General features: G+C 42.4%; 42 protein-coding genes and 7 pseudogenes. 20 read left to right on the top strand and 29 right to left on the bottom strand.

What is annotated here, in order from left to right:
• Window positions 1-108: 108 nt before the first annotated feature.
• Together CDG79_RS19015 and CDG79_RS19020 are read right to left on the bottom strand one after the other, a co-directional pair.
• On the bottom strand, window positions 109-1323 hold the full coding sequence (locus CDG79_RS19015; protein WP_317616593.1) for a YcaO-like family protein: 1215 nt from the start codon (window positions 1321-1323) through the stop codon (window positions 109-111).
• Window positions 1324-1654: 331 nt separating this feature from the next.
• Window positions 1655-3013, bottom strand: a complete 1359-nt coding sequence (locus CDG79_RS19020) for an AAA-like domain-containing protein (protein ID WP_094343521.1) — start codon at window positions 3011-3013, stop codon at window positions 1655-1657.
• A gap of 468 nt (window positions 3014-3481) precedes the next feature.
• Between CDG79_RS19020 and CDG79_RS19025 the strand changes: the two are divergent.
• Both CDG79_RS19025 and CDG79_RS19030 read left to right on the top strand, forming a co-directional pair.
• Window positions 3482-3940, top strand: a pseudogene (locus CDG79_RS19025) (transposase); the annotation flags it as partial.
• Window positions 3941-4052: 112 nt separating this feature from the next.
• Window positions 4053-4430 (top strand): hypothetical protein, encoded by a 378-nt coding sequence (locus CDG79_RS19030; RefSeq protein WP_223278210.1) that lies wholly within the window; start codon window positions 4053-4055, stop codon window positions 4428-4430.
• 101 nt (window positions 4431-4531) lie between these two features.
• Here CDG79_RS19030 and CDG79_RS19035 read toward each other — a convergent pair whose 3' ends face one another.
• The 3 genes and pseudogenes from CDG79_RS19035 to CDG79_RS43830 form a co-directional block, all read right to left on the bottom strand.
• Window positions 4532-5215, bottom strand: coding sequence for a hypothetical protein (locus tag CDG79_RS19035; RefSeq protein ID WP_094343522.1), 684 nt, complete (start codon window positions 5213-5215; stop codon window positions 4532-4534).
• Between the two features lie 2 nt (window positions 5216-5217).
• Window positions 5218-5686: pseudogene (locus CDG79_RS19040) on the bottom strand (hypothetical protein).
• Window positions 5687-5689: 3 nt separating this feature from the next.
• Window positions 5690-5896 (bottom strand): annotated as a pseudogene (locus CDG79_RS43830) (tyrosine-type recombinase/integrase); the annotation flags it as partial.
• 165 nt (window positions 5897-6061) lie between these two features.
• On the opposite strand from CDG79_RS43830, the gene CDG79_RS19050 reads away from it, so the two are divergent.
• The 5 genes and pseudogenes from CDG79_RS19050 to CDG79_RS45525 all read left to right on the top strand — a co-directional run.
• Window positions 6062-7996, top strand: a complete 1935-nt coding sequence (locus CDG79_RS19050; protein WP_094343523.1) for an ISL3 family transposase — start codon at window positions 6062-6064, stop codon at window positions 7994-7996.
• A 56-nt stretch (window positions 7997-8052) separates the two neighbouring features.
• Window positions 8053-8403 carry a four helix bundle protein gene (locus CDG79_RS19055; protein ID WP_094343524.1) on the top strand — a complete coding sequence of 117 codons (351 nt, stop codon included), beginning with the start codon at window positions 8053-8055 and terminating at the stop codon, window positions 8401-8403.
• Between the two features lie 330 nt (window positions 8404-8733).
• Window positions 8734-9156: a hypothetical protein gene (locus tag CDG79_RS19060; RefSeq protein WP_094343525.1), complete on the top strand. Its 423-nt coding sequence runs from the start codon at window positions 8734-8736 to the stop codon at window positions 9154-9156.
• 53 nt (window positions 9157-9209) lie between these two features.
• The gene (locus CDG79_RS19065) at window positions 9210-9617 is read left to right on the top strand and encodes an ATP-binding protein (protein ID WP_223278211.1); all 408 of its coding nucleotides are present in this window, start codon (window positions 9210-9212) and stop codon (window positions 9615-9617) included.
• A gap of 142 nt (window positions 9618-9759) precedes the next feature.
• A pseudogene (locus CDG79_RS45525) lies at window positions 9760-10421 on the top strand (ISH3 family transposase); the annotation flags it as partial.
• A gap of 13 nt (window positions 10422-10434) precedes the next feature.
• Here the strand turns inward: CDG79_RS45525 and tnpC are convergent.
• Window positions 10435-11908 (bottom strand): annotated as a pseudogene (tnpC, locus tag CDG79_RS19075) (IS66 family transposase).
• A gap of 493 nt (window positions 11909-12401) precedes the next feature.
• Between tnpC and CDG79_RS19080 the strand changes: the two are divergent.
• From CDG79_RS19080 to CDG79_RS19115, 9 genes are all read left to right on the top strand, one after another.
• Window positions 12402-12770, top strand: coding sequence for a Crp/Fnr family transcriptional regulator (locus CDG79_RS19080; protein ID WP_094343556.1), 369 nt, complete (start codon window positions 12402-12404; stop codon window positions 12768-12770).
• Window positions 12771-12945: 175 nt separating this feature from the next.
• On the top strand, window positions 12946-13374 hold the full coding sequence (locus tag CDG79_RS19085) for a pyridoxamine 5'-phosphate oxidase family protein (protein WP_223278205.1): 429 nt from the start codon (window positions 12946-12948) through the stop codon (window positions 13372-13374).
• A gap of 72 nt (window positions 13375-13446) precedes the next feature.
• Entirely contained in the window at window positions 13447-13875 is a 429-nt protein-coding gene (locus CDG79_RS19090) for a cation-transporting P-type ATPase (RefSeq protein ID WP_094343528.1), read from the top strand.
• Between the two features lie 238 nt (window positions 13876-14113).
• Complete coding sequence (locus CDG79_RS44880; protein ID WP_262985812.1) at window positions 14114-14245, top strand: hypothetical protein; 132 nt, start codon at window positions 14114-14116, stop codon at window positions 14243-14245.
• Window positions 14246-14302: 57 nt separating this feature from the next.
• Window positions 14303-15652 carry an HlyD family secretion protein gene (locus tag CDG79_RS19095; protein WP_223278206.1) on the top strand — a complete coding sequence of 450 codons (1350 nt, stop codon included), beginning with the start codon at window positions 14303-14305 and terminating at the stop codon, window positions 15650-15652.
• A 162-nt stretch (window positions 15653-15814) separates the two neighbouring features.
• Window positions 15815-17794 (top strand): ATP-binding cassette domain-containing protein, encoded by a 1980-nt coding sequence (locus CDG79_RS19100; RefSeq protein ID WP_094343530.1) that lies wholly within the window; start codon window positions 15815-15817, stop codon window positions 17792-17794.
• A 110-nt stretch (window positions 17795-17904) separates the two neighbouring features.
• Window positions 17905-19071 carry an ABC transporter permease gene (locus CDG79_RS19105; RefSeq protein ID WP_094343531.1) on the top strand — a complete coding sequence of 389 codons (1167 nt, stop codon included), beginning with the start codon at window positions 17905-17907 and terminating at the stop codon, window positions 19069-19071.
• Between the two features lie 11 nt (window positions 19072-19082).
• Complete coding sequence (locus tag CDG79_RS19110; protein ID WP_094343532.1) at window positions 19083-20369, top strand: ABC transporter permease; 1287 nt, start codon at window positions 19083-19085, stop codon at window positions 20367-20369.
• Between the two features lie 138 nt (window positions 20370-20507).
• Window positions 20508-21503, top strand: a complete 996-nt coding sequence (locus CDG79_RS19115) for an amidohydrolase family protein (RefSeq protein WP_094343533.1) — start codon at window positions 20508-20510, stop codon at window positions 21501-21503.
• 234 nt (window positions 21504-21737) lie between these two features.
• On the opposite strand, the pseudogene CDG79_RS19120 reads toward CDG79_RS19115, so the two are convergent.
• Window positions 21738-21941: pseudogene (locus CDG79_RS19120) on the bottom strand (macrolide ABC transporter ATP-binding protein); the annotation flags it as partial.
• Window positions 21942-21989: 48 nt separating this feature from the next.
• Here CDG79_RS19120 and CDG79_RS19125 point away from each other — a divergent pair.
• Window positions 21990-23684 carry an alpha/beta hydrolase gene (locus tag CDG79_RS19125; RefSeq protein WP_094343534.1) on the top strand — a complete coding sequence of 565 codons (1695 nt, stop codon included), beginning with the start codon at window positions 21990-21992 and terminating at the stop codon, window positions 23682-23684.
• A 191-nt stretch (window positions 23685-23875) separates the two neighbouring features.
• On the opposite strand, the gene CDG79_RS19130 is transcribed toward CDG79_RS19125, so the two are convergent.
• Entirely contained in the window at window positions 23876-24766 is an 891-nt protein-coding gene (locus CDG79_RS19130) for an alpha/beta fold hydrolase (RefSeq protein WP_094343535.1), read from the bottom strand.
• On the opposite strand from CDG79_RS19130, the gene CDG79_RS42485 reads away from it, so the two are divergent.
• Window positions 24765-24926 (top strand): hypothetical protein, encoded by a 162-nt coding sequence (locus CDG79_RS42485; protein WP_189525050.1) that lies wholly within the window; start codon window positions 24765-24767, stop codon window positions 24924-24926. The genes CDG79_RS19130 and CDG79_RS42485 overlap by 2 nt on opposite strands.
• 704 nt (window positions 24927-25630) lie before the next feature.
• Here the strand turns inward: CDG79_RS42485 and mgtA are convergent.
• From mgtA to CDG79_RS19185, 9 genes and pseudogenes are all read right to left on the bottom strand, one after another.
• Window positions 25631-28225 carry a magnesium-translocating P-type ATPase gene (gene mgtA / locus CDG79_RS19135; protein WP_223278207.1) on the bottom strand — a complete coding sequence of 865 codons (2595 nt, stop codon included), beginning with the start codon at window positions 28223-28225 and terminating at the stop codon, window positions 25631-25633.
• Between the two features lie 82 nt (window positions 28226-28307).
• Window positions 28308-28670: a hypothetical protein gene (locus CDG79_RS19140; RefSeq protein WP_223278208.1), complete on the bottom strand. Its 363-nt coding sequence runs from the start codon at window positions 28668-28670 to the stop codon at window positions 28308-28310.
• 248 nt (window positions 28671-28918) lie between these two features.
• Window positions 28919-29086: pseudogene (locus tag CDG79_RS19145) on the bottom strand (potassium channel protein); the annotation flags it as partial.
• On the bottom strand, window positions 29083-29394 hold the full coding sequence (locus CDG79_RS19150) for a chaperone modulator CbpM (RefSeq protein ID WP_094343537.1): 312 nt from the start codon (window positions 29392-29394) through the stop codon (window positions 29083-29085). The gene CDG79_RS19150 and the pseudogene CDG79_RS19145, both read right to left, overlap by 4 nt.
• A complete protein-coding gene (locus CDG79_RS19155) occupies window positions 29391-30335 on the bottom strand; it encodes a DnaJ C-terminal domain-containing protein (protein ID WP_094343538.1) in 945 nt (314 codons plus the stop codon). Before CDG79_RS19155 ends, CDG79_RS19150 begins: the two co-directional genes overlap by 4 nt.
• Window positions 30336-30787: 452 nt before the next feature.
• Window positions 30788-31111 carry a hypothetical protein gene (locus tag CDG79_RS19165; protein WP_223278209.1) on the bottom strand — a complete coding sequence of 108 codons (324 nt, stop codon included), beginning with the start codon at window positions 31109-31111 and terminating at the stop codon, window positions 30788-30790.
• A gap of 28 nt (window positions 31112-31139) precedes the next feature.
• A complete protein-coding gene (locus CDG79_RS19170) occupies window positions 31140-31871 on the bottom strand; it encodes a ZIP family metal transporter (RefSeq protein ID WP_094343539.1) in 732 nt (243 codons plus the stop codon).
• A gap of 47 nt (window positions 31872-31918) precedes the next feature.
• Window positions 31919-32665 (bottom strand): DUF6920 family protein, encoded by a 747-nt coding sequence (locus tag CDG79_RS19175; protein ID WP_094343540.1) that lies wholly within the window; start codon window positions 32663-32665, stop codon window positions 31919-31921.
• A 579-nt stretch (window positions 32666-33244) separates the two neighbouring features.
• Entirely contained in the window at window positions 33245-33532 is a 288-nt protein-coding gene (locus CDG79_RS19185; RefSeq protein WP_094343542.1) for a hypothetical protein, read from the bottom strand.
• A 277-nt stretch (window positions 33533-33809) separates the two neighbouring features.
• Here CDG79_RS19185 and CDG79_RS19190 point away from each other — a divergent pair, with 277 nt between their 5' ends.
• Window positions 33810-34241, top strand: a complete 432-nt coding sequence (locus CDG79_RS19190; RefSeq protein WP_189525051.1) for a hypothetical protein — start codon at window positions 33810-33812, stop codon at window positions 34239-34241.
• A gap of 190 nt (window positions 34242-34431) precedes the next feature.
• On the opposite strand, the gene CDG79_RS19195 is transcribed toward CDG79_RS19190, so the two are convergent.
• From CDG79_RS19195 to CDG79_RS19250, 12 genes are all read right to left on the bottom strand, one after another.
• Window positions 34432-37899, bottom strand: a complete 3468-nt coding sequence (locus CDG79_RS19195; protein ID WP_094343543.1) for a GAF domain-containing protein — start codon at window positions 37897-37899, stop codon at window positions 34432-34434.
• A 71-nt stretch (window positions 37900-37970) separates the two neighbouring features.
• The gene (locus CDG79_RS19200; protein WP_094343544.1) at window positions 37971-39083 is read right to left on the bottom strand and encodes a ferrochelatase; all 1113 of its coding nucleotides are present in this window, start codon (window positions 39081-39083) and stop codon (window positions 37971-37973) included.
• Between the two features lie 479 nt (window positions 39084-39562).
• A complete protein-coding gene (locus CDG79_RS19205) occupies window positions 39563-40117 on the bottom strand; it encodes an HdeD family acid-resistance protein (protein WP_094343545.1) in 555 nt (184 codons plus the stop codon).
• A 39-nt stretch (window positions 40118-40156) separates the two neighbouring features.
• Complete coding sequence (locus tag CDG79_RS19210) at window positions 40157-41431, bottom strand: FAD-dependent oxidoreductase (RefSeq protein ID WP_094343546.1); 1275 nt, start codon at window positions 41429-41431, stop codon at window positions 40157-40159.
• A 263-nt stretch (window positions 41432-41694) separates the two neighbouring features.
• On the bottom strand, window positions 41695-43233 hold the full coding sequence (locus CDG79_RS19215; RefSeq protein WP_094343547.1) for a phytoene desaturase family protein: 1539 nt from the start codon (window positions 43231-43233) through the stop codon (window positions 41695-41697).
• A gap of 111 nt (window positions 43234-43344) precedes the next feature.
• Window positions 43345-43509 carry a cation transporter gene (locus CDG79_RS19220; protein WP_094343548.1) on the bottom strand — a complete coding sequence of 55 codons (165 nt, stop codon included), beginning with the start codon at window positions 43507-43509 and terminating at the stop codon, window positions 43345-43347.
• Window positions 43510-43588: 79 nt separating this feature from the next.
• Entirely contained in the window at window positions 43589-44284 is a 696-nt protein-coding gene (locus tag CDG79_RS19225) for a DUF305 domain-containing protein (RefSeq protein WP_094343549.1), read from the bottom strand.
• A 148-nt stretch (window positions 44285-44432) separates the two neighbouring features.
• Window positions 44433-46004 (bottom strand): oleate hydratase, encoded by a 1572-nt coding sequence (locus tag CDG79_RS19230; RefSeq protein WP_094343550.1) that lies wholly within the window; start codon window positions 46002-46004, stop codon window positions 44433-44435.
• A gap of 61 nt (window positions 46005-46065) precedes the next feature.
• Window positions 46066-46803, bottom strand: coding sequence for an SDR family oxidoreductase (locus CDG79_RS19235; RefSeq protein WP_094343551.1), 738 nt, complete (start codon window positions 46801-46803; stop codon window positions 46066-46068).
• A gap of 66 nt (window positions 46804-46869) precedes the next feature.
• Window positions 46870-47223 (bottom strand): DUF5335 family protein, encoded by a 354-nt coding sequence (locus CDG79_RS19240; RefSeq protein WP_094343552.1) that lies wholly within the window; start codon window positions 47221-47223, stop codon window positions 46870-46872.
• A 144-nt stretch (window positions 47224-47367) separates the two neighbouring features.
• Window positions 47368-47907, bottom strand: a complete 540-nt coding sequence (locus CDG79_RS19245; protein WP_094343553.1) for a general stress protein — start codon at window positions 47905-47907, stop codon at window positions 47368-47370.
• 257 nt (window positions 47908-48164) lie between these two features.
• The gene (locus tag CDG79_RS19250) at window positions 48165-48590 is read right to left on the bottom strand and encodes a hypothetical protein (RefSeq protein WP_094343554.1); all 426 of its coding nucleotides are present in this window, start codon (window positions 48588-48590) and stop codon (window positions 48165-48167) included.
• 920 nt (window positions 48591-49510) lie between these two features.
• On the opposite strand from CDG79_RS19250, the gene CDG79_RS19255 reads away from it, so the two are divergent.
• On the top strand, window positions 49511-49621 hold a 111-nt coding region (locus CDG79_RS19255; RefSeq protein WP_143855521.1), incomplete at its 3' end, for a ParA family protein.

Here is a 49621-nt window from a genome sequence, read left to right on the forward strand (position 1 = left end):
CCCGTTCATAGGTTTCCGTAATTTTCCGCCGCAAATCTATAGAGTATGGTTTCATTGCTGACAATTTTGACTCATTTTCTCTTTATAGTACATTTGATTGTCTCTCACTCAACTGAAAACCGCTATAATAGCAAGGGTATCTGAAGAAGCAGGATATTTAGTGCTACCATCAGCATTGGCAGATAAAACATTAGGAAGAATTTGGTTGATCTCGCTTAAAGCTCTGCTAATAGCAATATGCGGATCAAAATGAGTCCCAAAACCAAGGATGATATCTTCTTCTGCTCTATCTGTTCTGCGGCTGATGGCAACGAAGGATGGGATGTTTAAATCGTTAGTGATATCTAAAATCCACAATTCCCGATGAATTGTTTGATAATATTTCCTCAGAGCTTGAAAATAAGGGTCATCAAAACTGTCTAAATCTACCTGTGGTTTTTTGAGGCGATTGTACCACCATAAGGCAACACAATCACGCTCCACTAATTCCATAAAACCTTGGAGGATTGCCTCTTCTATAGTATTACCAGCAGCACAGCCATTGGAGTCAGCCCAACAATCAGGTATGGGTAAGTTAGGATAGCCATAGTAGCAGTAAGCTGTTGGTAAATACTTAAATTCTTGATGAGTTAACGACCAAACTGGTGTCCACTCAATTTCTTTTTCTTCATCAAAAGGTTCGGGAATTTTTTGAAACCAGCCAGAACAATTTGCATTCCAATTGTGGCGATTGCTATATTGTGCTTGACTAAAAGTCATACAAGCATTAGGATGAATGGCTCGATTTATCAGTTGTTGGTAACGGTCATCTATAGCTTTTTCTTGATATGGTGCTACGCTGGCAATGGCACCCTGAAAAACTTTTACATTTGGCAGGAAAGGAACTTTTAAAGTTGTGATTTCGCTGGCATTTTCATTCAGCAGACTCTGCTCATTAGGTGAATCAAAAACTATTACTTTTCCTGGCTTTTCTATACTCACTTCTGACTTTGGAGGTGATGGTGCTATCCAAGGGGACTTTTTTGGGTTACTTGCAACCCAATGATGAAGCCACTCTCTTATATCTGTATCTTCTAACAGTTCTGGGTCTGGTTGATAAGATGGCATCTCAATTTTCTTATCTACCTCATCTATTTGAACTTGATTTATTTCTACTAATATTATACGAAAAACTTCAGCTTCCTCTTTAGACAAAATTTTTTGTTCAACAAGAAAATTTTTATCTTCTAAAGGAATTCTCTTACCATCTAACCATGACTGTGCAATTAGTTGGGAGAGCCTTTTTTGAGGAATGAGAATATTGTAGGCGTTCGGTAGATTCACAGTTTATAAACTCCTGAAAATTGAGGAATAGCAAACTTTCGCAAATGGAAAAATGAGCGCAATTTAGCGACATTTATAACAGTCTAAAAAGCGATTACTCATCAAACCTAAATTTAAATTGGCTTAACTACAATTAATAATATCGTTATTGATATTATATATGCGTAAAACATTAAAAAATACACATTTTTTAATAATTATAATTATTATGAGTTTTGCGAAATGTTTATATGAGAAATATGAGTTTTTCTATGATAAAAATAGGTTTCTATTTTAAGAATATTTGTTATGTAAACATCACTAAAACATCATACATAATATTTAATTCTATTTAATTAATGAGAAGCTTGGACTGAAAATACTGCCGATATAATCGACAACTAGGTGTAGCTTGGTTATTATCTAACTCGATCAGCCCCATACTGCTTAACTTGTAAGTAATGATGGGTTCTAATACTATTGGTTGAGTAGAATTTATGACAGTAGCAAGAGCGATCGCTAATTCAGGCTGCTCTTGTAAAGTTACCCAATGACGTTGTAAGTGGTGAACATAAACCCCAGTGGAACTATAAGCACTTTCTAGTAATTGTGGAAGAGCTACCTCCCCACGATTGAGATAGTAGAGTGCTATATTCACTAATGCAGGATGTCCCCCAACTATATCCATAAGTTGTCTAGCTTCATCCCCATCAGTCCAGTTAATTCCATATTGTTGGGCTAACTGTTGTACCTGTTCTAAACTAAAGCTGGTTAACTGAATTGGTAAGCCGACATTGAAAGGAGACTGCTGAAGTTGGAGAGGAACATAAATTTCAGTCGAGTGAACTATGATGAGGCGCAGCTTTTGCCAGATAGGTAATCTTTTAGCTTCTTCATACCAAGAACGCAGCAGGGGTAAAAAATCCTTAGCTACTTGGGGATACTCAAAAATCTGGTTTACCTCATCTAATGCCAAAACCAAAGGAGAATCAATCTGCTCTAATAAATAGTTTCTGATATACAAACTACAGCTCACTTTGCTGCCAATATCTTCATCCCAGTAATCATCTAGTTTCGGCTCTAACTGAAGCTGACTAGTCACGTTGGCACATAGCCAGCGCAAAAAACGATTCAAGTCGCTCAATATTGCTTGGTCGGTTTGTTCCAGATTTAAGCTAACAGTACGGTAGCCCTGACACTCCGCATAGTCTAGAGTCCTCAACAGTAGTGACGTTTTCCCCATTTCTCTAGGACCTTTAATCCGCACCAATGCTCCTGGCTTTCTAATTTCTGCATAAACCTGCTCTTCAATAAAATAGCGTTCCAGGTAGATGGGATAATCAGGCGGAACTGCACCACTGGGGTAGCGAGGTGAACACTCTTGACTAGAATCTGAGGATAGTCCTTTGAACTGCTGTCTTTGAGTTTTCATTAATGGCGCTGTTTGGGAAGCAGCGTAAGACTCCATCAGCATACGACAGTTTTTTTTAGTCACACGCTGGCCAATCAAATTAGAGAGCCGTTGACACAACTCTGGGGCTACCACATTTGTCAAGTATCCAGCACTATAGCCACCTTCTTCAGCAATTTTGTTATAGGTCTGATATTCCCAGATGCCGCGAAGAATGAGAACTTCTGTGGAATTGAGCGGACGATTTTGGCTCTCCACCAACTTGCGGTTAACTATCTCAATCAAAGAATCAAGGTTCATAGAGGCTCAAAGCTCATCTTGTGCCTATAAATTGACCTGTCCATAATCAAAATACCGTTTTTTGGCATAAAACGGAGTACAGATTTATAGACACAAACAATTTTTCTTAAAGATTGGTTTGAAAGTCTTATGTATTATTATATAATTATATAGGACTCATATCTGATTTTTGAACAAGATTTTAGATAAAACCCTGAGAAAACAGGCTTTTCAGTCTCAGTATGTTTTCAGAAATCAAATCGGAGTCCTATATGTATGTATACTGTTGTATACAAAATTTTCTATTAGCTTTATATGAGATTTCAAACTTATATTAATGAAATTTGCATGAGATTTATAGATTTTATTAAAAATAAAATCTATTTAATATTACAATACCTTCGCCAAAACAAGAGTGTGAAGAGAGAGGGCGCTCTGTAGTAGAGTTGTTGTCTTCCCAAACGACAACTCAAAAACTACAATTCGCCCATGTTCGACATCCTATCACTCCTACAATGCCTGCTACCGCAGATAAACGCTACAACAATGCGGCAGTTGAACCAAATAATCTTGGCTATGTTAGCAATGAACGGCCGAGTCACTATGTTAGGAATATCACGTTGGACAAGCACTGGTGGTAGTTATCGGACAATGTTAAGATTTTTCCATACAGTAATACCTTGGGCGACGTTATTTTGGCTATTTTTCCGCAAGCATTTGTTCCGTGCGAATGAAGTGTATTTGCTTGCAGGAGATGAAGTTGTAATAAGTAAATCAGGTAAAAAAACTTATGGACTGGATAGATTTTTTTCTAGCCTGGTTAGCAAACCTATATTAGGGCTATCTTTTTTTACATTATCATTAGTAAGTGTGGAGCAAAGGCACTCGTTTCCAATACAGATAGAACAGGTGATAAAGAGCGATATAGAAAAAAGTAGCCCGTCACCAACTAAAGATCGGAGACGCTGCCAAGCAGCCTGCTTTTACCCATGTTTCTTGGGAAGACTATCGTCGCTTGAAAGCTATTCTGTGTGGTGAACACCGGACACGCAACGATCGGGTGTTAGGCTATGCCGTCTACACTGAGCCACAAGTGGGTCGAGTGGGTATGACGTTAAAGCAGGCTCACAAACAGGGCATTACTGCCCGCGAAGTCACCTTGCCAATGGCTCACATTGCCCGTAGCATTGAGTGGGGGCACGATCTGGGTTTCTACCGCATGGTCATCGACACCCAAACGAATTTGATTTTAGGAGCAACGCTGCTTGGTTACGAAACGGCTGAACTGGTGCATGTCTTTTTGTCACTTATGGAAGCTAAAGCAACGTGGCAGGTACTTGAACAATCGGTTCACATTCACCCAACTTACGGTGAGGCATTGCCCAGTCTCGCAAGGCTACTCGTTGGAGATGATATGCCAACCTGTCCCAATATGTAACAAAGGAGCAACCAATAACTACTAACTTAAAGATGGGCGATCGCTTCAAGATATCTGCAAGAGGTTGCTTTAGTAAAAACCCTTCAAATTGTTTCCCTGATTTACTTATGGTAGTAAGAAGGAGAGCTTTTCACCCAGACATTATGGTTGTGATAAAAATCACCACGCTGTTCTAATGTAAACCCACCCAGCAATAATCCCAACCACACCTCTACCATCGGCATTTGCAACACACGTTGCAGTTTAACTAAAGAAATCTCATCTTTGACATTTATCAGATGGTTAGCGATCGCACTCTGCCATTTTTGGACATCCTCATCTGATGCCAAATTGCGGACATCTTCTAAAGTTGTCACCTCATTGAGCATTGCCAAAACATTCGCTTTTTCAACGGGTGCTACTACAGAATCACCCAACTCAGTAGGATATGAAAATTGGTGTGGGCCGTGTGGTTTAAAGGTTTGTGGTGTCTGCGGTTCAATCAAATCATCTAAATCTAGGTGCATTGTTGTCCGCACTAGACCAGCAAAGAGATCGGTGCTAACAATTGGCCCCAAAAGGCTATTGCGATCGCGGGTATCTTGCAACAGCACTTCGGCACGAGACTTAAGAATATCCGCAATTTGAGTGAAGGCAAGCGCTGCGGTTAATAACTGTGCCTCCAAGGGTAATTTTTCAAGCTCCGCATCTAAACATTCCCACATCGGTGCTAGTGTTGATGTCGCTGGAGATTCGGACAACTCATCTAATACATCCCAGATGGTTAATTGACGATATGTGGTCATCTCTAAGATTGTGGATGCAACGGGCAAGGCCGCACTGGGCAGTAGCTTGAGGTAATCTCAAACATATCCTTATATTGATAGAGTGAAACACTGTATTGTTTAGCAAATGCCTGCAACACCTGATCTGTATAGGCGCGTATTTTACCAGCCGTTAGCCCAAAGCAGTGAATTGGTTCCAGGCGACAAATAGGCTTTTGCCCCAGCCAGAGTTCTGCCGACATAGCGTGTAATGGTTTATCCCCCGGTTCTTTATATAAATACAGCACTGCAAAATATGTTGCTGGTTGGTTCGACTGTTACTGAATCAATTTCTGCTGAATGACTTTCACTCCGGCGACGGTAGAACGAACGGCGATTGTGACAGACTTTTGGATTCCAACATCCATCCCCTTGTGGTCCATGCAGTAGTTTAGCTTGAGTTGTTGGTAGTTTAGAACATAGCTGACACCGTTGATCCAATGGCTTTGGCATAGTCTACTCTGCTTCCTCTTCACCAATCGCACGATAGTAAGCAGCGATCGCAGCTTCTTGTTCGCTGCGAAGCGTATACCGCCGAAACGCTTTCTCGCTTTGATGCCCTGTTAGCTTACGGGCATGGCTGGGGTCAACTCCCAATAGCAATAAATCAGTAGCGTAGGTGTGACGAAAGGAGTGAGGATGCAAATCTTCAATTTGAGCAAGTGTCACTGTAACCATAAGTTGGTTCTTGGCAACTTTTGGTGATCTTGGTTGGGGAAGGCAGAAGGCAGAGGGCAGAAGGCAGAAGTCGGAAGTAAGAAAGATATAATTGAGATACTTCAAACTTCACTCCATCAAACATTTGAGGCATAAGCCTCAGCAAGGCCTATGTCGGTGCTAACTCACCTCTTACCAGATTCAAACAATCTGAAACTTGAGAATTGCCAACTTGACGAGATAAAAACTCAGATAAAGTTGATTGTTTCCGCCATCAATAGAGTAGTTAATTGTCCAGTTTGTAACCAACCAACTCATAAAATTCATAGTCGCTATGAACGCTTCTTAGCAGACTTACCCTGGGCTGATTACAGCATTACTTTACAATTAAGGGTGCGGAAGTTTTTTTGCATTAACACTTTATGTAAACGACGCATTTTTACAGAAAGGCTGACCAATGTAACCGCACCTTGGACTAGAAGAACTCTACGTTTAGCTCAACGACTAAGTGCGATTGCTTTAGCTAATGGTGGTGCAGCAGGAGTAAGACTCTCGGCGCAATTGGGGATAAAAGTTTCTCGCAACACACTATTAAATTTAGTCCGCTCCATCCCACTACCACCAATCGTAACGCCACATACTCTTGGGGTAGATGATTTCTGTTTTCGTAAATGTAAAACTTACGGCACAGCACTAATTGACCTGGAGCGCAGACGACCAATTGCGCTACTAAAAGATGCTAAGGCTGAAACCTTGGCAGAATGGTTAAAAGCTCACCCTGGTGTCAAAGTCGTTTCACGAGATCGCTCAAAAACTTATGAAAGTGGTATTCGTCAAGGCGCACCAGAAGCCATTCAAGTTGCAGACCGTTTTCATTTATTGCAAAACTTATTTCAAACGCTTGAGCAAGTCTTTGGTATTCATGCCAAAGTACTTAAAGAAGTGGAAAAACAAGTATTTAGTACTGATACTAAAGTGCATTTAGAGGTGGAAACAGCACTTGAAGAAGGCATTCGGGAATTGGATGGGGATACATACCCCACCCAATTGCAGACCACTGAAATTCAAAACGAGTGTGGGGATGTTAAACCCTTTTTGGCAGAGAATACAGACGGATTGACTGCACAGGAAAACCCTCAAACCAACATTCTGCCGTCTGCCGTCTGCCACGCCACTTGCTTCAAGTCGGCAAAGCCGCCCAACGCAGTGGCTCCTCTGCCTTTGCCCGATAACCTTTCCCTGATTACTGAGGCCAATAAGAGCCCAGTTGTGCCAAGGTTTCCCCAAAACACATCTTTAAAAAGAAAAGTCCAATCCGCCAAAGCACGGGATAGACGGAGGGAAATCCATGAGCAAGTTTGGAGACTGCGGTCTATTGGCTTATCAGGGCTAGCAATCGCTCAAGAGCTGGGAGTTTCTAAAACTACTGTATTCAATTACTTGCGTAGCTCAACTTTTACCGAACGTCGTGAACGTAGCGACCACGGTCTGAGTCTTCTCAACCCTTATCATGATTACCTCCTCAGTCGCTGGAATAGCGGGAACCACAACACCCAAGAACTGTTTGAAGAAATTCGCACCTGCGGCTATATCGGTGGTTATGCCACGGTCGCTCGCTTCACTCGTTATCTCAAGACCTTGCCCGGATTTGAGCCAGCAAAGTGTTCAAAGAAAAACGCGTCCCCCAGGGTTAGTTCTTCCTCCCATCGTCCTCTCACTCCTAGTCGCGTCCCAGCTTTAGTCTTGCGACGACCAGAATTAATACAGCCTAATGAGCGTGAAATCATCGCTCAACTACAAACAGCCCATTCTGATTTGAAATCAGCTATTGAACTAGCTCAACAGTTTGCATCTGTTGTGCGTCAACGTCTGAGCGAGCAGCTCGATGCTTGGTTACACAAAGCTAAAAACAGCTCTGTTTCTTTGTTGCGCTCCTTTGCTGTTAGTTTAGAGTCTGACTACGATGCTGTGAAAGCAGGTGTAACTATGTCAGTTAGTAATGGCCCAGTTGAAGGACATATTAATCGACTGAAAATGTTAAAGCGGCAGATGTATGGTCGCGCCAAGATAGACCTACTTGAGCGAAGATTTTTATTGGCAAGCTAAAAGGTATAATTCTTGTACTTCAAACTTCTTTTTGACTTCTAACTTCAAAGTTAATTATGAGTTATAGAAACCAATTTATCTGGCAAAGGGCGGTTCAACTTGCTATTAATTGTTATAAATTTACCCGCTTATTTCCTCAATCAGAATTGTATGGTTTAACCAGCCAAATCCGACGTTCTTCTGTATCTGTAGCATCCAATATAGCTGAAGGCTATGGAAGGCGCTCAAAGCCAGAATACATACAGTTTTTACATATTGCATTAGGCTCCTTGAGAGAACTTGATACCCAATTAATCATAGCTAAAGAAGTAGATTTAGCTGACAAAAACCTTTTCACTCCCCTATTGAATGAGGTCGAGGAAATGCAAAGTATATTAGTTGCTAGCTTAAACAAACTCAAAGCTTGAATTTATTACTTCTACCCTTCCGACTTCTGCCTTCTGCCCTCTGCCCTCTGCCTTCCCCCAACCAAGATCACCAAAAGTTGCCAAGAACCCATAAAATGAGCAACTTTGAAAGCATAAGTTGAGCAACAGATTGCTTGAAACCGTATTAACCATGTCAGAAGGAAAAAATAAATATAGGAGTTTTGAAAGCATAAGTTGAGCAAAAATATGATTGAGAAAGTATAAGTTGAGCAAACATTTTCAACACTTTGTTCATAAATATACAGCCTTGTGCTGAGATAAAGAGTAGGAGAGACTAATGATCGCAACACTCTCTCCTAACCGAGAATTATGCTTGACAACCTTGAGTTTAACAACTGGTGCCGTCAACAAGACCTCAGTCAAGCAGGGCAGGCAATCATTGAGGAGATTCGCAGCAGCAACCCATCTCGTCGAGTAACCGGAGCGAGGAAAAACGTTTGTGGCAGTTATCCCAGTCGAAAAATGGGATGTACTATTCAATTCGAGAGCAGAAAATTACGGGTTTACGAGGCATTTGTCTTAGCTTGCCAAACCCATGAACCCCCATTCAAGCCTCCATCGAGAATCACATTTTGCCAAGCTATCAAAAAGCGAAGCAGTCCAGAAAGATTAGCAATTTGGACATTAGAAGAACTGTACTCTGCCTTTTGTGAATGGGCATATTCGGTTTATGACCAACGATTGCATCCGGCATTAGGTAATAGTCCCCACGATGCTATCCCAAATTATTAATAGCAGCAGAGAAACTCAAAAACGCAATTGAGAATCCAGCGTTCTTTTCTTTAATTTTTTTATTTGGGCCAACAGGTGTGGGGAAAACCACTTTATTACGTCGGATCACACAAAAGTTACTAGCTTCTTTTCAAAAAGAAATGGAACTAGATAAAGGTTTTATTCCTATTGCTAATATCGAAGTTGCTACCCCGGAATTTAGTAATTTTGATTGGAAAGATTTTTATCTACGTGCTCTGGGCGTTCTCCAAGACCCCTGCATTCAGTTACCGGGTTATGGTCGAATCACTAATTTGAAATTGAAAACATCCTTAGAAGCTGCACTTAAACATCGTCGTCTAAAAGTTTTTTGCATTGATGAAGCACAAAATCTCAGTAAAGTTGCTAGTGGGCGCAAATTACGCGACCAGACAGACTGTATCAGTAAACCAAAAAGTTTTTTCCCCAAGAGCGATCGCTAATCCAGCTTACGTAGTTTAAAGTATCAGATAAGACTAAGCACATAATTAATACTTATGCTGCTGTGAAAGGTTTCAAAAAATGAAATGATGAGAGTGATGTGTAGCATATTGGCTTAAAAATTTGACGGCTCCATCAGAAGAAATGGCAATAACCGACTCAGAAACCCTTGAAGAGGTTATTAAGTGCTTAATAGAAAATTTTTCTTTTTGATTCTCAAGGAGTATGTGACCAACAGACTTTATTTGAGATTCTGACTTATGCTGCCAGCAATGGAGATAGTATTGAGAACACTGCTAAATTATTAAAGAATGTTCCTACAGCTAATGATATTAGATATCATCTTAATAAAATCAACAATTTTGAGGAGTTAGAGACACGAATTAATCAAGCCTTGAAAAGTCGAATTACTTTGGGTTTAAAAAAAGGATGTTTAAAAATAGCGATTGATTTAAATTTAATTTGTTATTATGGTAAGCCAACTTTACTAGGAATTAGAGTACATATATCGAAGTCAAGCGAAATCCGGTACTCATTCATTTTACGCCTATGCAACTTTATATGTAATTACCAAAAATAAGCGCGTAACTCTGGCTATTAGAGGAGTTCGTCAACTAGATACCAGTGTCGCTATCATTACTTATTTATTAGCAGAACTTGACTCTCTTCAAATAAATGTAAAGAAACTCTATTTAGATAGAGGGTTTTTTAATACTCCCGTAATTAGATGGTTGCAGGCATTAGATATTTCCTTTATTATGCCTGCTATCAAGACAGGAAAAAAGGGGGGAATTAAACAATTTCTGTAAGGATTCAGGTCTAATATTTAGGAAGCAGGGATGGGCGAGACAGATAATTATTGGAATTAGCCAGCAGTGCTTGTGCAAAAAAATCAATCACAGACCTACTTTGACGGCGGCAGGTTTGCACCACAGTCAACAAATTGGCAGTATGTTGAAACCGCTCCATTGAACGGGAACCACCGCTAACCTTACGTTTGGTCACAGCCAAACGAAGCGATCGTTCAGCGAGATTGTTATCAGGAGGGACTTCAGGGTAGTCAAGAAAATACCACCATTGATTTGCTTTATCGCGCAAAGAACGTAAAAGCTGGCCTGCCGTTGCTCCTGCCTTGTCAATCCACTGATTGAGTGAGGAGTGCAACTTAGCTTTGAATTGATTGACCCAATCGTTATAACTACTTGAATCAAGAGTCTTAAACCATTGAGCATAGCTCCTAAAGGCTTCATCAATTAAATCAACAAACGCTTCACCAATAGCTTGGTTGTGAAGACCTGAATCCTTACATTAGTTTTTTGAAGTGACGACGTAGATGTGCTAAACATTTTTGCTGGGCAACAACTTGATAGCCATTGTAAACACTAAAATCGTCACTGCTGAGTACCCCTGCATATTTAGCCCCTAAAATCGTTTCTAATTCGGATCGTGAACGAGTGTCAGCCGCAGTAAACAGGCAGAAGTCAGAATTGGCAACTACCCACAACCATTCTTTGATTCCTTTAACTGACCAAGGCGTTTCATCCACATGAATATTAGGTTGTGTCTGTTTTATCCAACTGCTTAATTCAGTAATGCTTGGTTCAATTGCTTGTTGTATTCGTTCATTGGTTGCGACTAAAGTACCAACCCCGATTTCTACTCCTCCCAATTCCCATAGCATTTCTTGTTGTTTTTCATAGGGTAGATGCCCGTAATTATTTACCCACCCTAAAAAAGCTTGCAACCTAACTCCCAAGTCTTGTCCTGGAACTATATCACCAGACAAATCCGCAGCTTGTAAGTTTCCACAATGCGAACATTTGCATATATGCCGATGATATTCTACGATTTCGATTGGCCGTTCCACTAACTGGGCAACCTGTTGTGTTTCAATTTTCACAGCTTCACTAGAAAATTTTGTGTTACCACAACAGGTGCAAAACTCCGGACGTAAAATTTCAAAACGGTCGATTCTTCCAAACCCTTTACGAGTTTTGCCCTGATGTCCGGGTTGCCCTCCTGGTTTGCGTTTGGCACGATTCGATTCAAGCTCGTTTTCTGATTTTTTATTTTCAGATTTTTTCAGGATGTCCCCAGATGGCGGTTTTGAAGATGTCTTGCTATCAAGGTCTCGACTAACACTCAGCCGCCCTACCTCTTGTTTGAGTTCTTCTATTGTTGCTTGTAACTGCTGGATAACGATCGCCTGCTCAATGATTATATCCACCAACTCTTCTTTGGACAGCTGGTTAAGACTTTTCCGATCGATTTGTTGAGGCACGTTGAGGTTCATGTTTGTGATACTCCACTCCAAGCGTCCCCTTTGTCAATACCCTGCCACCTGAATCCTTACCCATAGGTTAAGACCTTTCTAAAAGAATGAAGACAAATCTTGATCTACAAAGCTGCAATCACTGCTCCAGCAATTCCACCAGTCGGGTCAATCCTAATACTTCTTTGTGTATCCATTGATGTACCTTTATTTTGACAAGAATAAGTATAACGTTTCACAGTCAAATATTATGTTTGAGTAAATGTTTTAGTTTATGTATAAGTTATACAAATTCTCATCAAACATTCAAAAGTGGTAGATAAAATTGAACTTATTTACCTAGCAAGATACAAGAACTATTTGATGGTTTATGTTTTAGTTAAAAGTCAGGGAATTAATCAGGAATTTTGCGGAGGTCGAGAGTTAATCAACAGAAAGTAGACTACTTTTCTGGGTTTAGCTATTGCTTATCCAAAAGTTTCGTTTAAAAACAAAGAATTTTGGGGTTGCTCTAATGCTAAGTCCTGTGTTAACAGTCAGTATCTTTCAAAAACAATCCGACCCTAAAGTATTTTCAGCAGGCCAAGTCATTTTTGAAGAAGGACAGCCTGGTGATGAAATGTATGGCATTCTTGAAGGAGAGGTAGATATATTAGTCAATGGCAAGATTGTAGAAACCATTGAGACGGGCGAAGTTTTTGATGTCGGGGTACTTGTAGGAGTTAAAAATAGAACTTACACAGCTATCGCCAAGGTAAATAGCAAACTGGTTTTCCTTAATGAGAGAGAGTTTCTCTTTGCCGTTCAAGAAACACCCATGTTTGCCGTAGAGGTGATGAAAAGTTACTCAAAGTGTCTAAGTCGCTTGCAGCATCTGGTCTAAAGCCACGTCTAGACAACAGTCATTGCATCCTACCCACCAGTTGCTTTTCCTAACGTGATTGACTTTCACATATCTACCCCATCTAACAACAGATATAAGGCGGGGAATATTTCTCTTTAATACACTACCAATCAACTGAATTTTTAGGAGAATATAAATGTTAGATATTGATGAAATGAGTTCAAAAGAAATACACGAACTACTACACCAAGTAGGATACGGTCATCTTGGCTGCGTACACGAAGGCAAACCCTACGTGATGCCAATGTATTATTATCTCGAAGAAGAGGACATCTACCTGTTTACAACGGTCGGCATGAAGACTCATGATATTGACGCGAATCCAGAAATCTGCCTACAGGTTGAAGAAATTCACAGCCCCCTTCATTGGCGCAGCGTGATTGTAAATGGTCGAGCCTCGCGTCTCACCGAGCATTCAGACATCGATCGCGTAATGCACTCGATCAAAGAGCGCAATACAACGCTGTCACCTGCGATCAATCGAACTTGGATTGATGCTGAGGGACGTTCAGAAGCGATCGCAATCTACCGCATCCATGAGAGTGAAATAAGTGGACGAACCACTGATGGAGTCAGCAGTTAGTCAGAATCAATAAAAACGCTGTGTAAAAAAGTGCAACTGCAAACCACTTATGAGGCAACTTGTTGATCCTCTATGGCACCTCATTCACCTGTTTGGACACTATCGGCCCAGCAAGTCTACGAAACTCTGTCAACTTCGACACAGGGACTTTCAGAGGCAGAAACAGCACTCAGAATCAAGCATTACGGGTTTAATGAACTACCCGAACCAGCTAGGCGATCGCTATTACTCCGCTTCACCGACCAATTGACCCATTTTATGGCACTCTTGCTCTGGGTCGCAGGGACGCTAGCTTTTATTTCCGGTACACCTGAACTAGGCTGGGCAATCTGGGCAGCGATCTGGATTAATGCCGATTTCAGTTTTTCGCAAGAATTCCAGGCAGAACAAGCGTTAGCAGCACTCAATAAAATGTTGCCTGCGCGAGCTAAAGTCTATCGAGATGGGACGTTATATCGGATGCTCGATTGCGTCAGATATTGCAGCAAAAATCCGGGTTAGTCTTTGCGCGTGTGATGCCTGAACAGAAGTTAAGACTGGTTCAGCCCGCATTTCTCACAAGCTTCAGGCGTTTGATAGAGCAGAGGGGCAGAGGGGCAGAGGGGCAGAGGGGCAGAGGGGAAAGAACTTGGTATTTGAACTCTCCCCTGCTCCCCTGCTCCCCTGCTCCCCTGCTCCCCTGCACAAGCACGGGCTTTGAGAGGTGTGGTGAGAAATCCGGGTTCAGGCTTACATTGCAATGGGTCATATCGTAGCCGTGACGGGTGATGGCGTGAATGATGCTCCAGCCTTGAGAGCCGCTAATATCGGTATTGCGATGGGTATGAGTGGTACGTGGCGCGGGAAGCAAGCTACGCGCAGCGTCTCGTAGAGAAGCGACGGTCAATTAACATCTTTTCTAATTCTGTTACTCTTTATCTTGGCAACTATGATGACGCAAATCCAAACTGATCCGCAAAATGACTCGCAGAAACCTGACAAAGCTGTTAAGGAGCGCGAACCCGCCCAAGTAGAGCAGCCTACTAAACCTAACTCTGTGGAAGAGAAAGAGAAACAGAAACCCTGGCAGAAGATTCCTAAACCGATTTGGGTCATTGGTGCCGTCTTACTGCTAGCAGGAGTAGGATATGGCGTTTACCGTCTGTTTTTTTACAGTCCTGATGCCGCAGGACTATCTCTGAGTGGACGGATTGAAGGCTACGAAACTGATGTCTCTGCCAAGATTGGTGGTCGAGTTGCCCAAGTCTCTGCGCGAGAAGGCGATACTGTAAAATCCGGTCAAATCCTCGTACAAATTGACGACTCTGACTTACGCGCTCAGTTGCAGGGAGCGATCGCACGAGTGCGTGCTGCCGAAGAACGATTGCAGAGTGCCCGTCAACAATTGCCTGTATTGCAAGCACAGCTTGAACAAGCCAGCTTAACGACCAACCAATCTACTCAAGACAGTCAAGGGCGTGTGCTAGAAGCAGAGAATGCAGTTGACCAGGCGCGTTCTAATTTAGCTGAAGCTCAAGCTAATTTAGTGCAGGCACAGTCAAAACAACGTCGTACTAGCCGACTGTATGCCGAAGGAGCAGTAGCAGCACAGCAGCTTGATGATGATAATGCTATTTTGGGCGCGAACCAGGCGAAGGTTTCTGCCGCTCAACAGCAGGTAAAGTCAGCCGGCGGACGACTTACTCAAGCACAGGCAACGCAACAGAACACGCCGATTCGTGCAGCTGCGGAACTTCAGGTGCAGAAACAGATTGACCAAGCCAAGACTGACACTGCGGTATCGCAGCACGAAGTCCGGGATGCTTTAGCAACCCAAGCACAGATTCAGGCAAATTTGAATTATCTGGTGATTAAGAGTCCGATAGCGGGAGATGTAATTACGCGATCGATAGAACCAGGCGAAGTTGTTGCCGCAGGCGCACCGCTCTTGACACTGGTAAATCAGCAGAAGCTTTACCTGCGTGGCTTTGTCGAAGAAGGACAAATTGGTCAGGTCAAACTAGGGCAACGGGCACAGGTCTATCTTGATTCGTTTCCCGATCAACCGTTGGAAGCAACAATTAGCCGGATTGATCCCAAAGCAAGCTTTACTCCAGAGAACACCTATTTCAAGAAAGACCGAGTGACGCAGGTGTTTGGTGTCGAACTCACTCTCAACAACAACGCACAGGGAAAAGCAAAGCAAGGGATGCCTGCGGACGGGCGGATTCTTCTACCAGAATCTGAGCCGAAGCGATCGTCTACGCTGATGCCTGACCGAATAATTACTAATTCGTAATTCGTAATTCGTAATTAATGGACAGAGCAACTCAATTTATTGATGGAGATAAAAAACATTATTCCTTTTTTCAAGCCCCCGACTTTCCTACGGAACGCTGCGCGAACAGTCGTGGGGTAACAATTACGAATTACGAATTACGAATTACGAATTATTTAAGCCATGACACAAACACTTCCCGCACGGGCTAAGACTCAGCGCCCAAATGCACCGATTATCTCCATCCGTGATTTGAGCCACCGCTACGGAAAACACGCGGATGAAGCCGTCGCAGGGATCAATCTAGATGTCTTTCCCGGTGAGATATTTGGATTAATTGGTCCCGACGGTGCAGGCAAAACAACCACCTTTCAGATTTTATCGGGCGTGATGCCCCAAACCAGCGGCATTGTTGAAGTATTGGGAGCGGCACCGAGAGAGGTACGCCCCCAGATGGGCTATCTGACTCAGCGCTTTAGCCTTTACCTAGACCTGAGTATTTTGGAGAACCTGAAATATGCGGCAGGCTTGCGAGAAGTGAGTGATGCTGACCTTAAGACTCGCAGCGATCGCTATTTTGGTTTACTAGATTTAACCCGTTTTAAAGACCGTTTAGCCGGAAAACTTTCGGGCGGCATGAAACAAAAACTTGCTTTGTGCTGTACGCTGATCCACAATCCACGAGTGCTATTGCTTGATGAGCCGACGACAGGCGTTGATCCCGTCTCGCGGCGAGAGTTTTGGGATATTTTGGCGCAGCTTGCGAGTACGGAAGGCATTACCACTGTGGTTGCAACGCCCTATCTAGATGAGGCGGAGCGTTGTGCCCGCATTGCCTTTATGTATGAGGGCAAGATTCAGCAGAGCGACACGCCGGCTAAGGTGAAGGCAAGCTTAGGAGTGCAGCGATTAGAGGTATTTTTGCCTGTTGCTCAACTGGATCAGGCGGAAGATATGCTCATTAAGAATGTTGATTTTCGAGAAACCATTTCTGATGTGCAACGCTTTGGCGATCGCCTTGATGTGCTGACTGCCCAGCCTCAGCAAACCACGAAGGATATTTACCGAATCTTAGAACAGCAGCAGATTCAGATCGAGAAGGTTAATACTGATTCGCCCACGCTTGAAAATACTTTTGTGTCAAGGCTACGCGATCTCAAAAGTAATGCGGCGGCTGGCGAATATCCGCGTATCGATCGACAAGCAAAATCTACGGGAACGGCGATCGGGGCAGAACATCTCAACAAAGTATTTGGGAATTTCCATGCCATTAACGACCTCAACTTAGACATTCAATATGGTGAAGTGTTTGGGTTATTAGGCGCTAACGGTGCCGGAAAGACAACTGCGATTAAAATTTTGTGTGGATTGTTGCCCGCTAGTTCTGGCAAGGTTTCGCTTGCAGGTGCAACGGGCGCATTACGTAGTGCGGCGGTGCGTCAAAAAATTGGCTATATGTCGCAAAAATTCACGCTCTATGACGACTTAACAATCGACCAAAACCTGGATTTTTACTGCGGTGTTTATAGTATTCCCCTTGGCAATCGTCCCGCCAAAAAACAATGGGTGCTAGAAATGAGCGATCTGGTAGGTCAAGGCAATATGATGACCGTCGATCTCCCTGGTGGTTGGAAGCAACGGGTTGCCTTTGGTGCCTCAGTCATGCACGAACCCAAGATTCTGTTTCTCGATGAACCGACATCGGGTGTCGATCCCCTAGCACGACGGCAATTTTGGCGCTGGATCAATGAGTTTGCTCGCAATGGCATGGCGATTTTAGTCACCACTCACTACTTAGAAGAGGCGGAGCAGTGCCATCGTTTGGGCTTTATGGTAGCGGGAGAATTGGTTGCCCAAGGATCTCCGCGTCAAGTCAAAGATGCTCAACCGGGGCAATTAGTAGAGTGGGAGTGTGCCCCGTTGCAGCAAGCTTCGGATCTGCTCAAACAACACTTCGATCGCTCACAAGTCTCGATTTTTGGCGATCGCTTGCACACCGTTCTAGATGATCTCCAAACGCAAGTGCCTCAAGTCGAACAGTGGCTCAAGGAAGATGGCGTTGACGTACAGAGCCATCGTGAAATTGAGTTCTCGTTAGAAGATGTGTTCATTAATGTGGTGGATCAAGCGCGGCAACGCGGTCTTGATGTCCCCGTAGACTAGCGAGAATCCTTATGCCACGAAAATAATGAAACAATTACAAACTCTGAAACCCAGACTAAGTAAGACTTTCTTAATTACGAATTACGAACTACGAATTACGAATTGGTATTATGGCAATCCGGTCAAAACGCATCATTGCTCAAATCATTAAAGAACTGACTCAATTGGGACGCGATCGCCTGACGTTGATCATGGCACTAGGCTTACCCTTGGTACTACTCTTGGTGTTTGGCTTTTCGACCTCCCTTGATGTCAACCGCATCAACATTGCGATTCAAGACTTAGATAGCACCCGGATCAGCCGCGAGTATATTTCCACTTTTGAGCGCACCAACAAATTTAAACTGGTTGCCCAAGGATCAACGGTTAATGTGCCTCGGCTGCTGGACACCGGACAGGCTGCTGCTGGGGTGATTATTCCACCAGAGTTCGCGCGCGATCTGCGGCGACCTGAGCGAGAAGCTCAAGTGCAAGTGTTGGTAGATGGCACTGATGCGAATACGGCTAACCTTGTGCGGGCTTATGCTAGAGCAACGACCAACGCCTTCACCGAAAACCTGCGATCGCCCAGTTCGTCCACCACCAATCTGATCGCCGAAAATTCACGACCCTCTGGCTCTGCGACTCCAGTGACCCTACAGACCCGGCTCTGGTATAACCCCGGTCTGGAAACTTTGAAATACATTGGACCCGGAGCACTGGCAATTACAGTGACGCTGTTTCCAGCATTACTGGCAGGGCTAGCGACCGCAAAAGAACGTGAACAGAATACGATTACTCAAATTTATGCCTCTAGCATGACGGGAGCAGAGTATTTGTTGGGCAAAGCCGCTGCCTTTTGGTTAGTGGGCATGGCAGAAGTGCTGCTCACCAATGTCGAGTCGTGGGGCTTTTTCGGGCTATGGTTTGTTGGAGACCCGACACCTGTCATCGTTGGATCGGCACTGTATATTGCCTGCGTTGTCCTGTGGGGTATTTTTCTGGGTGCCAATTCCAGCACTCAGAGTGCCGTTATTCAGTTTGTCTCCTTGACGGCTTTCTTACTATCTCTGCAATTTTCTGGGTATATTTACCCGATTTATAATATTCCAATCTACATTCGCTGGATTTCCGCGCTTGTGCCTGCCAGTTACTATATTTTGCTAACGCGCGATGCTTATGTACGTGGCGTAGGTTGGCTCGGCGTGTGGAGTTCGATACTGGCATTAGCCGCGTTGACAAGCTTATTTTTCTTTCTGGCGTGGCGCAAATTGCAGAAGATGCAGGTAGAAACGTGAGGCACGATCTGATGACAACTTTCTTTGATCGCATTTTAGGCAGCCGCTTTTGGGCACTTTTTCGCAAAGAAGTTTCGCAAATTCTGCACAATCCCCAGTTATTGATTCAAATCTTGATACCACCTACTCTGCTGCTGCTACTGTTCGGGTCTGCGCTGAACCCAACGTTTAAAAACCTGCGGGTTGGCATCACCGACTATAGCCATAGCCGGGCTTCACGAGAATTTCTTGAACTGTTTAGTCAAAGCAACGCCTTTGATATTGCTCAGTACTACGCCAATGAGCAGGATATGACAGCAGATTTAGCGAAAGGCAATCTGACTGTTGGCATCACCGTTCCCTCAGAATTTGATCGAGACCTTGCCCGTCAACGCCCGACGCAAGTGCAGGCACTCTTCGATGCCGTAGATGCCAATACTGCTAGTATTGCTTCTGGCTATTTGAGTCAGTTGGTGGGTGACTACAACTCTCGACGTTTGGCCAGCAATCAACGTCGTCAAGGCACAGGGACAACTGCTACTAATCCCATTGAAAAAGAGGAAAAGGGGCAGGGAGCTGGGAGCAAGGAGGATAGTTCAGATGGGGATTCGACACTTACAACCAATGCTCTGGCTCAATTGGATAGTTCAGGAGCTAACGCAACCCTACAACGCAATCAAGTTCAACTTGTAACCACGCTCTTCTACAATCCCGGCTTAGAAGGTTCTTGGTTCATCGTCACTGGAACCATTGGCATTTTGCTAACTTCGATTGGTCTTCAAGCCGCCGCTTCCTTAGTGGTGCATGAGAAAGAAGCAGGGACAATCGAACAACTGCTGATGACACCTGCTTCTAACATCGAAGTCATCTTGGCAAAAATTGCGCCCCTACTGGTTCTGCTGACCTTCGATGCTGCGATTGCACTTACGGTCGGAAAAATTGCTTTCAATTTACCGTTTCGAGGCAATCTTCTAGTTTTTTTTAGTATCTCAGTGCTCTATTTTTTGGTAGGAATTAGTATTGGCATCATGATTGCCTGCTACGTCAAAAGCGAGCAACAGGCGCAACTGATCTCGTTCTTTATCAGCCCACCGCTCATACTCCTGTCTGGAGGCAATTCACCCATTGCTGCCATGCCAACCTATGTGCAGTGGTTGACTTATCTTGATCCACTGCGTTACTACACCGAAGTTTGTCGTGGCGTGATATTAAAAGGAGTTGGGCTGGCAGAGTTATGGTCCCAAGTGCTGATTTTGTTAGTGTTTGCGATCGCGCTAATGGGATTGAGCATTCGGCGGTTTCGCAATCAATTAACTTAAGCGATCGGCAAGGCTGGGCTGTGTTAAGAAGCGTTGCACATATTCCGTCTTCTCCAAAGACATATCTATGTGCAAAGGCGCACCGCTCGTCCGTGACGTATCTTTAGCTTTTAAACAACCAAATAAGCGAGGTGTCCAATGGAATTTAACCGCGTCTTCATTCAGCCACAAAAAAAGATCAAGAAAATAGCACTGGAAGAACACTTCCTAACACAGGCGCTCGCACCCTACTCCGCAAACTCCGAGCAAGGCGTGGCCGCAGAACCAATGGAGGATTTCAAAAAACGCCTAGTCGACTTCGATGGCTTGAGGTTGGAGGAGATGGACAAGGCGGGAATTGATATCTCAGTGTTGAGTGCGACAACGCCGGGTGTGCAGGTCGAACCTAATGCCACAGTAGCTGTGCGAAAGGCGAAAGAAGTAAATGACTTTCTGGCAAAAACCATTCAGCGACACCCCACTCGATACGCGGGCTTTGCCCATTTGCCAATGCAAGATCCCGCCGCGGCTGCCGACGAACTTGAACGGGCGGTACAGCAACTCGGCTTTAAGGGAGCGCTCATCAATGGCCACACCAATGGTGAATACCTCGACGACGAAAAATTCTTCCCGGTCTGGGAACAGGCACAAAATCTGGGCGTACCCATCTACCTACACCCCGCTAACCCGAAGGTTGAGCCTGTCGTACTGAGCGGTTACCCCGAATTAGCGGGACCCATGTGGGGGTGGCAAACCGAAACTTCCAGCCACGTGATGCGACTCATTGTGGGTGGTGTTTTTGATCGGTTCCCAAAAACGACAGTCATACTGGGGCACATGGGAGAGGGATTGCCCTTTGACCTTTGGCGACTCGATAGCCGCTATGGGATCGTGCCGCACAGCAAGACTCTCGCCAAGCAGCCATCTCAATATATTAGGGACAACATCGTTATCACAACAAGTGGTGTCGATTCCTTTCCGCCGCTTCTCTGCTCCATTTTGGCCCTCGGTTCGGAACGAATTCTGTTTTCTGTTGATTATCCATACGAGTCAAGTCAAGAGGCGGCGGACTTTATCAACAAAGCGCCGATCAGTGAATCAGATCGAGAGCGAATCTGCTTTCGCAATGCCGAGCGTATTTTGAAGCTTGCATGACGGCGGATCGGCGGGACAGGCCGAACAGAAGCAGCCCCAGCGGTAGGGTGTTGACTCTGTATCCTTTAGCCCATAAGACTTCATGCAAAAAATATGTCACCTGTTTTTGACTTAAAGTGCCTGCTTCAGGCACTTTAAGTCAAACAAAAATAACACGAATAATTTTCCCGAAAATTCCCGAAAAATGCACAAAGTCAACAGCCTACCTTTGGTCGGCGTAGCCATCGCTGTCTCAACAATCACTCCATCCTGCATCTGAATCACCCGCTTTGTCTGAGCTGCAACCGATGCATCATGGGTAACAATTGCGATTGTAGTGTCCTGTTGATTTAATTCCGTCAGCAAATCCATAATCTCATGAGAAGTTTTGGAATCTAACGCTCCCGTTGGTTCATCCGCCAACACTAACGCAGGATAATTCACCAGCGCTCGCCGTAGGCATCAATCTAAAATTGGTACGGTCAAATTACTCATTCACACGATGCTATGAAACTTAAAATTCCTTCTTGGGTCGGTACCGCTATCGGGCTGTTGAGCATGGGAATGATGCCAGCTCTCGGTGCTGAACAAATAAAATTTTCTTACAGTCTTTTAGAATTTTCTCTTCCTGTTGCTGATTTAAAAACTTATGCTCAAGAAGGTAAAATTAGCAGTCAACTAGCATCATATAAAAAGTACCTCAAACCAGAGGATATTGCTCAACTGCGTCAGGTTTTAACTGAAAAACAAAAATTAAGTCCCGTAGCAGTCTCTCAATTTCTCTATTCAGAAATTGGAGAATTGATGTTAAAATCTGCGGGTGAATTGATTCAAACAGATTCAAGACAAAACGGTTTTTATGCAATTCGTGCGGCGTTGATTCTAGCGGCGGCTGATCCAGAGGGATTAACACTCCTGAATACGATGCGCTACTTCCCTTCACAGAGTATTCGGATTAACTCCCAAGAGCTTTTCGCACTGATGAATAAACTTTCAACTCTGAACAAGGAGACAAATCAAGCTCTCTCTGTAATTGAGCAACAGTCTAATACAGAAATATCGACTGAACCACCTGTAGATATCTCAAAATTGCCGGAGTTATACAACAAGTCAGGATCGTTTTCTTGGGAAAAAAGAGCGATCCCGTTTGTGGATACTAATCGTAAATCCCTGACTGGAAGCATTGAAACTAGAGTCATTCAAACCGATATCTATTTACCCCAAAGTCAAACAACTGCACCAGTTATAGTCATTTCTCATGGACTAGGTTCCGATCGCGAGAGCTTTGCTTACTTGGCAGAAAACTTAGCATCCTATGGATTTGCTGTTGTTGTTCCTCAGCATCCTGGTAGTGATTCTCTCCAAATGGAAGCACTACTCACAGGGAAAAGCCAACAAGTATTTGCAGACACAGAATTAATTGACCGACCTTTAGACGTAACGTTTGTACTTAATCAATTAGAACAGCGTTCAACATCTGATCCCTGGCTACAAGGAAAAATCAACGTTCAACAAGTCGGTGTGATTGGACAATCTTTCGGTGGTTACACAGCCTTAGTCTTAGCTGGCGCACGCATCAATATTAATCAGTTGCACAAAGATTGTAAATCTGAATCTGATCTGGTCAATGTTTCGTTGTTGTTGCAGTGTCGTGCTTTAGCACTGGGAAAAAATTCTCCTAATTATGAACAGATACAACAAAACTTAAGTAACCTAGATTTACGCGATCGCCGAGTTCAAGCTGTGATTGCTCTGAATCCAATTACTAGTAGTATTCTTGGGCAAGCAGGTATGAGCCGAATCGAAATTCCTGTAGTCATTGCTGGTGGAGCCTCAGACACGATTACTCCCGCCTTGTTGGAACAAGTACAAGCATTTTCTTGGTTGACTACCAAAGACAAGTATTTGGGTGTTGGTGACAAAGGGACTCATACTGATTTGATTGGTGGTGTGAGTAGCGTAATTTTACCATCTTCTAACCGTTTCTCTGGTTTCTCTGGAGGTGACCCAGAATTGGGACGCATTCATCTTCAGGCTTTTAGTACAGCTTTCATGAAAGTATATCTTGCTCACCAGACTCAATATCGTCCTTTTCTAAGTACATCTTATGTGAAGAACTCAAATCGGGATGAACCAGTCAAGGTCTATTTCGTCAGGTCGCTACCAGCAGGATTTCCCCAGGGATTAGTTCGTAAGAAATGAGAATTAAATAATTAAACCTTATCTAAGTTTTGGACGGGAGCAACGCGAAAAAGTGAGATCGTCGTGAAATGAGCTGGCATTGCGGGGGTAGCTGGGAGATAAAAGAGAAAGTTTAGTATGTTTTACTACTAAAAAAATACTAAACACACTTAATTTATTTCTCTTCCCCACTTTCCCCCAGCTTCCCCACCTCAAAAAATCGTGTTGCTCCCGTCCTGTGATTGTCCAACATGAGTTGTCATAAAGCGACGGATATGATCTGCGATCGCATCTCCTTCCTCTTCTAGGGCAAAATGTCCGGTATCGAGTAAATGAAACTCAACGTCTTTCAGATCGTCCTTGTAGGGATAAGCACCTTCAGCCGGGAAGATGTCATCATTCTTACCCCAAATAATCAGAGTAGGTGGCTGATATTTGCGAAAATACTCCTGCCATTGCGGATATAGTGGTGGATTTGTGCCATAGCTATACAGTAGCGCTAGCTGAATCTCATCGTTGCCGGGACGATCGAGGAGAGGTTGATCCATATTCCAGGTATCAGGGCTGATCGCTTCCAGATTGCGAACGCCGTTGGTATATTGCCACTTCGTTGTTTCCAGTGTGAAAAAGGATCTGAGCTTGTCAGCATTCTCAGGAGAACGGTCTTGCCAGTAGGCTTTAGCTGGGTTCCAAAATTCGCCGCGTATACCTTCTTCATAGGCATTCCCGTTTTGGACAATCAGCGCTTCCACTCGCTCTGGATATTTAGCTGCAATCCGATAGCCAATGGGAGCGCCATAATCCATTACGTAGAGGCTATATTGCTTCAGAGCGATCGCCGTAATAAATTTCTCCACGATTTGGGCCAAGCGATCAAACGTGTAGTCAAACTCATCCACAGTTGGCATAGAACTGTTGCCGTAGCTCGGATAATCCGGGGCAACTAGATGGAAGCGATCGGCAAGCGCAGGCATCAGATTGCGAAACATGTGAGATGAGGTCGGAAAGCCGTGTAACAGCAGAATCGTTGGATTACTGCGGGAACCAGCTTCTCGGTAGAAGATATCTAAACCATCGATTGAGATTGTGTGAAATGTGGTCATGACTTTATCTCATATTGCAATGTCGATTACGATTTTGCCCACCGATGTGCCTTGCTCTACCGCATTGTGGGCATCCAGTCTCAATTACAGCCCTACCCATAGTGATATGAGCCGTCAAAAAATAATTTTTACGCTTGTTGATATCTATGAAGTTTACTGAGGAGCATCTCTAACCCAATGAATGTCTCAGCTTCAGTTTCTTTTACTACACATTTAATAGTTACAAATTTCTTGCAATATAACCTCTACCATTTGAACGTTTTAGTAGAAGTTATACAATTCACACACTATTTAAACCTTTTTTAAAACATCATTGCTTTTACAAATAATTTTTCTTTGCTCCTCGTAGTAATACTTTCACTACTAGATTTATGCAATTATATTGCAGTCTTTTATTGACAATTAGAAACTGTAATTAAAACGTATTTTAACTGAGTTATACCAATTCTGTATGAAGATGCATAGAAAGGGGAGCAATGCGAAAATGTGAGATCGGATTTTATATCTCAATTACCAGGGCTTATTCCCAATAAACCGAGGTCGAAGTTCCTTGTTTTTGCCTTTTCTAAGTAGCGATCGCTAAAAAGATAGGTAATTTATGTTACCTATCTTTTGTACCTCACAAAATCGCATTGCTCCCATTTACTACTCACTGGGCGACTAGAAGTCGCGGCTACACAAACAAAACCCACCTCCGTGGGTTGAAAACCCTTGATTTTCTCTTAGTCCACGGAGGTCGACTTTATTTGTATAGTAGCAAATTCTATTCGCCTAATACTTTTCAAACATCCTCTTAGACATTTCAAATGGGCGGCTTATTTCCACCAACCTGTGCTATGGTATGCTTTTCCATCAACTGAGAGACTAAAATTTTACGTGGCTGTAAAACACTCGTTTTACATTCTCAGCGGCAGTGACGTAGAACAACACGATCGCTCCCAGAACCAGCACAAAACTCAATGGCAACGGTTGAAATCCGAGCAGGGTTGCTAACGGTGTCCAGGGAATGACTATTGTCACCCCGATAGTCGCCAGTGTTGCCGCCAACAAGTATTTTCCCGGCTTACTGTTGAAAATGGATTGGCGGGTACGAACGACCAGCACAACCAGCGATGCAGAGATGACAGATTCCAAAAACCAGCCTGTTCTAAACTGTTGTGGTTGAGCGTGCAGCAGCAACAGTAGCGCTCCAAAGGTGAGGTAATCAAATACTGAACTCAACAAACCAAACACAATCATGAAGTTGCGGATAAACTTGATATCCATCCGGCGAGGTTTATTGACTAATTCCTTGTCTACCCGATCTGTGGCGATCGTCAATTCCGGGAAATCGGTTAGGAGGTTCGTCAGCAAAATCTGACTAGGTAGCAGTGGTAAAAAGGGCAGAAACAGAGAAATTCCCGCCATACTAAACATATTGCCAAAATTGGCGCTAGTTGCCATAAATACATACTTTAAAGTGTTGGCAAATGTCACCCGTCCTTCCTTTACGCCTTCGATGAGGACATTCAAATCCTTTGCCATCAACACAATATCAGCAGCTTCCTTAGCGACATCGACTGCGCTCTCGACTGAAATGCCAACATCGGCAGCATGAAGCGCAGAGGCATCGTTAATGCCGTCTCCCAGATATCCAACTACATTCCCCGCTTTTTTGAGGGCTATAATGATGCGCTCTTTTTGGTTTGGTTCTACCTCGGCAAAGACATTTGTATCTTGTACTCGATGCATCAAGGCTTCATCACTGAGCTTTTCTAGTTCGGAGCCTGTCAACACCTTTGGTTCAGGCAATCCTACCTGCTGAATGATACTCATCGCAACCGCCTTGCTGTCTCCAGTAATCATCTTTGGGGTGATTCCTAGCAGTTGCAACTCTTTAAGGGTGTCAGCGATGCCAGTTTTGGGCGGATCGAAGAGAGCGAGGTAGCCGAGAAATGTCATGTTCGTTTCATCGTCTTTGCTGAAAGAATCTTGATTAAAATCACGATAAGCCACACCCAAGGCTCTAAATCCTTTACTGCCCAAGTCTTCAGCCTGTTGGTGGAGTTTTTGTCGCCGATCTGCAATAGCGATCGCTTTTCCGTCAGCCGTTTCAACGGTTGAGCAAACATCCAGAATATTTTTTAGTGCGCCTTTAGTGATAATTAGATGCGTACTCTCTTTCTTAAACAGGATGCTTAGACGTTTGCGGTTAAAGTCATAAGGCACTTCATCTAGCTTTTGATAGGCAGAAATATCGAATGTTTTGTATTCACGAATCGCTGCATCGATGGGATTAATATAACCCGACTCAGATGCAGCATTCAAATAAGCGTAAAGTAGAACGCGATCGCTTTCTTTCCCTTCCACATCAACCGCAGAGTGAATTTTCACCTCTCCTTCTGTCAGCGTACCCGTCTTATCGGTGCAAAACACATTCATGCTGCCAAAGTTTTCGATCGCAGGTAAGCGCTTCACGATCACCTGTTTTTTCGCCATTTTCTTGGCACCACGAGCCAGGTTAACGCTGACGATCGCAGGTAACAATTGAGGAGTCAAACCCACCGCCAGCGCCAGAGAAAACAGAAAGGATTCCAGTACTGGGCGATGGAGGTAGACGTTAGCGACAAAAATTAGAACTACTAAAATTAGCGTTACTTCCATCAGAAAGTAGCCAAATTTGCTCAATCCCCTTTCAAATTCGGTTTCGCTCGGTCTGAGTTTCAGGCGTTCCGATACTTTGCCGAATTCAGTTTCTTTTCCAGTATGAACGACTACTGCGATCGCTGTTCCACTAATCACATTAGTTCCCAGATACAGGGAATTGGTGCGTTTGCTCAGTCCAGTTTCAGCCGACAATACGCCACTTAGCTTGTCAACCGGATAGGTTTCCCCTGTCAGTGCTGCTTCATTCACCGATAAATCTTTCGACTCTAAAACTAGACAGTCGCCCGGAATATTTTTACCTGCACTCAGCAACACAATATCACCCCTGACCACTTCCTCATTGGGGATTTCTTGAGATTGACCATCTCTCAAAACAGTTGCTTTAACTTGCACCAATGCCAATAATTTTTCGACGGCGTTTGAGGCTCCTCGCTCTTGCCAAAATCCTAATAGCCCACTGATGAAGACGATCGTCAAAATGATTATGGCATCTGCCGCATCTTTCAGAAAAATCGATAGCACCGCCGCAAAAATCAGAATCAAGATAATCGGACTCTTGAATTGATTAAGCAACAGCATCCATGCGCTCGATTTGTGTTTTTGTTTGAGGCTGTTTGCGCCGAACTCACTCAGGCGTTGTTTGGCATCTTGACGGCTTAACCCTGCGGTTGTAGAGTGCATCTGCTGAAGCACCCGATCCGTGGATAAGCTCCAAAACATCGAGAGTTGGGGATTCATCGGTTTGGTTTGCGGTAAATCTTTTTGCTGTCTAAGGGACTTCCAAATAAAAAAATGTCCTAAAAACTGACCCAAAAACCCTCTCTATTTCTCCTCTCTCTGTGTTCTCTGTGTCTCTGTGGTTCGTTTCTTTGGATAATTTATTTCTTGTCAGTCCCTAACGCAACTCGACATAATGCTGTCGAATCTTCGCCGTGATTTGATGATCCGTCATTTTGTCAACTGTTTCAATGCCTACAACACGTCTACCGAGGTTATTTTCTTCAAGACGTTTTTTTAGTTCATCCTTTGCCTCGCCCGGCCCAAATATCAGAATAGACTCTGCATCACGAATATATGCAATGACTGCATCATAGTAAATATTAAGTTGTCCTGTAAAAATTCTCTGGAGGCTATCATCTGCGGGTACTTGATGTGATTCGTAAGCACCTTTAAGAGGTGAATCACCAGAACGCCGAGGCTGTTTTTCTACTTCCGATATTATCTCTTTTATATTTTCCCCTTTCTCCGTAACAGTCACGACAATAGCTTTTCTATGGTCAATCCACAGCCCTACTTTTGTTTTCATTGATATCTCCTTTGTTGACTAGTTCCACATGGAATTTTAGAACTGCTTACCAGAGTCAAATTAACAACTTTGGCTTATGATATTACTGTGATAGACGGTTGTTTTATTTCCTGAATGAATTGATTGAATACGATACAAAACTTAATTACGAATTACGAATTACGAATTACGAATTACGAGAAGCCTCTCTGAAAGAGACTCGCTTCTAGTAGAGGATTTAATCCCCAAACTAGCTCAACGATAAACAGTCCCAACCAAGCAAAGCCCAGCACCAGCATTGGCGTTTCTAGCCAATCTTCCAATTGTTGCAGCACTTCGCTGCGCTCATGATCTAACGCAGGCTTTGACCGTTGGTTCAGATAGCTCATAATGAGTTTGATGAATGAGACTGATACACCTTTAGCTGTGCCCGTAATTGAGCAATTTCACTCGTCATATCTAACACCATTGCCGCTCCGACTAAGTTCAGCCCCAAATCTCGACGCAAGCGTTGAATCTGAGCAATTCGCGCAATTTCGCGGGAATGCAGCAAATCACCGATGGGTTCGATTACGCCTAACTCAACGTAAAACTTCACCAGCGTAATCGAAGTCTTAGTGATTAACGCAGCATAAGCAAAGCTGTAAAGTTGTTCACCTTCGAGTGAAACCACGGTTTTTGAAAGGCTGAAAGTCATAATTTAATCTCCTCTAACTGGGTACGTGGGTTAAAACTTGTATTTGCCTGGATTTTTTCGTAATATTCTTGCTCGATCGCACTCAGGTTTTGCGGCGTGACAATCTGAAGTTTGGCAAATAAATCACCTCGTCCCCCTTTTGGCAATGTCCAGCCTTTGCCGCGCAGTCTCAGCGATTGCCCCGATCGCACGCCTTTGGGAACTTTCATTGTCACGCTACCATCGGGGGTAGGCACGCTGATTTCTGCCCCTAAAACCGCTTCATCGGGGCGAATTGGAATGTCGCAAACGAGGTTATCGCCCTCAAATCGATAGAAGGGATGGGTTAACACCTCAATAGTTAGATATAAATCGCCACGCTGTTGAGAGAACGGACTAGGACGACCTTTTCCCTTGAGCCGAATTCGACTGCCTGGTTTTGCACCTGCGGGAATGCGGACGTTAATGGTTTCGTCATCGAGTTGCAGGCGCTTTTGAACACCGTGAAATGCTTCAGAAAATGTGAGGGCGATCGCAGCTTCAGTATCCGGTGCAGGAGCTTGAGAACGAAATCCCCCATTAAAATCATCAAAGCCACCAGTGGAGGTTTTACGTCTCGATCGACCCAGCAGATCGTTGATAAACGAATCAAAATCGCCGTACCGATCGAAGTCGGTCGTACCAACATTAGTAGAACTAGGTGGCGGTGCTTCAGTGTAACCAGGGTGATTCCAGTGCTGACCAAAGCGATCGTACTTCTGCCGCTTCTCTGGATCGGAGAGGACTTCATTCGCTTCGTTCAGTTCTTTGAACTTTGTTTCTGCGTCATTGTCTCCAGGATTGAGGTCAGGATGATATTTGCGGGCAAGCTTGCGGTAAACCCGTTTGATTTCTTCGGGGGTTGCAGTTTTGCTTACTCCCAAAATGGCATAGTAGTCTTTAAAATCTGTTGTAGTTGGCATCAGTTACCTCTTGTTCGCGTAGCGGCAATTTAGGAGAATTGCAGGTTTTTTGCGGTGGGTGTATTTTCAGTTAGAGATAAGTTCCAATTCAATCATGCTAACAATTGCTCTCACGAAGTCTAGGGAAGCTTCACACTTTTTCTTTCAAGGCGATGACTGTGTTTTTAATAAGCAAAGCCACTAGCAATAATCATCACAAAGGCAGGAGCCGCAAGCCATAACCAGAAACCAGGAAGTAACTTGATTAATAGAAGCTGACTATCAGGACTACTACCATTAGGTAACGCAAACCAATATGTTGAAATTGTGCCTGTAAAACCTACAATAATTGAACTAAAAGCAGAAGCTATAGGACTACTATTTGATTTTTGAACAAAATTAGGTATTGTAGGGTGTGTTAGAACGAAGTTCGTAACGCACCATTGTCAAGGATTTGGCGCGTTACGCTGTCGCTAACGCACCCTACGTATCTGTTCAAAAATCAAATATGATTCGTATATTGAGAACTTGTATTTCTTCTGGACAAAAAATTTACAGGAATACCAATAAAGTGGATTAGCCAACCAGCCAATAGCCGACGCTTGAAGAAATAACAATCCAAGTACTCCCCCAATTGTAGCTTCAACCCCCTTCATGATATAAATTGAACCTGTGTGTATTGTTTTGTGTTCAACTATCTCAAAAGTTAGTGCTGGCAAGCTAAGTGCCATTATATAAATAAATAAAGATATTCCTAATAAAAACAAGGGTTGTGTTAAGAAAGATGCTTTTTTCATCAGGTGGATTCTATACAGAGTTACTTAGCTATTCAAGATAAGATGAGAACAACATTGAAAGTGCAAAACTCCCGATAAACGTCAACGTTGATAAGTTTGTATCTTGAGTTTGATGGGCTTCAGGAAGAATTTCTTCAACGATCGCCACCATTAAAGTACCTGTTGTAAATGCAAGTACAATTAACTTGGGTAGATCGGTTTGTCCGCGCAACCCCCAATAGCCCAGCGTCGCGCCCAGCCAAACAGGGATAAGAAACGCCGCAAGTAACCAAAATCGCTGTGTTCGCGGCATATTTTGACTCTTAAACTCTGCATTGGTGACAAATCCTTCGGGAATGTGAGCCACAACTCTCCCCGATGCCAGCACTACGCCTAGATGAGGTGCGATCGTTAGACTAGTGCCAATCATTAAGCCATCGCCAAATAAGTCAATGGCAATGCTCAAAAAAATCACCCAACCAACACTATTACGATCAACGCCACGCAGTCGATTTTTGCTTAACTTTAGAAGCTGATTAATCCAGACAAAAAAAGCTCCACCTAAAAACAATGCTAAAATAGCTGCCCAAACAGGTTTAGCGATCGCAACTCTCGGTATCAGTTCGGTAGATGCGATCGCCAACAACACCCCAGCAGCAGCGTGCAGTGCAAGTCCTAATGTTTGTTTTGATGACGGTAAAGCTTCAGCAATCATTGCTCCCATGAAGTTGCTGACAACAGGCAAAGCTGATAGTGTTAGAGCAAATAGAAATTCCTGCATAGATCAGGCTCCGCTAGTCGTAACAGACTTTTTGATGTTTGATCTTTCTAGCGATAGATTGCATCATCGATTGTGGCTCGGAAAAACTCGCCCTCTGACTCAAACCGCTCAGTGCCAAAGTACCATCCAATTCGTAGACGAGTCGGAATAGTGTAGCCAGAGAATGTGCGTTCTTCCTCCATAATTCCACCGAAGTCCATATAATGAAACTCAGAGCCATCAAGGTTATTCCAGCGCGGTAGCTTGAAAGTCTTGAGCCGACCCGTTTGATCGATGGTGAAATCTAGTTCGGCTCTCTCACCTTGCACTACAAAACTGGAATGTAAATGTGATGAATCTTTTGTTGTCCATGACACATCATCACCACACAACGCAGATGGCAAACAGATTGACTCAGACTGAAGACGACCAACAGCAGACCGCGTAATATCGGAACCCGAAGCTATCATCACCGGGAAAATTCCTAAAAGTTTCCATTGCATTGCACCTATACCGTCTATAATTCGATCCGATCCCACAATTGGCAAACCATTCATCCATGCCGTAGCACTCCAAATCAGTCCATGCTCCCAGCAAATAACTTGCTCTGCTTTGAATGGAATCCAATTTTTCAATTTGATTTTGCCGTGCATCTGCAATCGTACCGCAGATGCGATTTTGGTTCCAGGAGCGATCGCGTGTTCGAGATATCGTCTTGTTGCTTTTGGCAGGTGAGCGTATTCGTCTGAATGAAATACACGATCGTTAGATGTCGCAGAATTCCATAGCGTATTGAGAGAAATCTGTTTAGTCATTATTGCCGCCAGTATTTTTAATTCAGAATTTGATAGATTGTGATGATAAAAATGATTGCAAAAATAGATGTATAGATCGATTTAGTATATTTGGCTAACCAACTTGGAAGATAAATATCAAAATTGTCCTTTTGGGAATTTGAATATTTTCGGGCAAGCAGATTTAATGGGCAGTGTAATTTAAACGTTAGTAGGGTTATACTTTCTATAAATACAAATCCATAACCAATCCAGAGCCAGGAATCGAGTTTATTTGCGATTGCGGCATAAAGCATATAGAAAATCACAAAGTTGAAAAATACCCATATCAACGTGTGAATAATTTTAATCAGCGTCAATTTGGTTTCATTTTCCATATTGGTTTTAGTGTGACGGATGGTTGTTCTATTTCCTGAATGAATTGATTGAATACGATATAAAACGTAACGGTCGATGTACGAGTGAAACGTATGCACTTTGAGCAAGTCAAAATCTTTGGATAGCTGATACCAATTCTGTATGAAGATGCGCCAAACTATATGAGGAATGAACCGCAACGCGCTGCCTTAATTTTAATCAGCATCAATTTAGTTTCACTTTTCATAAAAGCAACGCAAGTACTTCAACACGATATTTGGGTACTTCAACACGATATTTGGGTACTTCAACACGATATTTGGGTACTTCAACACGATATTTGGGTACTTCAACACGATATTTGGGTACTTCAACACGATATTTGGGTACTTCAACACGATATTTGAGTACTTCAACACGATATTTAAGTACTTCAACACGATATTTAAGTACTTCAACACAATATTTGGGTACTTCAACACGATATTTAAGTACTTCAACACGATATTCAGACGCTTGTGGACTCGCCAACGTTCTACATCAACCAGTTTTATAGAATTCATATTAAATTCTGACTCACTTTGACTACGCTCAGTGACCACCTGAGTTCTGAATTCTTCTCATAAAATTTTTTATACAAATAATTTTAAAGATTTCAAGTGAAATTAGGGAATAAATATCAGATTTTACCTTAAACTTCACTTTAATTTTGGTGGTTTTTACTCAGGGGAAAAAGAATGGCAAATAGCTAAAGTGGAACCACAAGTCTGTAGTAATTTTCATATAATTTTTTGCAAGAGAGGCATTCATGGCGCGACTGAAACGCAGTTCTACAGTATTGGATAAGGCAACGCTACGGATATCGGGGATGAGATCGATTAGCGAAACGCTTGAGTTTGGCGATAGCTTGAATTTAGCGGAGTATCAAAAGCGGATTGAAACCTTGCAAACGAAGCTATCGAGCTACAACACAATGTTTTCCACAGTTGATGAAGCGGTAGGGCAGATTGAATTGCTAGAGCAGGATTTGAGAAGCTACTCGGAAAAAATGTTGATGAGTGTGGCGACGCGCTATGGTAAAAACAGTTTGCAGTATATGCAGGCAGGGGGTAAACCACGCAAGAGTAGTAAGCGATCCGTAGGGAATACTGCGCCAACAACGACGATCGCAGCAGTGATGACACCGAATACAGAGAATGCAACGACAAATGGTGGGGGCACAAAGGCGTTGGTAAAGTAAGGAAATTAGTTGATCGGTGCGATCGTCCGGCTCTTTTCTAGCCGAGCGATCGCCACAAACAGTGCCATCTCTGCTATTGCAAATAAAATGTGTGCGATCGCCGTCTACCGATAAATTGCATCATCTATCGTGGCTTAGAAAAACTCCCCCTCAAACTCAAACCGCTCATTTCACTTTTCATTTCGACCACTTACTTATCAATTTTTTTGACTTCATTAGTCTTATCAGTATTCTTTATCTCATTGATTGATTCAAGCCAATGAGTAGTAGTAGTCTGAATAATCTTTTGCTTTTCTTCTTGTATAATTTGTGGATCAAGCTGTTCTGTAGCTGAGAGTAGAATATTTAATTGACCAACAGTGTAAACCTCTTTGTGATATTTATCCACTCGATCATTCGCTTCTTTCCCACGATTAAAAGCTAACACAGTAACTGCTTGTACTAATACACCGGAAATAGCAGTAAGTTTTCCTGTATCTATAGGATTTTTAGGATTTGTGTTGTTATGTGTTAATGACCAAATCAAACCCCCAAAAATTAATACAAGACCAATAACTGAACTAGCTAGTGTCAAGCAAGAAAAGTTATTTGCTTCTTTTCGTGCCTCATTAATATCAACATCAATTTTTTTAGATAAATCCTCACTGGCTTTCTTTTTTAATTCTTCAAACTGGGTGCAATTTTTGTAGGCTAATGCAATCTGATTTAGATAAAGTCTGTATACATCTTTATCTTCTTCTAACTGTTTTTTATCAATGTACTTCGAGAAAAATATCCACATGATCCCTATTTTATTATTAAGCCCAGAGGACAAAGGAAGGCATAATCCATCCAAACCTAGTTTTTCAAACTCTTTCTGGTTAGAATCATTTTTATCTTGATCGAGATTCCTATCCCTCTCTGAGTAAAACTTCATTCTCGGATCGACATCATTATTATTATAAACATCTAAAGAAAATTCTTCCAAAAATTCCTTCCCAATACCACATCTTTCTGGAATAATTTTATTAGTTGTATTATCATACTTTCCATTTTTACATATAATCACAAAAACTTCTTTAGCTCCTAAAGTTTCACGAGTCATTGAAACCACTTGATACAGAATGCTTTTAGAAGATTCCGACATAATATTAGACAAAGATTGATGTAACCCAGTCAATAAGTAGTTATTATTCGTTATGCGATCAATATATTCTCTCTTGTGAAATGCAATTGCCACCTGTCTTGCAAAATGTTCGATAATCTGCTGATGTAACTTAGTGAAAAAATAGGGTTTATCGTCCTCAAGATTAATTACACCAATTACCGTCTTATCTTTTCTTAAAATAGGTACGGACAACTGCGAACGAGTTGATTTTTTAAATTCAATATATGACCGCCAATTTTCTGATTTTTTTTCCTTCTCTTCATTAATGTCATTAATAATGATAGATTCCTGTTTTTGTACAGCAAGACCTATAATTCCAATCTTATTCTCTTTAGAAATATTATTCTTTAATTTATCTTTTAAATGATTTAATATATCTTCAGGAAATGCAGCTTTAGCTTCAAGTTTATTTGTAGCATCACAAGTAACTAGATAACTAAAATCCGCAGCTACAAGAGAGCAAGAATATTCTGCAATATCTTTTAATAGCAAGTCTATATCGTCTTTGCCAGCTATTGATGTACTCGCATCAACAAAACGTTCATGGGCATCAGCCCTGAACTTATTTTCCTTTAAAATATTTGAATCATTGATAATACTAGCTGCTTGACTTGCAAACAGTTCTAATGCGAATTTTTCAACCTTAGATAATGGTTCTTCTGAATCGCATTTAGTCAAATATAATGCCCCGATGGGTTTATGCTTATCTTCAGCGATGATCAGAGGGACAACAATTTTATATTTAACACCTTTGTGTCTTTGTTCTGGTGCAATCCGATTAAAATTTCCCAGTTTTTTTGAAAACTCTACAGTTTCGCCCTTTTCTATTACCAAATCAGTAGTGCCATTGCCATTTAAACGAGGAGATGCTTCATCATGCTCAACATCATAATGGGTTTCTAGGAATCTATATTTTTTTTCATCTTCTAAATAAGTGAGAAGATGAATGCTAGCTGATCCAGCACTTGTTATTTTTAATATATAGTTACAAATATTATTGAGTAGTTCTCCAATTTTATCTTGATATCCCACAAGTTTAGCCATTTCTGAACTAATCTCATTCGATAACTCTAAGGTCATTGTGCGTTGAATAACAGTGGCTATGCTAATCGCAATTTCTTCAACAAGATATCGATCATACACAGTAAAATAATCTGGCTCTTTCTTATGGCAACAAATAATACCAATTATAAGATTAGGGTTATTTGAGTCCTTAGAAAATACTGGTATTACAGGTACTGCTAACATAGAAAGATTGTAGCCTGGATAATTGATGGTTGAGACAAACTCCCCGTCTTCAGATGCATGGGGGACAATTCTACTCTTGCCATCCTTTAGTACAGCCCCTACAATACCAACACCTTTTTTAAATGTATGGTTACTTTTTTCTGAATCATCTTTGGTTGAAGTTAATTCTGAAAGATATCTTTCTTTACTATCAGAATCATATACAATTGAAAAATAATTACAGGTATTACATTTAAGCGTATCTTGCAATTTTAGGAGTATGTTTTTTACCAGTTCTTTACTATTTAAATCATCTGCAATTTTATTGATAATTTCTTTAACTACACTCTGATTTCTTTTTATGAAGAAATCCTCAACAGCATTTGCAAAAATTTCACCAAACTCCCTGAGAAAACTTACAAGTTTCTGATTAGATTTTTTATATTGACCTGCTATTTGATGATGGAGAGTAATAATTGCTACTGTATCCCCTTGATATTTTGCAGCCAATCCAATCCAAGATTTGATATGTTGTGTTGAAGGTTTGTCGTATTCCCAACCCCAACCCCAATCAATAAATTGTTGTCTTGATTCGTCTGCATATATAGATTCAAGAATAACTACTGTGTCTTGATCTACTTTCGCGATCAGTTTGTCGTCTTGAATATTTTTCTGAAGACTCCGATCTCCATGAAGACTTGATGGGTCAATTTTTAAGAAATATCTTTTATTAGGTTTATTTTTTCTATCAACTAATGATATACTTGCCTCTTGATATCCAACCAATGGATGATGTTTTAACTGTTCAAGAGCCTTGTTTACTATAGAATTTAAACTGTCTGCTTCAAGTAAATCCTTCTTAAAATTTACCAGAGATTTTTTATATTTCATTTTTGAATCTATTGCTTTAATAGATGCGTGAAGTACATCAAAGTCAATAGGACACACAAATGGATATATTGTCCGCAACATCGCTTCGGTAGCGTTCTCCAGTAAGTTTTCTCTTTGAAAGCCAAAAATAACAATAAATCCTAGATAATATAATTTTTCCGATTCTTCCATAAAATCATCTAACTGATGCCAAGCATCAGAATTGTCGCGGTCAAGCCACATTATCAAGACATCATTATCTACTAGTTTTTCTTTTGCCTCTTTTATTGAAACTGTTTCTGATAATGTTAGGGTATCCAGCGATTTCAGATTTGATAAAATGTTTTCAATAACTTGGGCAAATGTATCCTCGCCACTAGACTGATTGAGAAACAAAACTCTGATTTTATCCATGATGTACTCCTTGGGATAAATTTAGTAACTTTAAACCTTCAAAAATTACTTCTTCTGTGTATTTATAAAATTCAGTCAAAATCAAGTCTTCTACTTTTAATATGCTCGTGGTGTTGCGGCATTGACAGCATTGCTTCAATGTGAGGATTTGCCCATCCTGCTGCTATTTTCAGAAAATCAGGATCGTCATTGACACAATCGAGCCGTGTGTAAGTCACCGTTGGATATTGACGCTGCAAAGATTGAATCGCATCTTCGACATCAAGAATGGTTTCATAATTATCTGTAACCCAGCCGAGGGGTTTAAACAGAATTGTTTGGGCCCCTGCTGTAATCAAACTTTTCGCCGCTTGTTTCAAATTGGGTTGTGACCAATTGATGAAAGGTGTGTCATGATTTACCCAACCGATGGAGACTAGGGGATATTGATGTTGCAACTTTGCTTGGACACCATCATAAAGGGCTTGTCCATCAATTACCCCAGTTAACAATCCTTGCGCTTTTTCTGGGCCACCGTGAACCGTTAATACAATACCAATTTGAGACTGAAAAAAGCGACCAACAAATAGCTGATTCAGAGTTTCCTTAATTCTACGCGCCATCAAATCAATGTAGGCAGGTTCAGTTGCAAAGGCTGGAATATATCGAATTGTTTTGAAGGTTGAATGTTCAGGCTCATTTACAGATGCAGTTGCAGCAATAACTTCATTAACTTGCTCGACAGCTATTTTGCCCGTGAATGCAGAATCGACCACAAGCATTGGATAAATCAGCAAATTTTGAAACCCTTGCTCAATGATATCTGCTACAACTTCTTGCACAAAGGGTTGACAGAAATAAAATCCTTTGAACACTTGCACCCTATTTCCCCATTGGTGTTGTAACTGTTCTTCAATACCAAGACGTTGTTTTTCAAAAATCTCATTTTCGAGTGACATGAAATGATCGTGCTTGACTCCAAAATTGTACAAATCTTGAAGTGCGAGAAACCAACCAGCAAGAGGATATAGCCATTCTGGAATCGGCACAAATTGAGATGCAATGTACTTCGTTGCAGCTTGGTTGTAAACACTCAGAGCGCGATAAGATTGCACTTCACCATACCCTGCAAGTAAAACTGCAACGCGTTGACTATTTTGGTTTTCGACGGGTTGCGTCGCTTGAAATTGATGATTAATAATCATTTTTTTAAGCCTAAGTAAGTTGTTTTTTAGAAGTACGTTGTAAATGAAGCCACATAGAAATTCCCGTAAAAATTGATATGAGCAAGCCGAGAGCATTTACCCGCATTTCTCACAAGCTTTAGGCGTTTGATAGAGCAGAGGGGCAGAGGGGCAGAGGGGAAAGAACTTGGTATTTGAACTCTCCCCTGCTCCCCTGCACAAGCACGGGCTTTGAGAGGTGTGGTGAGAAATCCGGGATTTAGGAAGGGATAAATGACTTTTAGATTAAGTTTGAAAAGTATTGGCGATTGGAAATCGCTACTACACAAACAAAGTCTACCTCCGTGGACTAATACAAAATCAAGGGTTTGTAACCTGCGGAGGCAGGTTTTGCCTGTGTAGCCGCGATTTCCAATCGCTGAGGCAAGTAATAAATTAGACTTTTTAAACAACCTCTTAGACAGCTATCGACAGAATAATTTTGCCTAGCATCTGCTTTTCTACTGTAAAGCGCGGCGCTGTCCTGAATGCAGAGTTAGCATCCAAACTCCATCGAACAAAAGATTGATGCCAATGAAAGTGCCAATCAGCCAAACTGCGTTAAATGGAAAGTTAGACCAAATGAAAATACCGAAAATAATGCCGATGATTCCGCTTACAAGCATTAATCCCCAGTTAGATGAAATCCGGCGCATTTGAAATGCGATCGCCACTTGAATCACGCCTTGCACAAAAATAGTAATACCCAGCACTAACGTCAGGGCAAGCACCCCTTGAAACGGATTTGCCACCACGAGAATTCCAGCCAGGAGATACAAAAGACCTAGAATCAGCTTCCCGATAACTTTACCTGCACCTCTTGATTGAAAGGCATAAACAATTTGAGCAATTCCAGCAAAGATGAATATCCAGCCAAATAGTAAGGTTGAAGCAACGCTGGCAAAGAAAGGAAATGCGATCGCAATGATGCCCAACACGATCGTGAGAATAGCGATCGCAGTTGTCCATCCAGAACTAACAACTTGCTCATCAATTTCAGGCTCAATAACTCTCATGCTGATCTCCTTTTAAATTTATATAAAAAATTTGATGGCTCAATGTTGTACAAATTGTGGTAATGATTTACGATTTGTGATATCAATCGAGCTTTGGCTTAACCCAACCAGTTGAGCGACTCGAAAGGCAGAAGCGATCGCTCCTTCATGCAAGCCATCACCAAGGTAGGCTCCTGCATGGTAGGTGTTGTTCTCGCCATTAGTGGCAACTACTTCATCTCGGTATTGAAAAGATTCAGTGGTATATAATGGGGTGTGATGTTTTTGAATGTGAATAATGCGATCGCTAGCAATCAACTCCTCTAGTTGGAACGAGAGAAAATAATTTGGTGGCGATGAGATGTCACAAATCTGATTTAGGCAACTGTTATAACCCCATCGGCTTTTTGCCTGAAAAAAATCAAATTCTGAGGGTTGTTTAATGTCATAGCGGGTGTATATGGAACTATCTGTATGCAGTAAGGTAGTCGCATAATTGGCTTTCCAGGCAGAAAACCGTTTGATTTCGGCATCCGTTGGATCTGCTAACAGCGCCATTACTTGGTCGGGTGGTGTAGCAAACACGACTTTATCAAACTCCTGAATTTCACCCGTCCTTCGCACAATTTTCACAGCATCCGAGCTTCTGGAAATCCGGTCAATATCTGCATTCAGCAAAACCTCACCCTGAAATCGCGCCAGAATTTTTTCAATGTAAGAATACACACCGCCTTTAATCCTGACCCAATTGACTGCAACATCGTTGCGTAAGACAGGCATTGCCAATTCTGCCGGAAAATCATCAATCAATTCCAACGGCATTGAATAGCTATACATAACTAGCAATTTTAGCCAAGTATTGCGAGTACAGGCACGTTTCAAGTATTGCGACAAAGGCTGATTATAGAAATCTTGCAGGTGAGCAAATTGTATTCTTAGCCATAATCCAGCAGAACGAGCATAGAGGGTATCGAGGCGTAAATATTCGAGCAGGCGGCGAATACCTGTGAAGTTCTTCTGGATTGCGACTCCCGATAAAAAGTGGCTGCCATCTTTGAAAAACATCGCTGAACCCATATTCACAGGTTCTAATTCCACCCCTAACTCTTCCATGAGGGCGATGAAGTTATGAAACACAGTCGGAAATTCCAGCACTCCATTTTCCAAAATTTCATTACAATCAGATTGGTTCGGCTGAACATTCTTGTTCAGTGTCCGAATATGTCCACCTAAAGTAGATTGCCGTTCAAACACAGTGACATGATGCCCTTGTTTATCGAGCAGGTAAGCTGTCACCATGCCACTGGCTCCCCCCCCAACGATCGCAATTCTCATGATTTACCTCTCAATTAAAATAATTCGTAATTCGTAATTCGTAATTCGTAATTCGTAATTAAGTTTTGTAGCGGATTCTAAATCCCCGTTGCAAAACTTTCTGCTTGTTAGTTGCTATGAAACTTAAACCCTCAGAGTTGGTCAACATAATTCGTAATTGATAATGACGCTCGTTCCTCGCTAACGCTGCGCTATCGCTACCGCAACGCTTTCGTAATTCGTAGTTACAATCAGTGGGGGCTTGAACCCTCTTTAATTACGAATTACGAATTAGTAATTATTTGGTCGCCCGATAACCGTTGATACAGCAATGCACCTGTCCAAAATGTGGGAGCAAAGCCTGGATAGCCAGATGAGGCATTGCAGAAATAGAAATGGTTGAGTGAGGTTTCGTGATTCAGTCGCCCCATACCCATGTTGCGCGGTGTGAGACTGGAGCCGTAAGAATTACCATTGGGACACCAGCAAAAACGCTCATTGGTAGTAGGGCTACCTGTGATATGGAAGACCATGTGTTTTCTAAAGTTCGGTACATAGTTTTTTTCTACAACATCAAGGATGGAGTCTAAGATTTCTTGCTTTTTCTGGTTGTAAGCTTTGCGATCGCTCTCCCGTAATTCCTGGAAGTATTTGTAATTGGCAACTGTGAGAAATTCCACAATCTGGCAGTCTTCTGGGCAATCCCGGCTTCCTTTAGTTAATAAAGTGGGCGTTGTGATGGCAAAACTAGGATTAGAAAAGTCATTGCGATCGTACATCTGCGTGAAGGCTTCATTTAAATCGTGATGCCCTGTATGAAAGAGATTCCACTTACCAAATCCATATTCTCGGAGGTCGATATCTTTGACGACGCAATAAGCCATGTAGTTAGATGGCGAATATTCATAGTTGAGTTTTCGACGTAGACTTTTAGAAAACTGCGATTCCCCGATCATCTTGGCGGCTTTTTTGGGGTCAATATTGCAAATTACGGTGTCGCCTGTAAATTCATGGGTTTGATGGGTGGTGAGATCCATCGCCTGAACTCCCGTAACTGTTCTGTCTGTGACTCTAAAATTCGTAACTTCATGGTTGAGAAGCACCTGTCCCCCGTATGATTCGATAACATTAACCAACGAATTAATCACATGTTCAAAATGCTGGGTTGGGTAAAATGCGCCTGCTTGATAGCCTCGGAACAATATAACCCAAGCATAGAAAGAGAGTTGATTTGGCGGCAGCAAAAAATCAGGCCATTGCAGGGCTAATAGGGTTTGAGCATCTTGGGGTAGCTGGAACTTGTCAAAGACATCCTGAAGTGTGCTATTGAGATACTGGACAGTAGAGAATACCTCATTTGGATGTTTTAGCAGTTCAATTGGCTTGATCGGTGGAGAGAGTCTTTTCAAACCTGCACCAGTCTTTTCTACTTCGTTGACGAATTGGCAAATCAGATCGCCATGAGCAGGAAACAAATTAGACAATCGCTGGATTAGTTCTTCTGGTTCCGAGGGAATATCCAACTTATGCTCTGGCATTCGCATGCGATCAAAGCCGTCCGAGTCATAACGTTCAAAAGTTACTTCTCGCTCTAACTCTAGTTTTTTGAGTACCCGATTGACGGTTTGCCCTTCACCGCAGTCCCAGACATAATGAAATTGAGCGTTAAACGTATACTTTTTAGCCATTGTAAACGTATGCCCAAAGCCTCCAGGATGCTCATGGGCTTCGAGAATTTGCACAGTCTTGCCAGACTTTGCCATTAAAGCGCCAAATACTAATGCTGATAAACCACTACCGACAATCAGGTAATCCGGTTTCATAAGAAAGTTCCTCGAACAATAAAAATCTTTACAGGATAGCTATAGCGTTTATACCTGAGAATTGGACATTCAGTAATTGGTTCTGACTTCTTCAGAGCCAATTACGCTGGATTAACTAGCAGGATAGCCAACCTGGGCGATCGCTGTCTTAATTGCTGATTCAGGAGATTCAGTTTCCACTACAACAGTCTTGGTTGTTGGATCGCTATGTACGGTAGCACTAGCATCGACTGTTTTAATCGCGTTAGTGATGGTGTTTACGCGCAACTGTTTCATAAGCTTCGGGCTTCAATCCCCTTCAATGTATTTGCAACTGCAACAATTCCTATGAGGAACCCATTACTTACATCTAGCTTTATCTCTGAGTAGACTTATACCAAGCTTGATCCCATTGCTGCATCTGATTTATTTCGGCAGTTTGGGTTTTAATGATGGACTGAGCTAATTTGCGAATTTCTGGTTTGGTAGTTTTGCTAGAAACCATCTGCCCCATCTTTACTGCCATTTGGTGATGGGGAATCATCTGGCGAATAAATTCCTTGTCAAAATCGGTGGCATTTTTCAAGGCTTCCAAATCTACTTCCATGCCTTTCATGTCGGCGTTCATAGACATTTGCATCATCCCTTGGTTGCTACCTTGACCGGTCGTACTCTGATGCATTCTCATCATTTGCAGACGATTCATCGCCATAGTAGGAACTTCTTTGCCGTACCATGCTTTGTACCAAGTTCGCATTTGTTGAATTTCACGCACTTGGTCTTTTTTAATGGCTTGAGCGAGTTGTTTGATTTCAGGACGCTTCGCACGGCTTAAGGCTAAATCTGCCATCTGCACTGCTTGTTCGTGGTGGGGAATCATCATTGTGATGAAATGCTGATCGACTTGACCCATCATTCCTTGTTGATCGGCGGTAGTTTGACCAAATGGGTGATGATAATTATGTTCTGAATCTGGAGTTTTAGCTTGTGTACTATTTGTAACTAATAAGCCAACAATGGTACTACTAGTAACAAGCCCGATGAAACTATAAATCAGTGTTTTACTATTCATATATCTACCTGTATTATTTATTTTGCATACGTATTATGGTTCGACTACTCGCATGATTTTTGACCTGTTTCAAGTTTTAAAAAATTTCATCTTAATTTCATTTCTGTATGCATAGCTTTTTTTTAGGGTTATGCTGTTTAGGCAAAACTTACCTAAAGGCTTTGACTAAAGCCTTAAACTCGACTTGCAGTGACTTGTCATGACGCGAGATAGGTGGGATCTGGCGATCGATACTGAGGAATTCGTATACTGCCATCTGAGCAGCTCGCACTGAATACTCAACTGTGAAGACGACATCATCAGCAATTTCCACAAACTGGCTGATGAAAGCGAGGTTCTTTGAGCTACGAGGGATCGGCAACGGTCGATCGCTACGTAAACGAGGCATAAACATACTTGTGATGTACGGCATTCTGCAAGGAATACAGTTTGCCGATTCTACGATGTCCAAATCGAATCGTAAATGACCGCAGAGTTCTCGCAGAATTTCTTCACCGTTGCACTCACTCATTGGCTTAGGCACGAAGTTACCCACGCGATCGCCAAAAAGAGCATATCCCCAGAAGACTTGTACATCAGCAGGCTGATTTATAAAATGGGGTTGATAGGCGAGGACAATAGACATCAACCAGTTTGAGTCTTTAAACGTTATCAGCCCGCCAGTCCCCGCTTCATTACCGCTAAATTTAGCGATTTTGTCGAAGAATGCAGGGTTTTTCAGTGTCACCGTAAAAGACTCCCAGAGAGACTGGGCAATGCTGCTGTTAAAAGCAGCCGGATTACCAAAATCTGGACTTTCTGTTGCCAGCTTTTCCCACAAAGTCCAACTAGTGCAGTCCTGTTTAGTCAGCTTCTTGGGCGCACTTGTCATCGACCCTAGACTTGAGGCATCGGTCATCGAGCCATTTTGTAGAAAAACCAAGTCGCTATCTTTAACCGCGATGGTTTTGCTTTCACCACTCTGCTGATAATGAATGCCTGTCACTACTAACTTACCCTCTGCTGTGGTGCGATCGAGATCCGTCACCTTGCAATCAACGAGGAAATGGACATTTTGGGCAGCAAGCCAATTTTGTAAGGGAAGAATCAACGAATCATACTGATTGTAGATGGTGCGTTTAACCCCTGCGAGGGTTTCAATCCGAGAGAATTCCAGCATGAAGCGATGCAAGTAACGCTTGAATTCAACAGCACTATGCCACGGCTGGAAGGCGAACGTAGTCACCCACATATACCAAAATTCAGTCTCAAAGAATTCAGGGGAAAGCCAATCTGTGATACAACTAGCACCTAACTCAGTTTCACCAGCTTGGGTAAGCCTCAGTAACTCTTGACGATTTTGCATGGAAAAGCCCATCGAACTCACAGGGACTTTCGCCCGTCGGCTGTCAACCAGACGCGCCATTGAATTTGACTTGTGCTGCTCATTGAACTCCATCGTTTCGTCAAATACCGTTTTACCGGGCGAACTCAGGGAGGGAATCGACTTGAAAAGATCCCAAGTGCATTCGTAATTGTCCGTCGTTAACATCCTTCCCCCGCGCAGGGAATAGCCATCTGTAGGGTTCCCGGCTCCATCCATACTTCCGCCCAGCAGGGGCTTTGCTTCTAGGATAAAAATATTTCCGCCAGGAAGTCTGCCGTCTCGAATCATGAAGGCGGCGGCGGCCAAAGAGCCGATACCACCACCTAACAAATAGGCATTAGATACTTTACCCATATCAACTAAGTCCCTGCAAAGCTTGGTTTAATCGTGTCTTACGTCTTTTGTGAACCTAAATCTAAAGTTCCTGACGTGTTGGACGGATAATCATTTCGTTCACATCAACATCATCGGGTTGCTCAATGGCGTAGGCGATCGCCCGGGCGATCGCATCTGCATCAATAGCGATCGCATAAAGTTGATTAATTCCTGCTGCTGTGTCTTTATCGCTAATCGTGGTAGTCAGTTCAGTGGCAACGGCTCCTGGTGAGATATTAGTCGAACGGATTTCACCGTTTGACTCTAGTCGCAGCCCTTCAGAGATCGCTCGCACTGCGTACTTAGTAGCACAGTAGACTGCTGACCCAGGAAACACCTTATGTCCGGCCACTGACGATAGGTTAATGATGTGACCAGACTTTTGCTGACGCATAATCGGCAACACGGCAGCAATTCCATAGAGAACGCCCTTAATGTTGACATCGATCATCCGATCCCATTCCTCCACCTTTACTTGATCGAGAGGAGAGAGCGGCATCAAGCCAGCATTATTAATTAGCACGTCGATCCGGCTGTATGTACTCAAAGTTTCCTTCGCCAAGGCTTCCACCTGTGAGCGATCTACCACATCCGTCACTCGATAGGTTGCAGTTCCTCCTAATTTAGCGATCTCTGCAACCAAATCTTTGAGCCGATCTTCACGGCGGGCGGCTAGCATCAGTTTTGCTCCACTAGCAGCAAGTCGCTTCGCAGTCGCCTCACCTAAACCACTGCTGGCTCCGGTGATAATTACTACTTTGTTTTGAATAAGAGACATATTGATTAATGCAGGTTATGAAATATTGGATGCTGTTTTATCTAAACTCAGCATTATGCAACCATATCAACTAGCTTGTAGCTGAATCAAGGTTTTTCTTCCAGCCGCGTCACTAATCCGAACCGCTATCATCACACCGTTTGAGTTCTGTCCCGTTAAAACTTCAGTTGGTGAATCGACGGTGTGAGCATAAGTCACTTCATCTCTACCCACTTCAATCACCAAATCATCTCCCTTGCCGGGGCGATCGTAAACCATTGCCATTAAAGGTGCATCCTGAATCAGTTCTGCATCACCGAGTTCTGAATCTATGATTTCGATTGAAATATGCCGTCCACGATTACCACTTGAAAACAGATCAAAAAATTCACCCCATCGCTCACGCGGCACAGATTTGTTAATGTCAATTTTACTTACCATGATGACTCCTTTAGATATCTTCAGAAATTAAACCAAAAATTAAATATGCGTTATCCAGAACCCTTCTAGAGACATAGCACTGTTACGTCTCTACGTTCTTTTTCACTTCTATGTTTAATGTTGGCAGGTTAATAATTCAAAGCCTTAGACAGGGATCGACATACTCATTCCATGACTAATTTTGTCTAGCATCTGCCTCGCCTGACTGACATCTTCGTTGCTCCCTGTCACAAGGATTATGAACTCGCCTGCTTGAATTTGAGTTTCGTACTTCACTATTTCGTGCTTGGGGATTCCTAACCCTCCTAAAGCACCTGCCAGTCCTCCGACAGCAGCAGCACCAGCAGCACCAACAAGGGTTCCTTCCAACCAACCGGCCAATACTCCTGCAATGGGGCCAGCAATGATGATTGGAGCGACTCCGGGAATAAACAACACTCCAGCCCCAGCTAAAATGCCAAATAAACCTCCGACAAAGCTACCCCAATAACCACCTCCTGCGGCTCCAGCAATGGCAGTATCTTTCCAGGTGAGAAATCCCCGCACATGTTCAGTGGTTTGGTAGTCTTTACCAATAATCGAGAGCTTTTGCATATCGAAGCCTGATTTTTGCAGCTCCAATACAACCCTTTCTGCTTCTGCATGGGAGGGGAAATTAGCAACAACCGTATGTGTATATGTCATGAATTTGTCTCCTTTATCTATGTCAACCTAATTCATAATTATTAATTCATAATTCATAATTAAAAAGGGTTTATCCCTAATGCTTATACAAGCAATAAGAGTTTTTTTTTAGGGTCTGAAACAGTCTTTAATTAGGAATTAGGAATTAGGAATTACGTTAGCGACGCGCAAAGCGAGTCCGCGTACTCTGTAAGAGTTGCAAGCTACGCTTTTAGCGTCTCGTAGAGAGCGTCATTACGAATTATTTTTATCGTGTCTTACTTCTTTGTAGTTACTGTTGCGGCTTCGGCATCTAGTCTGGCGGCGATCGCTTCTAAGGTGGCTTTTTCTGCCTCTTCAATGGTTGCGATCGCTAGGAAGGTTGCCGTAGCTGCATGGTTTTCAGCTTTATCTGCCCGATGTTCGAGTTTCTTTGCTTTGCGACCCGTTTTCCATTCCTCGACATGGGACTTCACTTCAGATTCTTTTTCCTCGAATTGAGTTTTGAGCTTTGCCCGATAATCATCGAATTCTTTTTTCTTAGCGTCTAGCTTTGTCTTCGCTTCATCAATTTGAGATTCAATCTCAATTTGAGTTTTTTTCGGCGCAGATTGAATACTTTCTCTCAGCGATTTTACCCGATCTTCAACCGCTTCTAAATTGTCATGAAGATTTTTGGTGAAGTTATCAATTGCAGTACTCATGATAATTGCCTTAGTATGTTGAATTTCTGAAATCTGGCTAGATTATTGTCAAGCTAAGATTGAATCTCAGCTTTAGTTTGTTTTGCCGCACATTTAATGTTTACAAATTTTGACCAACATAACCTCTACCTTTGGAACGTTTTAGTATAATTCATACAATTTATACAGTATTTAAACCCTTGGTGACACCTATTTTCTATTAGAACTAATTCTTTTCTGCTGCTTTTAGCAAGACTTTCAGTACTAGGTTCACACAATAATATTGCAGTATTCCTGCCACCATCTTAAACTACGAATAGAACGTATTTAAACTGATTTTTTCACAAGCAAGTGTAAGTATATTCCTTGAGGAATAGTAATTAAAATCCAATACAGTTCAGTAGAGGTGCGTTTGGCTTTACTTTTCTCTAAATGTTGCGGTTTTTCAGCGGCGTTCATCTTTGACATGAGAGGTATCACCTCTGCTGGAACTGGCTGCTCAACTGACGGTGACTCATCACTGGGAGTAATGTCAGGCTGAGAGATTGGCTGCTGTTTATCTACTGGTTTATAAGCTACAAGGTTAAGCTCTGGACTTGGGTCGTTGGGTTTTGGCTGTTGTTTAGGTGGCTTGGGCGGTAAGCGAAGCCATGCCGTTAGGCTTATCGTTCGGTAGACTTCATCAGAACTTTCTTTCCTGAACTTTGGGAAATGAGTGTATTTTAACCGCCAATTTATTTCACTAAATCGCTCCTCATCGCCAGAACGAAAGTATAGTTAGCTTTTTAGGTAACAAGCAATTTGGAGCATTAGTTTTTCATTACTTTGGTGTAAAACTTGTGAAAATCTTTGCGGTCTACTTAAATTGTCATAGAATCAGTTCATTCTGTAACTAATATATATATGTTTTTTCATCAAAAATCGCATAGTACTAAGAAAATATGATTATCGCAGTTACTAATCAAAAGGGAGGAGTAGCCAAGACAACCTCTACTATCGCACTAAGTGGATTGCTGGCAGAAAGTTCCTCCTGCCTTGTAGTTGACTTTGAT

The organism is Nostoc sp. 'Peltigera membranacea cyanobiont' 232, assembly GCF_002245985.1.
Lineage (GTDB): Bacteria > Cyanobacteriota > Cyanobacteriia > Cyanobacteriales > Nostocaceae > Nostoc.

Bases quoted from the DNA above. Each gene is read 5' to 3' on its own strand.
- CDG79_RS19020 (WP_094343521.1), bottom strand. From the start codon at position 3,013: ATGAACCTTGATTCTTTGATTGAGATAGTTAACCGCAAGTTGGTGGAG.
- CDG79_RS19035 (WP_094343522.1), bottom strand. From the start codon at position 5,215: ATGACCACATATCGTCAATTAACCATCTGGGATGTATTAGATGAGTTG.
- CDG79_RS19050 (WP_094343523.1), top strand. From the start codon at position 6,062: ATGTCGGTGCTAACTCACCTCTTACCAGATTCAAACAATCTGAAACTT.
- CDG79_RS19055 (WP_094343524.1), top strand. From the start codon at position 8,053: ATGAGTTATAGAAACCAATTTATCTGGCAAAGGGCGGTTCAACTTGCT.
- CDG79_RS19060 (WP_094343525.1), top strand. From the start codon at position 8,734: ATGCTTGACAACCTTGAGTTTAACAACTGGTGCCGTCAACAAGACCTC.
- CDG79_RS19080 (WP_094343556.1), top strand. From the start codon at position 12,402: ATGCTAAGTCCTGTGTTAACAGTCAGTATCTTTCAAAAACAATCCGAC.
- CDG79_RS19085 (WP_223278205.1), top strand. From the start codon at position 12,946: ATGAGTTCAAAAGAAATACACGAACTACTACACCAAGTAGGATACGGT.
- CDG79_RS19090 (WP_094343528.1), top strand. From the start codon at position 13,447: ATGGCACCTCATTCACCTGTTTGGACACTATCGGCCCAGCAAGTCTAC.
- CDG79_RS44880 (WP_262985812.1), top strand. From the start codon at position 14,114: ATGGGTCATATCGTAGCCGTGACGGGTGATGGCGTGAATGATGCTCCA.
- CDG79_RS19095 (WP_223278206.1), top strand. From the start codon at position 14,303: ATGATGACGCAAATCCAAACTGATCCGCAAAATGACTCGCAGAAACCT.
- CDG79_RS19100 (WP_094343530.1), top strand. From the start codon at position 15,815: ATGACACAAACACTTCCCGCACGGGCTAAGACTCAGCGCCCAAATGCA.
- CDG79_RS19105 (WP_094343531.1), top strand. From the start codon at position 17,905: ATGGCAATCCGGTCAAAACGCATCATTGCTCAAATCATTAAAGAACTG.
- CDG79_RS19110 (WP_094343532.1), top strand. From the start codon at position 19,083: ATGACAACTTTCTTTGATCGCATTTTAGGCAGCCGCTTTTGGGCACTT.
- CDG79_RS19115 (WP_094343533.1), top strand. From the start codon at position 20,508: ATGGAATTTAACCGCGTCTTCATTCAGCCACAAAAAAAGATCAAGAAA.
- CDG79_RS19125 (WP_094343534.1), top strand. From the start codon at position 21,990: ATGAAACTTAAAATTCCTTCTTGGGTCGGTACCGCTATCGGGCTGTTG.
- CDG79_RS42485 (WP_189525050.1), top strand. From the start codon at position 24,765: ATGACTTTATCTCATATTGCAATGTCGATTACGATTTTGCCCACCGAT.
- CDG79_RS19130 (WP_094343535.1), bottom strand. From the start codon at position 24,766: ATGACCACATTTCACACAATCTCAATCGATGGTTTAGATATCTTCTAC.
- CDG79_RS19150 (WP_094343537.1), bottom strand. From the start codon at position 29,394: ATGACTTTCAGCCTTTCAAAAACCGTGGTTTCACTCGAAGGTGAACAA.
- CDG79_RS19155 (WP_094343538.1), bottom strand. From the start codon at position 30,335: ATGCCAACTACAACAGATTTTAAAGACTACTATGCCATTTTGGGAGTA.
- CDG79_RS19165 (WP_223278209.1), bottom strand. From the start codon at position 31,111: ATGAAAAAAGCATCTTTCTTAACACAACCCTTGTTTTTATTAGGAATA.
- CDG79_RS19170 (WP_094343539.1), bottom strand. From the start codon at position 31,871: ATGCAGGAATTTCTATTTGCTCTAACACTATCAGCTTTGCCTGTTGTC.
- CDG79_RS19175 (WP_094343540.1), bottom strand. From the start codon at position 32,665: ATGACTAAACAGATTTCTCTCAATACGCTATGGAATTCTGCGACATCT.
- CDG79_RS19190 (WP_189525051.1), top strand. From the start codon at position 33,810: ATGGCGCGACTGAAACGCAGTTCTACAGTATTGGATAAGGCAACGCTA.
- CDG79_RS19195 (WP_094343543.1), bottom strand. From the start codon at position 37,899: ATGGATAAAATCAGAGTTTTGTTTCTCAATCAGTCTAGTGGCGAGGAT.
- CDG79_RS19200 (WP_094343544.1), bottom strand. From the start codon at position 39,083: ATGATTATTAATCATCAATTTCAAGCGACGCAACCCGTCGAAAACCAA.
- CDG79_RS19205 (WP_094343545.1), bottom strand. From the start codon at position 40,117: ATGAGAGTTATTGAGCCTGAAATTGATGAGCAAGTTGTTAGTTCTGGA.
- CDG79_RS19210 (WP_094343546.1), bottom strand. From the start codon at position 41,431: ATGAGAATTGCGATCGTTGGGGGGGGAGCCAGTGGCATGGTGACAGCT.
- CDG79_RS19215 (WP_094343547.1), bottom strand. From the start codon at position 43,233: ATGAAACCGGATTACCTGATTGTCGGTAGTGGTTTATCAGCATTAGTA.
- CDG79_RS19220 (WP_094343548.1), bottom strand. From the start codon at position 43,509: ATGAAACAGTTGCGCGTAAACACCATCACTAACGCGATTAAAACAGTC.
- CDG79_RS19225 (WP_094343549.1), bottom strand. From the start codon at position 44,284: ATGAATAGTAAAACACTGATTTATAGTTTCATCGGGCTTGTTACTAGT.
- CDG79_RS19230 (WP_094343550.1), bottom strand. From the start codon at position 46,004: ATGGGTAAAGTATCTAATGCCTATTTGTTAGGTGGTGGTATCGGCTCT.
- CDG79_RS19235 (WP_094343551.1), bottom strand. From the start codon at position 46,803: ATGTCTCTTATTCAAAACAAAGTAGTAATTATCACCGGAGCCAGCAGT.
- CDG79_RS19240 (WP_094343552.1), bottom strand. From the start codon at position 47,223: ATGGTAAGTAAAATTGACATTAACAAATCTGTGCCGCGTGAGCGATGG.
- CDG79_RS19245 (WP_094343553.1), bottom strand. From the start codon at position 47,907: ATGACATATACACATACGGTTGTTGCTAATTTCCCCTCCCATGCAGAA.
- CDG79_RS19250 (WP_094343554.1), bottom strand. From the start codon at position 48,590: ATGAGTACTGCAATTGATAACTTCACCAAAAATCTTCATGACAATTTA.